The 52,688-nt window shown below is 55.4% G+C and carries 53 protein-coding genes, 2 tRNA genes and 1 pseudogene; 46 read left to right on the top strand and 10 right to left on the bottom strand.

What is annotated here, in order from left to right:
• From OEL57_RS00530 to OEL57_RS00515, 4 genes and pseudogenes are all read left to right on the top strand, one after another.
• Positions 1–207, top strand: a pseudogene (locus OEL57_RS00530) (macrolide ABC transporter ATP-binding protein); the annotation flags it as partial.
• A 3-nt stretch (positions 208–210) separates the two neighbouring features.
• Positions 211–2,157, top strand: a complete 1,947-nt coding sequence (locus OEL57_RS00525; protein ID WP_300735763.1) for an ABC-F family ATP-binding cassette domain-containing protein — start codon at positions 211–213, stop codon at positions 2,155–2,157.
• Between the two features lies 1 nt (position 2,158).
• Positions 2,159–4,675: a helicase C-terminal domain-containing protein gene (locus OEL57_RS00520; RefSeq protein ID WP_300735762.1), complete on the top strand. Its 2,517-nt coding sequence runs from the start codon at positions 2,159–2,161 to the stop codon at positions 4,673–4,675.
• A 44-nt stretch (positions 4,676–4,719) separates the two neighbouring features.
• Complete coding sequence (locus tag OEL57_RS00515; protein WP_300735761.1) at positions 4,720–5,271, top strand: hypothetical protein; 552 nt, start codon at positions 4,720–4,722, stop codon at positions 5,269–5,271.
• Positions 5,272–5,329: 58 nt separating this feature from the next.
• Here the strand turns inward: OEL57_RS00515 and OEL57_RS00510 are convergent, their stop codons facing one another.
• On the bottom strand, positions 5,330–5,812 hold the full coding sequence (locus OEL57_RS00510; RefSeq protein WP_300735760.1) for a hypothetical protein: 483 nt from the start codon (positions 5,810–5,812) through the stop codon (positions 5,330–5,332).
• A gap of 104 nt (positions 5,813–5,916) precedes the next feature.
• Between OEL57_RS00510 and OEL57_RS00505 the strand changes: the two genes are divergently transcribed.
• Genes OEL57_RS00505 through OEL57_RS00495 form a run of 3 tightly spaced genes read left to right on the top strand, consistent with a single transcriptional unit; the run spans position 5,917 to position 8,566 of the window.
• A complete protein-coding gene (locus OEL57_RS00505) occupies positions 5,917–6,861 on the top strand; it encodes a sensor histidine kinase (protein WP_300735759.1) in 945 nt (314 codons plus the stop codon).
• Positions 6,858–7,292, top strand: coding sequence for an HIT family protein (locus tag OEL57_RS00500; protein ID WP_300735758.1), 435 nt, complete (start codon positions 6,858–6,860; stop codon positions 7,290–7,292). The genes OEL57_RS00505 and OEL57_RS00500 overlap by 4 nt, the downstream gene beginning before the upstream one ends.
• Positions 7,289–8,566, top strand: a complete 1,278-nt coding sequence (locus OEL57_RS00495) for a M16 family metallopeptidase (RefSeq protein WP_300735757.1) — start codon at positions 7,289–7,291, stop codon at positions 8,564–8,566. The genes OEL57_RS00500 and OEL57_RS00495 overlap by 4 nt, the downstream gene beginning before the upstream one ends.
• 7 nt (positions 8,567–8,573) lie before the next feature.
• Here the strand turns inward: OEL57_RS00495 and OEL57_RS00490 are convergent, their stop codons facing one another.
• From OEL57_RS00490 to rsmB, 4 genes are read right to left on the bottom strand one after another with little or no spacing between them, the layout of a single operon-like run.
• Positions 8,574–10,031, bottom strand: coding sequence for a transglutaminase-like domain-containing protein (locus OEL57_RS00490; RefSeq protein ID WP_300735756.1), 1,458 nt, complete (start codon positions 10,029–10,031; stop codon positions 8,574–8,576).
• A 35-nt stretch (positions 10,032–10,066) separates the two neighbouring features.
• Positions 10,067–10,999: a diguanylate cyclase gene (locus OEL57_RS00485; RefSeq protein WP_300735755.1), complete on the bottom strand. Its 933-nt coding sequence runs from the start codon at positions 10,997–10,999 to the stop codon at positions 10,067–10,069.
• A gap of 13 nt (positions 11,000–11,012) precedes the next feature.
• The gene (rpe, locus tag OEL57_RS00480; RefSeq protein ID WP_300735754.1) at positions 11,013–11,678 is read right to left on the bottom strand and encodes a ribulose-phosphate 3-epimerase; all 666 of its coding nucleotides are present in this window, start codon (positions 11,676–11,678) and stop codon (positions 11,013–11,015) included.
• Complete coding sequence (gene rsmB / locus OEL57_RS00475; RefSeq protein WP_300735753.1) at positions 11,675–13,048, bottom strand: 16S rRNA (cytosine(967)-C(5))-methyltransferase RsmB; 1,374 nt, start codon at positions 13,046–13,048, stop codon at positions 11,675–11,677. The genes rpe and rsmB overlap by 4 nt, the downstream gene beginning before the upstream one ends.
• 195 nt (positions 13,049–13,243) lie before the next feature.
• On the opposite strand from rsmB, the gene ndk reads away from it, so the two are divergent.
• The 13 genes from ndk (at position 13,244) to OEL57_RS00410 (ending at position 24,206) form a co-directional block, all read left to right on the top strand.
• Positions 13,244–13,660, top strand: a complete 417-nt coding sequence (gene ndk, locus OEL57_RS00470; RefSeq protein ID WP_078788670.1) for a nucleoside-diphosphate kinase — start codon at positions 13,244–13,246, stop codon at positions 13,658–13,660.
• Between the two features lie 55 nt (positions 13,661–13,715).
• On the top strand, positions 13,716–14,771 hold the full coding sequence (gene rlmN / locus OEL57_RS00465) for a 23S rRNA (adenine(2503)-C(2))-methyltransferase RlmN (protein ID WP_300735752.1): 1,056 nt from the start codon (positions 13,716–13,718) through the stop codon (positions 14,769–14,771).
• Positions 14,764–15,291, top strand: coding sequence for a 4-vinyl reductase (locus OEL57_RS00460; RefSeq protein WP_300735751.1), 528 nt, complete (start codon positions 14,764–14,766; stop codon positions 15,289–15,291). The genes rlmN and OEL57_RS00460 overlap by 8 nt, the downstream gene beginning before the upstream one ends.
• 1 nt (position 15,292) lies before the next feature.
• On the top strand, positions 15,293–16,585 hold the full coding sequence (locus tag OEL57_RS00455; RefSeq protein WP_300735750.1) for a sensor domain-containing diguanylate cyclase: 1,293 nt from the start codon (positions 15,293–15,295) through the stop codon (positions 16,583–16,585).
• A complete protein-coding gene (mtnP, locus tag OEL57_RS00450) occupies positions 16,582–17,439 on the top strand; it encodes an S-methyl-5'-thioadenosine phosphorylase (protein WP_300735749.1) in 858 nt (285 codons plus the stop codon). The genes OEL57_RS00455 and mtnP overlap by 4 nt, the downstream gene beginning before the upstream one ends.
• A gap of 11 nt (positions 17,440–17,450) precedes the next feature.
• Positions 17,451–18,368 (top strand): PfkB family carbohydrate kinase, encoded by a 918-nt coding sequence (locus OEL57_RS00445; protein ID WP_300735748.1) that lies wholly within the window; start codon positions 17,451–17,453, stop codon positions 18,366–18,368.
• Between the two features lie 68 nt (positions 18,369–18,436).
• Positions 18,437–19,183: a tetratricopeptide repeat protein gene (locus OEL57_RS00440; RefSeq protein ID WP_300735747.1), complete on the top strand. Its 747-nt coding sequence runs from the start codon at positions 18,437–18,439 to the stop codon at positions 19,181–19,183.
• A 10-nt stretch (positions 19,184–19,193) separates the two neighbouring features.
• Positions 19,194–20,033 (top strand): helix-turn-helix domain-containing protein, encoded by an 840-nt coding sequence (locus tag OEL57_RS00435; RefSeq protein ID WP_300735746.1) that lies wholly within the window; start codon positions 19,194–19,196, stop codon positions 20,031–20,033.
• Positions 20,034–20,129: 96 nt separating this feature from the next.
• Positions 20,130–20,528, top strand: coding sequence for a response regulator (locus tag OEL57_RS00430; RefSeq protein ID WP_300735745.1), 399 nt, complete (start codon positions 20,130–20,132; stop codon positions 20,526–20,528).
• Entirely contained in the window at positions 20,528–20,983 is a 456-nt protein-coding gene (locus OEL57_RS00425; RefSeq protein WP_300735744.1) for a universal stress protein, read from the top strand. Before OEL57_RS00430 ends, OEL57_RS00425 begins: the two co-directional genes overlap by 1 nt.
• A 30-nt stretch (positions 20,984–21,013) precedes the next feature.
• On the top strand, positions 21,014–22,198 hold the full coding sequence (locus OEL57_RS00420) for a hybrid sensor histidine kinase/response regulator (RefSeq protein ID WP_300735743.1): 1,185 nt from the start codon (positions 21,014–21,016) through the stop codon (positions 22,196–22,198).
• Between the two features lie 18 nt (positions 22,199–22,216).
• A complete protein-coding gene (locus OEL57_RS00415) occupies positions 22,217–22,621 on the top strand; it encodes a response regulator (protein WP_300735742.1) in 405 nt (134 codons plus the stop codon).
• A 4-nt stretch (positions 22,622–22,625) separates the two neighbouring features.
• Complete coding sequence (locus OEL57_RS00410; protein WP_300735741.1) at positions 22,626–24,206, top strand: NAD(P)/FAD-dependent oxidoreductase; 1,581 nt, start codon at positions 22,626–22,628, stop codon at positions 24,204–24,206.
• On the opposite strand, the gene OEL57_RS16950 is transcribed toward OEL57_RS00410, so the two are convergent.
• The 4 genes from OEL57_RS16950 to mtnA are packed head-to-tail and all read right to left on the bottom strand — an operon-like array spanning position 24,195 to position 29,891.
• A complete protein-coding gene (locus tag OEL57_RS16950) occupies positions 24,195–24,344 on the bottom strand; it encodes a LiaI-LiaF-like domain-containing protein (protein ID WP_349255178.1) in 150 nt (49 codons plus the stop codon). The two genes, OEL57_RS00410 and OEL57_RS16950, sit on opposite strands and share 12 nt — an antisense overlap.
• A gap of 48 nt (positions 24,345–24,392) precedes the next feature.
• On the bottom strand, positions 24,393–25,649 hold the full coding sequence (locus OEL57_RS00405) for a glutamate-5-semialdehyde dehydrogenase (protein ID WP_300735740.1): 1,257 nt from the start codon (positions 25,647–25,649) through the stop codon (positions 24,393–24,395).
• Entirely contained in the window at positions 25,646–28,849 is a 3,204-nt protein-coding gene (glnE, locus tag OEL57_RS00400) for a bifunctional [glutamate--ammonia ligase]-adenylyl-L-tyrosine phosphorylase/[glutamate--ammonia-ligase] adenylyltransferase (protein WP_300735739.1), read from the bottom strand. Before glnE ends, OEL57_RS00405 begins: the two co-directional genes overlap by 4 nt.
• 1 nt (position 28,850) lies before the next feature.
• On the bottom strand, positions 28,851–29,891 hold the full coding sequence (gene mtnA / locus OEL57_RS00395; protein ID WP_300735738.1) for an S-methyl-5-thioribose-1-phosphate isomerase: 1,041 nt from the start codon (positions 29,889–29,891) through the stop codon (positions 28,851–28,853).
• Between the two features lie 210 nt (positions 29,892–30,101).
• On the opposite strand from mtnA, the gene OEL57_RS00390 reads away from it, so the two are divergent.
• The 8 genes from OEL57_RS00390 to OEL57_RS00355 all read left to right on the top strand — a co-directional run bounded on the left by OEL57_RS00390 (position 30,102) and on the right by OEL57_RS00355 (position 36,027).
• Positions 30,102–30,177, top strand: a tRNA-Lys gene (locus OEL57_RS00390).
• Between the two features lie 331 nt (positions 30,178–30,508).
• The gene (locus tag OEL57_RS00385) at positions 30,509–31,723 is read left to right on the top strand and encodes an efflux RND transporter periplasmic adaptor subunit (protein WP_300735737.1); all 1,215 of its coding nucleotides are present in this window, start codon (positions 30,509–30,511) and stop codon (positions 31,721–31,723) included.
• Between the two features lie 15 nt (positions 31,724–31,738).
• A complete protein-coding gene (gene gpmI / locus OEL57_RS00380; protein WP_300735736.1) occupies positions 31,739–33,271 on the top strand; it encodes a 2,3-bisphosphoglycerate-independent phosphoglycerate mutase in 1,533 nt (510 codons plus the stop codon).
• Complete coding sequence (locus tag OEL57_RS00375; RefSeq protein ID WP_300735735.1) at positions 33,268–33,924, top strand: fumarylacetoacetate hydrolase family protein; 657 nt, start codon at positions 33,268–33,270, stop codon at positions 33,922–33,924. Before gpmI ends, OEL57_RS00375 begins: the two co-directional genes overlap by 4 nt.
• A 277-nt stretch (positions 33,925–34,201) precedes the next feature.
• On the top strand, positions 34,202–34,510 hold the full coding sequence (gene rplU, locus OEL57_RS00370) for a 50S ribosomal protein L21 (RefSeq protein WP_012471609.1): 309 nt from the start codon (positions 34,202–34,204) through the stop codon (positions 34,508–34,510).
• A gap of 35 nt (positions 34,511–34,545) precedes the next feature.
• Complete coding sequence (gene rpmA, locus OEL57_RS00365; RefSeq protein ID WP_300735734.1) at positions 34,546–34,800, top strand: 50S ribosomal protein L27; 255 nt, start codon at positions 34,546–34,548, stop codon at positions 34,798–34,800.
• Positions 34,801–34,970: 170 nt separating this feature from the next.
• Positions 34,971–35,351 (top strand): hypothetical protein, encoded by a 381-nt coding sequence (locus OEL57_RS00360; protein ID WP_300735733.1) that lies wholly within the window; start codon positions 34,971–34,973, stop codon positions 35,349–35,351.
• A gap of 1 nt (position 35,352) precedes the next feature.
• A complete protein-coding gene (locus tag OEL57_RS00355) occupies positions 35,353–36,027 on the top strand; it encodes a hypothetical protein (protein ID WP_300735732.1) in 675 nt (224 codons plus the stop codon).
• 187 nt (positions 36,028–36,214) lie between these two features.
• Here OEL57_RS00355 and OEL57_RS00350 read toward each other — a convergent pair.
• Positions 36,215–36,291 (bottom strand) — tRNA-Pro (locus tag OEL57_RS00350).
• Between the two features lie 61 nt (positions 36,292–36,352).
• On the opposite strand from OEL57_RS00350, the gene nadA reads away from it, so the two are divergent.
• The 18 genes from nadA to OEL57_RS00260 all read left to right on the top strand — a co-directional run bounded on the left by nadA (position 36,353) and on the right by OEL57_RS00260 (position 52,514).
• Positions 36,353–37,270, top strand: coding sequence for a quinolinate synthase NadA (nadA, locus tag OEL57_RS00345; RefSeq protein ID WP_300735731.1), 918 nt, complete (start codon positions 36,353–36,355; stop codon positions 37,268–37,270).
• A gap of 2 nt (positions 37,271–37,272) precedes the next feature.
• The gene (locus OEL57_RS00340; RefSeq protein WP_300735730.1) at positions 37,273–38,127 is read left to right on the top strand and encodes a deoxyribonuclease IV; all 855 of its coding nucleotides are present in this window, start codon (positions 37,273–37,275) and stop codon (positions 38,125–38,127) included.
• A gap of 60 nt (positions 38,128–38,187) precedes the next feature.
• Positions 38,188–39,075 (top strand): RDD family protein, encoded by an 888-nt coding sequence (locus tag OEL57_RS00335; protein WP_300735729.1) that lies wholly within the window; start codon positions 38,188–38,190, stop codon positions 39,073–39,075.
• Positions 39,075–39,674, top strand: coding sequence for a hypothetical protein (locus tag OEL57_RS00330; protein WP_300735728.1), 600 nt, complete (start codon positions 39,075–39,077; stop codon positions 39,672–39,674). The genes OEL57_RS00335 and OEL57_RS00330 overlap by 1 nt, the downstream gene beginning before the upstream one ends.
• Positions 39,671–40,216: a hypothetical protein gene (locus OEL57_RS00325; RefSeq protein WP_300735727.1), complete on the top strand. Its 546-nt coding sequence runs from the start codon at positions 39,671–39,673 to the stop codon at positions 40,214–40,216. The genes OEL57_RS00330 and OEL57_RS00325 overlap by 4 nt, the downstream gene beginning before the upstream one ends.
• Positions 40,213–40,533 carry a hypothetical protein gene (locus tag OEL57_RS00320; RefSeq protein WP_300735726.1) on the top strand — a complete coding sequence of 107 codons (321 nt, stop codon included), beginning with the start codon at positions 40,213–40,215 and terminating at the stop codon, positions 40,531–40,533. The genes OEL57_RS00325 and OEL57_RS00320 overlap by 4 nt, the downstream gene beginning before the upstream one ends.
• The gene (locus OEL57_RS00315; protein ID WP_300735725.1) at positions 40,530–42,170 is read left to right on the top strand and encodes a DUF4129 domain-containing protein; all 1,641 of its coding nucleotides are present in this window, start codon (positions 40,530–40,532) and stop codon (positions 42,168–42,170) included. The genes OEL57_RS00320 and OEL57_RS00315 overlap by 4 nt, the downstream gene beginning before the upstream one ends.
• Complete coding sequence (locus OEL57_RS00310) at positions 42,154–43,323, top strand: DUF4350 domain-containing protein (protein WP_300735724.1); 1,170 nt, start codon at positions 42,154–42,156, stop codon at positions 43,321–43,323. The genes OEL57_RS00315 and OEL57_RS00310 overlap by 17 nt, the downstream gene beginning before the upstream one ends.
• Positions 43,320–44,285 carry an AAA family ATPase gene (locus OEL57_RS00305; protein WP_300735723.1) on the top strand — a complete coding sequence of 322 codons (966 nt, stop codon included), beginning with the start codon at positions 43,320–43,322 and terminating at the stop codon, positions 44,283–44,285. Before OEL57_RS00310 ends, OEL57_RS00305 begins: the two co-directional genes overlap by 4 nt.
• On the top strand, positions 44,282–45,619 hold the full coding sequence (locus OEL57_RS00300) for a DUF58 domain-containing protein (protein WP_300735722.1): 1,338 nt from the start codon (positions 44,282–44,284) through the stop codon (positions 45,617–45,619). Before OEL57_RS00305 ends, OEL57_RS00300 begins: the two co-directional genes overlap by 4 nt.
• Positions 45,616–46,623, top strand: a complete 1,008-nt coding sequence (locus tag OEL57_RS00295) for a stage II sporulation protein M (protein WP_300735721.1) — start codon at positions 45,616–45,618, stop codon at positions 46,621–46,623. The genes OEL57_RS00300 and OEL57_RS00295 overlap by 4 nt, the downstream gene beginning before the upstream one ends.
• Complete coding sequence (locus tag OEL57_RS00290; RefSeq protein WP_300735720.1) at positions 46,616–47,383, top strand: RDD family protein; 768 nt, start codon at positions 46,616–46,618, stop codon at positions 47,381–47,383. The genes OEL57_RS00295 and OEL57_RS00290 overlap by 8 nt, the downstream gene beginning before the upstream one ends.
• A 60-nt stretch (positions 47,384–47,443) precedes the next feature.
• A complete protein-coding gene (locus OEL57_RS00285; RefSeq protein WP_300735719.1) occupies positions 47,444–47,974 on the top strand; it encodes an O-acetyl-ADP-ribose deacetylase in 531 nt (176 codons plus the stop codon).
• The gene (locus OEL57_RS00280; RefSeq protein ID WP_300735718.1) at positions 47,971–49,200 is read left to right on the top strand and encodes an ABC transporter permease; all 1,230 of its coding nucleotides are present in this window, start codon (positions 47,971–47,973) and stop codon (positions 49,198–49,200) included. The genes OEL57_RS00285 and OEL57_RS00280 overlap by 4 nt, the downstream gene beginning before the upstream one ends.
• Positions 49,193–49,900, top strand: a complete 708-nt coding sequence (locus OEL57_RS00275; RefSeq protein WP_300735717.1) for a response regulator transcription factor — start codon at positions 49,193–49,195, stop codon at positions 49,898–49,900. The genes OEL57_RS00280 and OEL57_RS00275 overlap by 8 nt, the downstream gene beginning before the upstream one ends.
• Before the next feature lie 3 nt (positions 49,901–49,903).
• The gene (locus tag OEL57_RS00270; protein ID WP_300735716.1) at positions 49,904–50,227 is read left to right on the top strand and encodes a YajD family HNH nuclease; all 324 of its coding nucleotides are present in this window, start codon (positions 49,904–49,906) and stop codon (positions 50,225–50,227) included.
• Entirely contained in the window at positions 50,224–52,134 is a 1,911-nt protein-coding gene (gene selB, locus OEL57_RS00265; protein WP_300735715.1) for a selenocysteine-specific translation elongation factor, read from the top strand. The genes OEL57_RS00270 and selB overlap by 4 nt, the downstream gene beginning before the upstream one ends.
• A gap of 71 nt (positions 52,135–52,205) precedes the next feature.
• On the top strand, positions 52,206–52,514 hold the full coding sequence (locus OEL57_RS00260; protein WP_300735714.1) for a hypothetical protein: 309 nt from the start codon (positions 52,206–52,208) through the stop codon (positions 52,512–52,514).
• Positions 52,515–52,688 lie beyond the last annotated feature (174 nt).

Here is a 52,688-nt window from a genome sequence, read left to right as displayed (position 1 = left end):
GAACCGGCGGTGATACTGGCTGATGAGCCCACCGGCAATCTGGATACCACCACCACCCATGAAATCATGCAACTCTTCACTGACCTGAACACACAAGGCATCACCATTGTGATGATCACCCATGAACCAGAAGTGGCAGAATATGCCTCCCGCCGGATTACCTTTCGTGACGGTTCAATTATTTTAGACACGGCAGACCACAACTAAACCATGCTCCAACTAGTTAATCTCTCAAAAGACTATGCCGGTCGTGTTCTGTTTGCGAACATCTCCTGGCATCTGCGTAAAGGTGAGCGTGTCGCCCTGATCGGCGAAAACGGGGCTGGCAAATCAACCCTGATGAAGATCATTGCCGGGCTGGAAGAGTCCAGTAGCGGCGATATCCAGCTTGCCAAGGGTGCCAAGGCAGCCTACCTGCCTCAGGACGGCATTGTCACCAGCGGCCGCAAACTGTTCCATGAGGCTCGCTCTGCCCTGTCAGAACTGTTGGCTCTGGAAGAAGAACTGCACCGTCTGGGACAGGAACTGGAGCAGCTGCCCCATGATGGCAGCGAACATGACAACCTGCTGCATAGGTATGGTGAGTTGCAGGAACAGTTCCGACACCGCGGCGGCTACACCATGGAGGCCGAGATCGGCACCGTGTTGAAGGGCCTGGGGTTCAGTCAGGAAGACTGGCATAAGGACTGCGGCCAGTTCTCCGGCGGCTGGCAGATGCGGATCGCTCTTGCACGGCTTCTGTTGCAGAAACCGGATGTGCTGCTGCTGGACGAACCCACCAACCACCTGGATATTGAGGCCCGCAACTGGTTGGAGCAGTACCTCTGTTCCTACCCCGGTTCCGTCATCCTGGTCTCCCACGACCGTTTCTTTATGGACCAGGTCTGCTCCCGCATTGCTGAGGTCTGGAATCATACCATTGCCGACTACCACTGCTCCTACTCCACCTACCTGGTGCAGCGGGAAGAACGGGTGGTTGCCCTGCGGGAGGCCAAGAGGCTGCAGGATGAAGAGGTGCAGAAGACTGAAGATTTCATCAAGCGATTCCGCTATCAGGCCAACAAAGCCTCGTTGGTGCAGTCCCGCATCAAGCAGTTGGAAAAGGTGGAGCGGATTGAACTGCCGCCGGAGCGTAAGAAGATCCGCTTCCAGTTTCCTGATGCCCCCAAGAGCGGCAGGATTGTGCTGGAACTGCAGGGGTTGACCCGCAGCTACGGCAGCAATGTTGTCCTGAATAAGGTAGATCTGACCGTTGAAAAGGGTGAACGGCTTGCCCTGGTTGGACACAACGGGGCTGGTAAATCCACCCTGATGGCGGTGCTGGCCGGTGGCGAGTACCAGGGCGGCAGTCTGAAGTTGGGGCATAATGTGGTGGCTGACTACTTTGCCCAGGACCAGGCCAATGTGCTGGATGCAACCAGAACCGCCTATGATGAGCTGTACAGTGACTGCCCCTATGAGATGGTGCCCAGGCTGCGGGATATTCTGGGGGCCTTCCTGTTTTCCGGCGATGATATCCATAAAAAAGTCGGGGTACTGTCCGGCGGTGAGCGTAACCGTCTGGCCCTGGCCAAGATGCTACTGCGTCCCTCCAACCTGCTATTGATGGATGAGCCCACCAACCACCTGGACCTGTTCAGTAAAGAAGTGTTGCTGGATGCCCTGAAGGGGTTTGATGGCACCGTGGTGTTTGTCTCCCACGACCGCTACTTTGTGAACGGTCTGGCAACGCGGATTGTGGAGGTTGGTGAAGGTGCACTGACCGATTATTACGGCGATTATGAATACTACCTCTCAAAAAAAGAGAGTGAAGCCGTCCAGCCCACACTGACATCAGTTCGACAGGCCAGGCCAGCTGCCGACACCACAGCAAACGGTTCTCCTGAAGCATTGCCCCCCCAGAACAAGGATGAACGAGTCAAGGATCGAGAAGAACAGAAACGCCGCAAGCGGGAGGAACAGGCCCGCGAAAAGCAACAACAGACCATTGAAAAAGAGATTGCCGCAGTTGAGCTGCAGATTGCAACGCTAGAGGTCGAGATGAACAGCCCTGGTTTCTTTGATAATCCTGAGCAAGGTCTGGCAGCCGGTGAGCAGCATACCGCCTTAAATACCAAGTTAGAAGAGCTGTACCAACTGTGGGAAAGCTGCACCTGAGGTGGCCACAGAATTCTCCCCTGACTGCAGCAGCTTGATCCGTTTTGAGATCAAGCAGGCCCGTGGTAATGAGGTCTTCTTCATTGCCTGCCTGGATGATAATGGCTGCATGGTCTCTGCCGAGGCCATAGCCCGTGGTAACAAACACGCCGTGCCAGCTATTCTCTCTCGCGCCTCTGCCGGGCAGATGGTACTGCACAACCACCCTTCCGGTGAACTAACCCCCTCTGATGCTGATCTGGATCTGGCCTCTGTCTGCGGTAACAACGGCATCGGCTTCGGTATTATCGACAATGACTGCCAGCGCTGCTATCTGGTGGTGGCGCCCCATACTCCCCGTACCGGCGAACTGCTTAATTTTGATGAGCTGGAAAAGGTCTTTGGCGGTGATGGGATGCTGGCAAAGCACCTCAAAGGTTATGAAAAGCGGGATGAGCAGGTGCGGATGGCCTTTAGCGTGGCCACCTCCTTTAACGACAACACCGTGGCGCTGATTGAGGCTGGTACCGGCACCGGCAAGTCGCTGGCCTATCTTGTGCCTGCCTTGCTCTGGGCCATGCGTAATGACCAGAGGGTGGTAATCTCCACCAACACCATCAACCTGCAGGAACAGTTGATCAAGAAGGATATCCCCCTGCTGCAGCGTCATGCTGCCACAGAGTTCACCGCCTGCCTGGTCAAGGGACGGGGCAACTACCTCTGTCTGCGTAAACTGGGCGGCGTGCTGGATGAGCCGTCCCTGTTCCCGGACAGCGCTTCAGAGGAGTTACAGGCCATAGCTGCCTGGAGTGAGACTACCCGCAGCGGTTGCCTGAGCGACCTTTCCTTCCATCCTGCCTGGGAGGTCTGGGATGACCTGCGTTGTGAGGCTGACCAGTGTGGACGTTCCCGCTGCCCGGAGTTTAACCGCTGCTTTTTCTATAAGGCCCGTCGTGATGCTGCCTCGGCCCGACTGCTGGTGGTCAACCATGCCCTGCTGCTTGCTGATATCGCCCTGCGCCGTGAGAGCGGCTACGATGCCGTTGCCATCCTGCCCCCCTTCAGCCGTCTGATCATTGATGAGGCTCACCATTTGGAAGAGGCCGCCACCGGCGCGCTGTCAGTCAGGATCAGCCGGGGCGGGCTGATGAAGCAGCTGTCCCGGCTGGCACCATCCGGCGGTAGAGCCGGTATCCTGGCGGTGCTGAACACCAGGATCGGCAAGGAACTGCCGGAAGAACTGGATGCCCTGTATCAGGAGCTGTCCGGTCTGATCGAGGCGGCCCTGCTGCCCCAGACCCATGAGCTGTCAGGCAGCGTTGAGCGCGAGCTGGACTGGCTTGCCCAGACCTTACAGGCTGAAATGCAACGGGGTGATGATCAGCGCGGTGGTGAGTTGAAGCGCAGGATTACCCCGGAGGTGCGGGCTACGCCATTCTGGCATGAATTGGAATCCCGTCTGAAGCGTTTGGGTGAGCAGTTACAGGAACTGGCCGACGGTCTGGGGGCGCTGGATCGGGCTGCAGCCAAGCTGCCGGACACGGTTATGCAGACGGTGAACGGGCTGCTGACCGATGCCTTTGGTATTGGTCAGCGGTTGGTGGCGATCAGTCGTGAACTGGCCTGGTTCTGTAGCGATGATCCAGAGGCCTGTTGCTGGCTGGAGTCCAAACAGACCAGCCGGGGAAGTCAGGCTACGGTCTGTGTGGCCCCTCTGGATGTGGCTGAAACCATCAAGACCGCCCTGTTTGATCCGATCCCCACGGTGGTACTGACCTCCGCCACTCTGACGGTGGGTAGCTCCTTCGGTTATGTTCGCCGGAGAACCGGGCTTGATCTGCTGGAGCCGGAGCGGCTGCAGGAACTGGCCCTGGCTTCGCCCTTTGATTATGCCAAACAGTCGCTGGTGGCAATCCCCCGTGACCTGCCTGATCCCACCAGTCATGCCTTCCGTCAGCCGCTGGCCGATGCGGTGTTGCGGGCGGTCAGTCTCTCCCGTGGGGGAGCCTTTGTGCTGTTCACCTCCTTTGATCTTTTGCGCCAGACCCATGCGGCATTGAAAAGTGCTTTGGAACAACAGGGGCTCACCGTGCTGCGTCAGGGTGAAGGGGGAGGCAGGCATCAACTGCTGGCTCAATTCCGTAAAGATCAGCATGCGGTGCTGTTTGGGACGGATTCGTTCTGGGAAGGGGTGGATGTCAAGGGGGATGCCCTACGGTTGGTGGTGATTGCCCGCCTGCCGTTTCAGGTGCCCACTGAACCGATCCAGCAGGCGCGAGCTGAGCGGATCACTGCTCTGGGTGGTGACCCGTTCCGGGAGATGTCAGTGCCCCAGGCGGTACTCAAGCTGCGCCAGGGGTTTGGCCGCCTGATTCGCAGCCGGAGCGACCGCGGTGCGGTGTTGATCCTGGACAGCCGGATGGTGACCAAGAATTATGGTGCGCGCTTCAGGAAATCTCTGCCAGAGGCCGCCCAGCTGATCGCCCCACTGGATGAAGTATTCAGCCGGATGGAGCAGTTTTTCCAATCATGGCATTGAATATGCTATGATTGTGACATTCTATACTAAGGAGGAAACAGCAGATGCGAATCACAACAGCTCTGGCTTTGGCAGCTCTTATGGCGGTCCCGTCACTTGGAACTGCTGAATCCAATTTTAACGTCAATGTTAACCTGGGTGTGCCTGCACCGCCTCCGCCACCGCGCGTGGCCGTGGTTGCTCCCCGGGTGGTCTTTGACGCACCGCCGCTCTTTCTGGCTCCGTCTTCTCTGGGATTCTATGTGGGGGTGGATATGCCCCATGATATGGTTCTTATTTCCGGTGTCTACTACCTCTTCCAGGGTAATCACTGGTATCGGGCCAATCATTATAATGGTCCCTGGGCGGTAACCCGCTACGAGCAGCTTCCTCCACCGGTCAGAAAATACAAGGTGGAAAAGATCCGTTATTATCGCGATCATGAATACCGGGCCTATCATGAAAAGCGTGATCACTACCGTGGCAAACATTTCCGGCCCGGCAGAGAGGGCAAAGAAGAGTGGCGGGATGAGAAGGACCGTCGTAAAGAAGAAAGACGAGAAGAGCGGAGAGAACATAAAAAACATGGCCATGGACACGGCCGTGGTAATGACTAGCTGAAACAGAAACGGCCCGGTAAATATCGGGCCGTTTCATTGATGATGGTGTTAGTTCTCAGGCAAGCTCTTTGCGGCGCCTTTTGGTAATGAAGTTAAAACTCTGGAAGTAGGTAAGGGCCACCAGCAGGAATGAGTAGTAGGAAACCGACAGGATCAGCGATGCGCCACGACCTTTTTCCACACTGGGTGACATATACACAAAGACCACAAAGGCACCCAGGGCGGAGAGTTTCCAGATATCACCAATCAACCGTCTGCGGCGTAGCGCCAACAGCTGCTCAGGCGTAACCCCCACAAGGCTTGTCTCAACCTCAACCTCAACATCCTTGCGGGCAAGCCACCAGGCAGGATACATACAGATCAGCTGCACCGTCACTGCCATAATGAAGCTCTTGACAAATAAACCGGACATACCGTACTTGGCAAAAGCCAGCATGAAATTGTAGGCCATAAACATCAACAGTCCAAGCAGGCCGACCTGCACTACGTTGTAGATGATCGTGAGACGTTTGAGGCGGGTGAAGTCGTAGGATGCCATTACTGTTCCTTATTTTGTACATAGTTAGTGGTGTCATCTATAGCGGATTTGGGTTATAACAGAACAATGTTTCAAATTCAACCAGGAAAGACGTGTCATATCAGATGAAGCTGATTCGTCGTATAGTTAACCCCGTGATTGCACTGGTTGCTATCCAGCTGGTCTGGGTGGTGGTAGTGGTGCTGTGGGTGACCTGGTTCGTGGGCCGGCATCGTCAGCTAAAGGAACTGGCTGGTCGCTACAGCCCCGAGCTTTTGGCCCGGACAGAGGGCTGGTCACCACTGGTGCAGGGATTGCTGCTGCTGGCAGCTATTCTGGCTGGTGTCTATACGTTGTTCATCTTCTGGCGACGTCAGTCTCGTCTGTATCAGGAACAGCGTGAGTTTATCACCCAGGTGACCCACGAACTGAAATCACCCCTGGCATCAATTCAGCTTCACCTTGAGACGATTCAGTTACGCCGTCCATCAGTAGAGCGTCTTGATAGTTTTGTGGATACCATGCTGGATGATACCCATCGTCTGCATTCCCAGATCGACAATCTGCTGTTGGCCGCCCGGATTGAGCAACGTCGTCGACCGGCTGACCGGCGGGTGATTGATCTTTCGGCCTTTTTGCAGAAATATCTGGATGAAAACCGTGACCGCCTGCCTCCGGGCACCCGACTTGAGCTGCAGCTTGAATCTGATCTGAAGGCGGCGGTGGAGCCTGATGAGCTGGGCACGGTGCTGCGCAACCTGTTGGAAAATGCCGTACTGTACTCGCCCGGTGTGCCGGAACTTGAGTTACGGCTGAGCCGCAAAGGCCGCTGGGCGGCTATTTCGCTGAAGGATCATGGTCGCGGTCTTGCCGCAGGTGAGTTGCGTAAGATCTTTCGCCGTTTCTACCGGGTAGAACAACCTGATGAACGGATTCGCGGAACTGGCCTGGGGCTGTATATTGTCCAGTCGGTTATTGAAGGTTGCGGAGGCACGGTGCAGGCTGAAAGTGCCGGTCCCGGTAGCGGTTGCACCATTACCCTGCAGTTACCACTTGTGGAGAAATCATGATTTGTACAAAAACACCAGCCTGCCCGATGTGCAGCCGTTGGGATGATGATGTTGAACTGAGAATTATGGAGTTTGAATACAGTTACCTGATCCTGAACCGTGATCAGTTTTTCCCCGGTTATTGTCTGCTGTTTAGCAAGCAGCATAGCACCGAACTGTTTGATCTGGATCTCAAGACCCGTCAGGGGATGATGGAAGAGGTGACCAGAACCGCAGCCGCCCTTGCTGCTCTTTTCAAGCCGGACAAGATCAACTATGAGCTGCTGGGTAATATGGTGCCCCATATCCATTGGCATCTGGTGCCACGCTTCAGTAGTGAATCGTTGTGGCCAAGGCCGATCTGGTCTGAACCCCATGTAGAAACTATCCTTACTTCAGAAGCGTATCGCCAGCGCTGTAACCAGATCCGCCAAGCACTGGAAAAACGATGAAAAGGCCCAGTTGCACAACACTGGCCAATGGTCTGCGGGTGGTTACGGTGGAGTTGCCGCACCTGCACAGCGCTGATGTGGCGGTCTACCTGAAGGTGGGTGGCCGTAACGATCCGGCCGGAAGAACCGGTCTGTCGCACTTTCTGGAGCATATGCTGTTTCGTGGGACTGCCGAGTACGCCAGCTCACTTGAGATTGAGGCAGCTTTCGAGTCGCTGGGGGGTGGAATCAATGCTGCCACCGATGCCGACTCAACCTGTTACTATGGCAGGATTCACCCCCGTTATGCAACGCAAGGGCTTGAAATCCTGGCTTCCATGCTGTTACGTCCCCGATTGGAGGGGATCGAGCTTGAGCGTCGAATTATCGGTGAAGAGGCGCTGGAGGATATCAGCCAGGATGGCGATGAAATCAGCCCTGATCTGGTGGTGGGGCGGATGCTCTGGCCTGATCACCCGCTGGGGGAATCCACGGTGGGCAGTCTGGAAGATATTGCCCGGATAACGGAACAGGATCTGTACCAGCACCTTGCCACCTGGTATCGTCCTAACAATGCCGTGGTGGTGGCAGCAGGTCCTGTGCAGCACAGCCTGATTGTGGAGGCAACAGAGCGTTTTATGGGGAGCTGGCAAGGGGCAGAAGTGCCGGCGATACAACCGGTTGTAACGCCACTGGGGGCTGGCCCAAGCTGCAGGTTTGTCAGGGATTCTGATAGCCAGATTACGATGCAGCTTGCATTCCGCTCCTGCCACCGTGCAGCGCCGGAGCTGACCACCCTGAAGCTGCTGCGCAGGATTCTGGCAGGGGGTGGATGCTCGCGGCTGCACCTGGCGTTACGTGAACGTCTGGGGCTGATCTATTCGGTTGATGCCTCAATCGGCAGTTATGATGAGACCGGCTGTCTTTCGATTGATCTCTCAACCGCACCTGAAAATCTGGCCACCGTGTTGAAGGCAACCCTGGAAGAGTTACGGTTACTGGCAGCGTCTCCGGTGCCGGAAGCGGAACTGGAGCGAGTCAGAACCGTTTATCTGGCAGATCTGGATTACAGCCGTGATTCGGTCAGCGAGATGGGGATCCGGTTTGGCTGGGGCACGCTGATGGGGGTGTCCCGCAGTATTGATGATGACCAGCAGCTGGTTGCGCAGGTTTCTGCGGCAGAGTTGCAAGGGCTGGCAGCAGAACTGTTTAGGCCCGAAAACCGTTTTCTAGGGGTTATCGGGCCGATAGAGAGTATTGATCAGCAGGAAATTGCACAATTGTTGCAGTTTTAGGGTAGTGCTATCGTTCTTCCAGTATGGTTACCTTGATTTTACCAATTACCCCCACCAGTGGCGATAGATCGGTCAACCGGTTGCCTTCAAAAAAGGCCAGGTGAGTTGGATCAGCCGGAACCTGATTAAAGGTGGGGTCAACCGCTATCCAGCGTCCCTCCAGCAGGCTTTCTGCCCAACTGTGGTAGAGAAAGCCGGTTCCGTCCTGGGAGACCAGACCGGAGACAAAACGGGTCGGGATGCCCGCAGCACGTGCCAGAGCGGTGTACAACTTGGCATGTGTCTGGCAATTGCCTCGTTTTTTGCCAAGCGCCACTAGTGCGCTACCGCCATCTTCAATACTGTCCTCAAGCCAGTTGGCAGTCCAGGTTGTCAGCGCCTGAACCCGTTCCTGACCGGTTTTTAAGTTAGCCGTCAACTCTTTTGATTTACTGATTATTTCTGCTGCCGTGGACTCAATCCCTTCGGCAGGCTGCAGGTATGCTTCTTCTGCAACCGTGAGCACTGCTTCAGCCGGTTTGCGCAGGCTACCGGTAGTAATGACTACCTTGTCTTGCTGACGCTCAACCTGTTGTGAACCGTTACTTAACACAGGGATCTGATCACCGTAACCGCTGATCTCTACGGATAGGCCAGCCAGTTTTGCAGGAGCATGCTTGAGAGACGGACTGATCCGTACCTGGCTGAAATCATAGATCAGGTCTTTTTTTGAAAGGACCATGCCGCTGATAAAAGCGGCCAGTTTTTCAGGCGGATCAGCCTTGGTAATCACCAGCCCGTCCCGTACTGATTCCAGCAGGGTATTGCCTAGCTGATCTACCCAGATATCATTGTCAACAAATGGATACAGGTTGTTACGAAGCTTTAGCGCAGGTTGGCCGTCGGGCGTCTTCTCTTCTCCCAGTACCATGATCTTAACCTCTTTGATAGCCAGTTCTTCAGGGTCAAAACTGAATAACCGCAGGGTTTTTCCCATTGCCGTACCTTTGAAAAGCGGCATCAGGTTCAGGGTCGGTCCGGGAAACAGTTCTGACTTGGTCTTCAGGATTTTTACGCTGCTTTTACCGTTGGCCTCCCGTTTAATCTGCAGCCCACCAGGAACCATCTTGCCGTTCAGACGGGATTTGCTGCCATTGATGGTCTGTTCAACCTCTACGGTTCTTAAAGCAAGATTTGGCGCGATCTGATAGATCTCCCGGGAGCTGGATTCTTTGGTAAAGCCCATCACCTTCATCCTGACAGACCCATCCCCTTCAATCCGGTAGCCACCTTCCGGCAGGGCAGCGGTCTGCTGGCGGTAGAAGCCAACCTGCTCATTATCGATCAGGATGGAAAACCAGCGTTCTCCCAAGGGGGGAGCAGTAATCTGATACGGTGTTGCAGCCGCAAAGACTGGCAGAGATAAAAAAACGGCGGCCAGGGCCGCCGAGAGCAGGAGAAAAAAAGATCGCTTGAATAGTGACATCGTAGAGTGTCCTGTAAATAGAGTAGGTGAATCGTTTACTGCTTGCAGCCGGGGTCGCTGATGATGACCCGGTTTCGTCCCCGTTCCTTGGCCTGATAGAGTGCCTCGTCGGAAGCCCGTAGCAGGCCGTCAATATCATCAAAGCAGGGGGAGGGAAACAGGGCAACTCCCAGGCTGACCGTGACCCGTTCATCGGCCAGGGAACCGGCAAAACGCATCCCCTGTACTGAAAGCCGGATCCGGTCTGCCACGTTAAAGGCCTCCTTTAAGGAGGTGTCCGGCAATACCGCTACGAACTCTTCACCGCCGTAACGGGCTGCAATATCGTAGCTGCGCAGCTCTTTCTGAATATGCAACGCCACCTTTTGCAGAACCACATCACCCTGCAGATGGCCATGGGTGTCGTTGACCCGTTTAAAGTGATCAATATCCAGTAGCAACAGGGCAACTTGACCATCCTTGCGCCGCGCCCGTTGTACCTCTTTATCCAGCGCTTCCATCAGGAAACGACGGTTGAACAGGCCGGTCAGGTGGTCGGTGTTGGACAGCTCAAGCAGCAGTTCATTGGAGCGTTTGAGGTCGTCCTGCAGGTGTTTGATTTTGAGGTGGACCCGCATCCGGGCCACCAGCTCCTCAGGATCAAACGGTTTGGTGATAAAGTCGCAGGCCCCCTGCTCAAGTCCCTTAATCTTCAATTCGCGGTCGTCGTTGCCGGTAAGGATGATGACCGGGGTGTCGGATACTTCCGGCCTTCCCTTCAGCATCCCCAGGAACTTGAAGCCATCCATGCGGGGCATTTCAAGGTCACAAAGGATAATATCCACCGGCGATGCCAGCAGTTTCTTGAACCCCTCCAGGCCGTCTTCAGCCTGATAGAAACGGGAAAAAAGATCGCGAGACTCCAGGGTCTTGATGATCTTCTCCCGGACAGCTTCAGAGTCGTCAATGATCAGTACACTGTCAGCCATAAGACTCCCTTTTTTACAGGCGAGGTTCCTGCATCAGGCGCTTCATTTCAGCAATAGTGGCAGCATAATCATTACTGCCGAATACGGCGCTGCCGGCCACCAGAACATCAGCCCCGGCATGGGCGATCCGTGCAACATTGGACGGCTTGGCGCCACCGTCGATCTCCAGTTCTGCCTCACAACCACGGCGATCCAGCATGCCACGCAGCGCCTGAATTTTGGGGATACAGGCCTCAATAAACGATTGACCGCCAAAACCGGGGTTGACGGTCATCAACAGCACCAGATCAAGCTCTTCAAGGACATAGTCCAGTACATTCAGCGGTGTAGCAGGGTTCAGGGAGACACCGGCCTTCTTGCCCAGTCCCTTAATCTGCTGTACCACCCGGTGCAGGTGGCGGCAGGCCTCGGCATGTACCACAATGATGTCGGCACCGGCCTTGGCAAAATCCTCTACATACCGTTCTGGTTCTTCAATCATCAGGTGTACATCCAGCGGCAGGCTGGTAACCTTCCGCACGGCATCAACCACCAGCGGGCCGATGGTGATGTTGGGCACAAAGCGACCATCCATGACATCAATATGGATGTAATCAGCACCGGCAGCCTCAACAGCCCGGACTTCATCCCCCAGACGGGAAAAATCAGCAGAAAGTATGGATGGTGCTATCTTTTTCATCGGTTAATCCTCTTCAGTCGTGCAGCAAAAAAACCATCGGTCCCGTGGCGGTGGGGCCAGGCACGCAGATAGCCGGAGTTGTCAAACAGATCTGCCCACTCAGGAAAGAGCTGAGCGCCATTTTCTACCACAAACTCGGGATTACGTGAAAGAAAATCCTTGATTACCGCTTCATCTTCCTCCACTGCTGTAGAACAGGTGGCATAGACCAGCACGCCGCCCGGTTTAAGCCGGGCGGCAGCTGCATTAATCAACAGGCGCTGGCGGGCAGCACAACGGCTGATCTCGGCAGGTGTCAGCCGCCACTTTGCCTCAGGGTTGCGGCGGATGACACCCAGGCCGGAACAGGGGGCATCCAGCAGAATCCGGTCAAACTGCATTCCTTCAAGATAGTCGTTGCCAAGGGCATCACCGGCCACGGCCTGAATATTTGTTAAGCCGAGCCGTTCTGCAGACTCACAGATACGGCGGATACGGCGGGCATTCAGGTCTGTTGCGGTAACGCAGCCCTGGCCGTTCATCAGCTGAGCAAGATGGGTGGCTTTACCGCCCGGTGCAGCGCACATATCAAGTACCTGTTCACCGGTTTGGGGCGCCAGCAGATGGGCTACCAGCTGTGATGCCTCATCCTGCACCATAAACAGGCCTTCATCAAAGCCAGGCAGGCTGGTGATCTGGCAGCGCTGCAGGATCTGGATCCCTTCAGGCGCAAACCGGCATGGCTCAGCGGTAAACTCTGCAGCCTGTAAGCGTTCCACCAGGGCGCTGCGGGTGGCCCTGAGGGTGTTGACCCGCAGGGTGAGTGGCGGAATTTCGGTGGATGCCGCCGCAAGTCCGGCTGCTTCATTTTGTGGAAACTGTTGCAACCATTGTTCCGCCAGCCAGTCAGGTACGGAATAGGCTGCAGATAACCAGGCTGCTGGTTGCAGGGCAGGATCGGGAAGTTTAAGCGTTTCCTGCTGGCGCAGGTAGCTGCGCAGGACCCCGTTAATTAATCCCTTGGCACGGGGCAGGATGTCATTGGTCAGTTCTACGGTGGCATGCACTGCAGCGTGGCTGGGTACCCGGTCAAGGTAACGCAGTTGATACAGCCCCAGGCGTAACAACAGCAAGACCGGCAGTTCCAGCCGTTCAAGGGGTTGCTGCACCAGCTGTTTCAGGTAGTGGTCAAGGGTCCCCTGACGGCGTAGCACGCCGAAGACCAACTCGGCAAACAGGCCGCGATCAGGCCCCTGCAGCTGATTGTGAGATAACTCCTGATCAATCAGATCATCGGCATGCAGGTCGCTACCGGATAGCCGCTGCAAAGCCGTGTAGGCGGCTTGGCGGGGTGAGCTGGTTGTTTGTGTGGCAGGTTTCTGTTTGGACATGGTCAGCAGCATAGAACGTAACAGGCTGTATTGGCAACAATTTAACGCTTTGACAAAGTGCATCGCCTCCAGTCTGGCTGGCTGTTTTTGCGTTTCTCGGCATCATGCTGATAGCCCGTAACAGCTTGACATTTCACGCAGTCACGTGCTATGAGCATCCTTTCATTGACACTTATAATTACGAAGGAGAAAGTTATGGAACGCACCTTTGCCATCATCAAGCCGGACGCTGTTGAGCGGGGCCTGTCAGGCAAGATCATCACCAAGATTGAAGAAGCCGGTTTTGCCATTGTTGGTATGAAGAAGATTCATCTTTCCCGTGCCCAGGCAGAAGGATTTTATTATGTTCACAAAGAGCGTCCGTTCTTCAACGACCTCTGCAGCTTCATGTCCCGTTCACCGGTGATCGTGCTCTGTCTCCAAAAAGAGAATGCCATTGCTGACTGGCGGACTCTGATGGGGGCCACCAATCCTGCCAATGCAGAGCCCGGCACCATCCGCAAGGAATTTGCAAAGAATATCGAAGAGAACTCATCCCACGGTTCCGATGCACCGGAGACCGCAGCCTTTGAAATTCCGTATTTCTTCAACAGCTTCGAGCTGGTGGGCTAGCCAAACGGAAGCGGCCCTTTCACCAACGTGACAGGGCCGCTTTTTTGTGTAACCTATGCCCAATCCCCTCCGAACTGACCTCAAAAACCTGACTCTGCCTGCCCTGGAACAGTTCCTTCAGGGGCAGGGCAAAGAACGCTATCGCGCAACCCAGATTTTTAAATGGCTGTACCAGCATGATGCCAGTAGTTTTGATGAGATGACCAATGTCTCCAAGGCGCTGCGTACCGAGCTGGCGCAAACTGCCTACATCAGTCGTCTTGAGCCTGAAACCATCGAGGTGGGCAGTGACGGTACCCGCAAGTATCTGTTTATGCTTGAAGACGGCAATGCGGTGGAATCAGTCATCATCCCTGATGAAGATCGCAACACCCTCTGCATTTCATCCCAGGCTGGCTGTGCTATGCAGTGTGCCTTTTGTCTGACCGGCACCTTCAACCTGACCCGCAACCTGACTACTGCCGAGATCGTGAATCAGATTCTGGCGGTGCGGCGCGATGTGGATGTGCGTAATATCGTGATGATGGGGATGGGTGAGCCGCTGCACAACCTGGATAACGTTATTCAGGCCTTGCAGATTATGGCAGAGGACAACGGGTTGCAGCTCTCCTCCCGGCGGGTGACGGTCTCTACCTGCGGCCTGGTGCCTGAACTGGAACGGTTGGGGCGCGAAATAACCGTCAATCTGGCCGTATCTTTAAATGCCACCACCGACGAGCTAAGGGACCGGATCATGCCGGTCAACAAGGCCTATCCAATCGCTACGCTGCTGGCTGCCCTGAAAAACTATCCCCTGCCGGGACGGCGCAAGATTACCATCGAATATGTCCTGCTGGGGGGGCTAAATGACACACAGGAGGATGCCAAGCGGCTGGTGCGGCTCTTGTCTGATATCCCCTGTAAAATCAACCTTATTCCGTTTAATCCCCATGAAAAGGCTGATTTCAGGCCACCAACCAGGGCCGCGTTGGACGCGTTCCACAAGTATCTGCTGGACCGTCATTTTACCGTAATCACCCGTGACAGCCGTGGCAGTGATATTTCGGCTGCCTGCGGTCAGCTGAAGGGAAAGCTGGATTGTCAACCAGTTCTGGAGTCATCCGATGACTGATCCTGAGTGCGTGCATCCCTTTAGTTGGGAGCTGCTGGGAAATCTTGAGGTCGGCCGCCCAAGCCTGGGGCCGCTGATGCGGGTTGAGACCTATCGTCTGATGCAGTTTACCCTGCGGGAGGTGTTGGAAAAACATTACGGCACGACTGTGGCCGACAGCATGTTATATGAAGCTGGCTACCTTTCCGGCAAACATTTTTATGATCAACTGATCGGGCCGGTGGCTGACCTGCATATCTTCACTAAGCGGCTTGGCCAGGCTCTGCGTGATATGGGGATCGGGATTCTGGCCATTGAAGAAGCAAGCCTGATTGACGGCCGGTTTGTGGTGACGGTTTCAGAAGATCTGGATTGCTCAGGCCTGCCGAGTCAGGACAGTGCCATCTGTACCTATGACGAAGGTTTTATCGCTGCCCTGCTGGAGAGTTACAATGGACGCCCCTTTGTGGTGCGTGAGGTGGATTGTTGGGCCAGTGGTGCCCGAACCTGTCGTTTTGTGGCAACCGCCTGCGAGGTGTGACATGCATTCCGAACCCTGCTCCCTCTATCGAAACCTTGTTGAAAACAGCCCGGATGTGATCTGGCAGACTGACCGCGAGCTCTGTTTCAGCTACGTTAATGCTGCGGTCACCACGCAATTTGGCTACAGCCCAGAAGAGCTGTTGGGGCGGCCTCTCCCGGAACTGCTTGCTCCGGCTTCCCGTGATTTTGTGCTGGGTCGTCTGGCTGCCAGAGTGGCTGAAGAACAGACAGGAAAAAAAACTGGCCATCGGCTGCTGGAGATCATGATTCTTACGAAGGCAGGCCGGTTTGTCTCTGCAGAGGTAGCGGTTGCTGCCATTCGCGATGAGGTAGGTGACCTGAAAGGCTTTCAGGGGGTGACCCGCAACGTATCTGACCGGGTACGGATTGAAGAGCGGATGCGGCTTTCAGAGCGTAATTACCGTGAGCTGGTGGAACGTTCCAGCAGCTTTATTCTGCGCTGGACCAGTGACGGCATTATCACCTTTGCCAACTCCCACACCTGTGAATTCTTTGGCTTTCTGCCTGAAGAATTGGTGGGTCGGCATCTGGTGGGTACCATTGTGCCGGAGGTGGAAAGTACCGGGCAGAGCCTGCGGCAGTTAATTGCGGAAATTGGTGCCAACCCTGAGCAGTTCCGTACCTCGGAACATGAAACCATCTGTTGGGATGGTAGTCGGATCTGGGTGGCCTGGAATAATTCGCCTGCCTATGACGAAAAGGGTCAGGCTGAAATTCTGAGCGTGGGGCATGATGTCTCGGAGCGACGCCAGCGTGAGAAGCAGCTGGCCTATCTGACGGTGCATGATCCGATGACCGGTCTGTATAACCGGGCCTACTTTGATACTGAATTTGAACGTCTTTCCCGTGGCCGACGTTTTCCGGTCAGTGTGGTGATCGCCTCACTTGATAATCTGCAGCTGACCAATGATGAACAGGGGAGGGAGCAAGGTGACCTGATCCTGATGAAGGCTGCCCGTCTGCTGAAAGAGGGGTTCAGGGCTGAAGATCTTGTTTCCCGTACCGGTGGGGACGGTTTTGCTATCTTGTTGCCGGGGCTGGATGAACAACAGACGGCTGTCGGGTTGATCCGCTTCAGGGCAGCAGTGGCCCGTGCTTCGGAGCACGATCCTGCAGTTTTTTTCTGTATGGGTGCCAGTACAGCCCACACCGGCAGCGAGCTGTTGCGTGCGCAGCGTGAGGCCTCAGCAGCCATGGTGGCAGAGAAATTGTTGCGGAAAAAACAGCGTGAACAGCAGGAAAAAGATCAGGAAGAAGGGACACCGGAATGATTGGCGTGATTGGCGGCAGTGGACTGTATGAGATGGAAGGGCTGGAGCAGGTTGAAGAAGTGACGGTTGAGACACCTTTTGGCTCGCCATCCGATGCCTATATAACCGGTGTGCTGAACGGCGTCAGGATGGCCTTTCTGCCCCGTCACGGTCGCGGGCATCGCCTGCTGCCGTCGGAGGTCAACTACCGGGCCAACATCTATGGCATGAAGCAGTTGGGTGTGCAGCGGATCATCTCGGTCTCTGCTGTGGGCAGCCTGAAAGAGGCGATTGCGCCGGGTCATATTGTAATCCCTGACCAGTTTATTGATCGTACCAAAGGGGTCAGGGAGGCAACCTTTTTTGGAAACGGGATTGTGGCCCACGTCGGTTTTGCCGATCCAACCTGCTCCTGTCTGTCCGACAAGCTGTTCCGGGCCGCCCAAACTGCCGGTGCCGTGACTCACAAAGGGGGTACCTACATCTGTATGGAGGGGCCTGCCTTCTCCACCCGTGCCGAATCCTATCTCTACCGCAGTATGGGAGGTGATATCATCGGTATGACCAACCTGACCGAGGCCAAACTGGCCCGTGAGGCTGAGCTCTGCTACGGTGTTATCGCACTCTCCACCGATTATGACTGCTGGCATGATTCCCATGATGATGTCACGGTGGAGGCTATCCTGGAGGTCATGCACAAAAATGTGGTCATGTCCAAGGCGATTATTCGGCAACTGATGCACGACAGCACGCTGCTTGAGCAGAGCTGTTGCTGTGGCAGTGTCCTGGCGAGCGCTATTATTACTGATCGTTCCATGATTCCGGCTGCCACCGTTGCCAAGCTCGGTCCGATTGTTTCCAAGTATCTGAACTAAGGAGCTATATAATGGGTATTGTTGTTGTCGGTACGGTTGCCTTTGATACGGTAGAGACCCCCTTTGGCAAGGGAGAAAATGTGCTGGGCGGCTCTGCCACCTATTTTTCCACCTCGGCCAGCTTCTTCAGCGATGTCTCGCTGGTGGCGGTGGTGGGTGAGGATTTTCCTGAAGAGCATGTCAGCTTTCTCAAGTCACGGGAGATTGACCTGCAGGGGCTGCAGCGGATTCCGGGCAAGACCTTTCACTGGTCCGGCAAGTATGGCTATGACCTGAATGAGGCCCAGACCCTTGACACCCAGCTGAATGTGCTGCTGGATTTCAAGCCGGAACTGCCAGCTGTTTATCGTGCTACCGATGTCCTTTTTTTGGCCAACATCGATCCTGAACTGCAGCTGCAGGTGCTGGATCAGGTGGAGAAACCCCGCCTGACCGCCTGTGACAGTATGAATTTCTGGATTTCTTCCAAGCCGGAGGCGTTGAAAGAGGTCATGAGGCGGGTTGATATTGTGGTGATCAACGAGGGGGAGGCCCGCATGTTGACCGGTGAGGCAAACCTGGTCAAGGCGGCCCGTCAGATGATTAACCAGGGCTGCAAGCGTCTTGTGGTAAAGCGGGGCGAGTACGGTGTGCTGATGTTTACTGCTGATACGGTCTTTGCCGCTCCGGCCTGGCCCCTGGAAGAGGTCTTTGACCCAACTGGCGCTGGCGATACCTTTGCCGGTGGTTTTATGGGCTATCTGGCTAATACCGGTGACCTTTCTGAAGAAGGGATCCGGCAGGCGCTGGTCTTCGGTTCGGTGATGGCCTCCTTCAACGTGGAGGATTTCAGTCTGAATCGGATGAAGCGTTTGACCTACCCGGAGATTGAGGCCCGATATCGCAGCTTCAAGGGGCTAACCAGTTTCCGGGATCTGGGGTTTAATTGACAAGCATACGGTTGTCTGGTAGTTTTTACAGCATGTTACGTGTTTTTAACTCATTACAAGGAGTCCCCATGCGTTACGGAACCTTGCTGACAGCTCTGGTGGTTGCATCAACACTAACCGGGTGTGCTGCCACCTCGTCAAGCGGGCGTCCCGGCTCGTATCACTACCAGATGGGTGTCTCATACCTTGAGGAGCGTAACTACACCGCAGCGTTGACCGATTTGACGGAAGCGGAAAAGCTTGATCCCGATAATGCAGAGCTGCAATATAATCTGGGGCGTGCTTTGACCGGCAAGCGGCGGCTTGATCTTGCTGAACAGCGTTTTTTGCGAGCCTTGACCCTGCGACCCAACTACTCCGATGCACGTAATGACCTTGGTGTACTCTATCTTGAAACCAGCCGCTGGGATAATGCTATCCAGCAGTTCAAGGCTGTCAAGGATGACCTTTTTTATCCCCGCCATGACCATGCCTTGATCAATCTTTCTTTAGCCTACCTTGGCAAGGGGGATTACAACGCTGCCTTGGCGGAGTTACAGATTGTCCGTGCTACAGATCCGCGTAATCCGATGATCAGGGTAACCACCGGACGTGTTCTGTTTGCCCAGGGCAAAACGCAGCAGGCTATTGATGAATACCGTCGGGCGATTGAGATCGCGTCTGATTACAACCAGGCATATTTTCATCTGGGGTTGGCGCTGATGAAGCAAAGCCAGTTGGCTGCTGCCAAGGCAGCCTTTAAGGAAGTGGTCAGGATTTCACCTGATTCTGAAATCGGCCACACTGCCATGGGTTATATCGACCTGCTCAGGTAGGAGCCTATTCGTGGAACATGATCACCAGGCAGCCACTTCTGAAGTTGAAACGCACTCGGCCGGTTCAATTCTTCGCCGTTGTCGCGAATTCAGCCATATTTCGATTGAAGAGGCAGCTGAAGCAACCAAGATAGGTAAAAACTATCTGCGGGCACTGGAGGATAACCGGTTTCAGGATCTTCCAAGTCCGGCCTACCTGAAAGGCTTCCTGAAAACCTATGCAACCTATCTTGGCTTACAGACAGAGGAACTGATCCAACTGGTAGCCCAGCAGGAAAATGCCTTTCCGGCTGAAGCACAGAAAACCGAACAGATGCGCCAGGCAGTGGGTGGTTTTAGCTGGCAGCGTCTGGTCCTGCCTGCGGTGTTGCTGGGCGGCCTGATTATATCTGCCATCATCATGGCGCCACCCCCGTTAAAACGACCAAAACCCTCGGCTGTTCAGCAGCCGTTGCAGGATCTGCCGGTGGCTACAGCCACAACTGCTGTTCAGCTGGCGCATTCTAGTGTGAAGACGGTTCCGGCAGATGTTGCAGGGCGGCAAGAAGCTGTGTTGGAGCAGCCGCCAGAGCCGACAATCCTACCCTCCAAGCCTCGTGACGGTTTTATGATCAGAATGAAGGTTAATCGCAACAGCTCACTAGCTGTTGTGATTGATGATGCCGGTTCCCAGGGATATGACCTAACCAGTGGTGACCTGATTGAGTGGAAGGCAAGCCGTACCATTGCACTGGAACTGACAGATGCCGGTAGTGTCGATATTGAGCTGAACGGTAAGCCGATCAAGCTGCAGGTCCCTGCAGGTAAGCCCGCCTATATCATCCTTGATGCAAATGGGATCAAGCAGTAGCAGGGGCTAAGATAAAGGTTGGCTTGTCTGCCTTGACAGACCGTGACGCCGTGCTAGACTTACCACCAGTTGGCATTTTGGGGGCAGGGGTGTGGCGTGGCTGAACAGCTCAAAAGAATTCTGGTGGTTGATGACGAGGAAAATACCCGTCTCGCCCTGACACGTCTGTTGAGCCGTGAAGGATATGAAGTCACTACCGCAGCAAACGGTCTGGAGGCGTTGAGCAGCCTGCGGAATAGCCCGGCTGAGCTGATTATTACCGATCTGAACATGCCGGAGATGAATGGTCTTGTCTTTCTGCGCGAGTTGAAGCGCGAGTATCCCGCCAGTAATGTGATCATGATTACCGCCTTTGGTGAGGTTGAATCCTACCTTGAGGCATTAAACCTGGGAGCCTTTGAATACCTGAACAAACCACTCAGGCTGGAAGAATTACGGAAGGTGATGGGTAAGATGTTTCCGCCCCCTGCTGCAACGAGAGAGGAGAACTACTGATGAAGCGTTTTAAAAAAATCCTGTTGGCAACCGACTTCTCTGACTACTCAGAAGTTGCCTGTGAATATGCCGTTACCCTGGCTCAGACCTTTAACTCATCACTACTGGTGCTGCATGTCATTAATGAACCGGTTGATATGCGTGGTTTTTATGTGCCTCATATCTCCTTTGAGCAACTTGAACAAGAGATTGAAGCCGGTGCGGTCAGGATGATGGAAACGTTCTGCAACGAAAACCTGAAAGAGTTCAGCGCCTTTGAAACATCAGTAGTTGCCGGTGTCCCCTATGAAGAGATCATCCGGGTTGCCACTGAACAGGAAAGCTCGTTGATAATCATCGGTACCCATGGTCGTACCGGTCTTGATCATCTGATCTTTGGCAGTACTGCAGAACGGGTGGTACGCAGCGCACCCTGCCCGGTGATGACCATCCGCCTTCCTGTAACCGCCCCATAGCCCCGAACTGTACAGACGAACGGTAACGCTATGAACTCCGATGATGCACCATCGACAACAGTTCTGATTGTCGATGACGATACAGCAATTCAAAATCTGCTGAGTATCATTCTGCAACGTCGCGGGTATCGGGTGCTGACTGCCGGTACCGCTGCAGACGGTTTGGCGCAATTGGCAGAACATCAGCCGGAACTGGTGCTGATGGATTATCAATTGCCTGATCGAGACGGTCTTTCAGCGCTCTTGGAGATCAAGAGCCACCATCCCTCCAGCTATGTTGTTATGATCACCGGCCGGGGTAATGAAGAGCTGGCTGTCGAGCTGATGAAGGCCGGGGCTTCAGAATACCTGCTCAAGCCGTTTGATGCCCGTGCCTTGCTCGAACGTCTTGATACAGTGCTTAAGCTGCGTGAGATCGAACTGGCCAACAAGGCGCTGCAGGCTGAGCGGGAACATCTGCTGCTTGAGATTGAAACCTGGAACCGTGAACTGCAGACCAGAGTTCAGGAACGGACCGAGGCGCTGCACCGGGCACAATCCGAGATAGCACAGACAGAGAAATTGGCAGCTCTGGGCTACCTGGCTGCCGGTATGGCCCATGAGATTCGCAATCCACTCAACTCAATCTCGCTGTTCACCCAACTGCTTGGTCAAGGGGTGGAAGAGATTGAGATCGGCGATTATCTTGGCAAGATCCTGAAAGAGGTGGACCGGATTGACGGCATCATCCGCAAACTTGTTGATGCGGCCAATCGCAGCCGTTTAGTGGTGGATGATATCCGGTTGGATCAGGTGGTACAGGATGCCCTGGCGATATTCTCGCCCCAGATAGAAGCCCGCCAGATCCAGGTTCAGTTCACCTGCCCGGAACCGGCCCCGCCAATCAAGGCTGACCGGACCGAGCTGGAACAGATTTTTACCAACCTGTTGATTAATGCGGTGGAAGAGTTACCGCAGGGAGGGCAGCTTTCAGTTCGGATCAGCTGCCCGGAAGGCTTGATTGAGGTCCGTGTTTCAGACAATGGCGGCGGGATCGCAGTTGATCATCTGGATGCCATCTTTAAGCCATTTTTTTCAACCAAAAGCCGGGGTACCGGTATCGGTCTGCCGGTTGCACGCCGTATCGCCCGGCTCTACCATGGAGATGTCAAGGTTGAGCAGACATCGTCACAGGGCACCACATTTTTGGTAACCATCCCCAGAGAGCAGAAGTAGAGATTGAATTGATAGTCTATGACAAGATCAGGCGCCAACATACTAATTATCGATGATGATCCCTTTTTTCAGCGGATTCTCTCGGATGCCTTCAGGGAAAACGGGTTCAACGTCTTTATTGCCAGTGATGGTATTGAAGGGGTAAAGCTCTACCTTGAAAAGTTTCCTGACGTGGTTATCTCTGACCTGGTCATGCCCCGTATGGGTGGCGTCAGCACCTGCATGGAGATCAGCCGGGTGGCTGGTGAACGGCAGCCGATCATTATCCTGCTGACCTCCATGTTTCAGGAAGGGCCCCACGAACATGAAACACCTGAAATGGGTGCCCGTTTTCATATCCCCAAATCCACCGCGCCACTGAATATTGTGATTCTGGTTGAACAACTGATCGAACGCGCCAAGACCCAGGCCACCCTCCACTGATACCATGCCGTTTCTTTTTCGTAATCTCACCCTCCAGCCAGGCGAGGATGAAGACCGTCTGATTACCCTTACAGCGCGGGTCTTTGGTCTTGACCCTGACGCCTTGCAACAGTTCCGTATCCTGCGCAAAGGGGTTGATGCCCGTAAAAAGCCCAGGGTGCTGCTGGTCTACACCGTTAGTTTCAATCTGGCCGATGAGACTGGATTCTGGAAACGTCACCAAGGCACGCCCAACCTTGAGCAACTTCCGGTTGCCCTTCCCCAGATTTTTACCAGACGCAACAGTACTGAACCGGTAGTGGTTGTCGGTATGGGGCCGGCCGGGCTGTTCTGCGCCCTGCGGCTGGCAGCCTACGGCATTGCTGCAACGGTCATTGAACGGGGTAAACCGATTGAAGAGCGGGTGAAGGATGTGGCCCGTTTCTGGCGGGATGGTCACCTTGATACAGAAAGCAATGTCCAGTTTGGTGAAGGTGGCGCCGGGACCTTTTCTGACGGCAAGCTGACCTGCCGACTGCGCGATCCCAATACCGGCTGGGTGTTGGAACAACTGATCCGCTTTGGAGCACCGCCGGAGATTCGCTACCAGGCCAAGCCCCATGTCGGTACGGACCGGCTGCGTAGCGTGGTTGCCGCCTTGCGGGCTGGTCTGCTGGAAAGCGGTGCAGACCTCCGTTTTTCCACCTGTCTGACTGGTCTTGTCAGTAGTGATGGCCAGCTTTGTGCTGCACGCAGCAATGGTCGGGACGAACTTCCCTGTAAACATCTGGTGCTGGCGGTGGGTCACAGTGCCAGAGACACCTACGTCATGCTGTCCCGCCAGAATCTTGTGATGGAGCCAAAACCGTTTGCCATCGGCCTGCGGGTGGAACACCCCCAAGGGGTGATCGACCGGATTCAGTATGGCAAGCCTCACCCGGCCCTGCCCAAGGCCGACTATGCCCTGACCTACAATAACGACCTGACCAAGCGTAGCTGTTACTCCTTCTGCATGTGTCCGGGCGGGCTGGTGGTTGCCAGCTCTTCTGAGGCAGAAATGGTGGTGGTTAATGGAATGAGTAATCTGGGGCGGGATTCCGGCTTTGCCAACAGTGCTCTGGTTGTCAATGTGCGTCCCGAAGACTTTGGTGGCAGTGATCCGCTGGCCGGGGTTCGTTTTCAGCAACAGTGGGAGCGTACAGCCTTTACCGCCGGTGGCGGCAACTACCATGCCCCGGCCCAGAACCTGCTGGCCTTTATCGGTCAGGGCAGAGGTGGCTACCACTCAAGCTATCGTCCCGGCACGGTTGAGGCAGATCTGGCAACCGTGCTGCCTGATTATGTAGCCGAAACCCTACGGGAGGGAATTGTCTCGTTTGATCGGAAGATGAAAGGGTTTATAACGCAGGAAGCAGTCTTAACCGGAGTGGAAACCCGCACCTCTGCCCCGCTACGAATCCTGCGGAGGGAGGAGGACTGCCAGTCCCCCACGCTGCGCGGCCTGTATCCTTGTGGCGAAGGAGCAGGCTATGCAGGAGGGATTATGTCTGCTGCCCTGGATGGGGTGCGTGTGGCAGACCAGATCGCCGGGCAGTTAACTCCGTGAAGCACCGCTGCGTCCCAACAATATAAGGATACCAGGAACTATCATAAAGATTGGCCACCATTTGTTAAGCAACTGGCCAAGTGGCGGGATCACCCCGTGATTACTAAGCAGAAAGAGTATTCCCAGAGTTACCAGCATAATGCCACTGGTAAACGAAGTTTTTGATTTCATTATAGTGTGTCCTTTCTATAAACGAACCTGGCCATCCCCATACACGATAAATTTGGTCGTAGTCAGATCTTCAAGCCCCATCGGACCAAAGGAATGCAGCTTGGTGGTGGAAATGCCGATCTCCGCCCCCAGTCCCAACTGACCGCCATCGTTAAAGCGGGTTGAGGCATTGACCAGTACGCAGGAAGAGTTAACCTCCCTGATAAAGCGTTGGGCATTGGCATAATCGCTGGTTACAATCACCTCACTGTGCAATGATCCGTACTGGTTGATATGATCAATGGCCGCATCCATATCATCCACCACCCTACAAGCAAGGATCAGTTCCAGATACTCGGCAGCCCAATCCTCCTCCGTGGCAAGCTTGGTCTGGGGCGCATACTTCCGAAACTGTTCATCCCCACGTAGTTCAACCTGCAGATCCCCGAGTGTCCTGGCAAAGTCAGGAATAAACGTTGCTGCCACATCCTTATGGATCAGCAGTGTCTCCAGCGCATTGCAGACACCGGGGCGCTGGGTCTTGGCGTTAATGATAATCCGGGTGGCCATCTCAAAATCAGCTGAGGCATCTACAAACAGGTGGCAGACCCCTTTGTAATGCTTGATCACCGGGATGCGGGAGTTTTCTACTACAAAGCGGATCAGGCTCTCGCCGCCACGGGGGATAATCAGGTCAATCAGCTCCTCCTGCTTCAGCATCTCCAACACCCCTTCCCGTTCGGTGAACGGGATCAGCGACAGGGCAGCCTCGGGGATACCCAGTTCTTTCATCACCCCCTGCAGAATGGCAGCAATGGCGCGGTTGGAATGGATCGCCTCGGAGCCGCCCCGTAATACCACGGCATTGCCGGACTTGAGGCAGAGCGCCGCAGCATCGGCAGTCACGTTGGGGCGGGATTCGTAGACAATGCCGATTACCCCCAGTGGAATCCGCATCTTGCCCACCATAATACCATTGGGGCGTTTCGACATTTTGGTGATCTCGCCCACTGGATCTGGCAGGCCAGCCACTTCCCGCAGGGCATCGGCCATCCCTTTGATCCGCTTGGCATCCAGCATCAGACGGTCCAGCATGGCATCGGACAGCCCTTTCTCCTTGCCCGCTGCCAGGTCTTTGGTGTTTTCAGCAATCAGGGACGCGCTGCCAACCTCAAGGGCTTCAGCCATCTTCAGCAGCATCTCATTTTTTATGGTGGTGGAAAGCCGCGCCAGGGCTATTGAGGCCTGGCGGGCGTTTTTGGCGATGGTGGCAACCTGCTCTGCAATGGTCATGGGTGGTTCTCCTTGATAGCATGTTCTTCGGCCAACTCTCCCAGAATCCGTTCAAAGACGTCCCGAATCCCTTCCGTGGTGGCCTCATAATCTTTCAAAAGCGCCTCACCGGGATGCCGCAGCTGCGGATCATAGGACAGGCGACGGGCCAGTTTGTCCAGATAGCGTTGGTCCCCGGCAAGGTCATTGATGGAGTGATCATGCAGCAGTCGTAAGCGGTTTTCCAGCTTGCGCAGAAATTTGTAGCCAGCGATCAGGGTATCTGCCTGCTGTGCAGTGATGATGCTCAGGATCTGGACCTCTTTCAGTGCCGTTACCGTATTTTGGGTGCGCAGTTCGGGGTGGTGCTGACCGTAGCGCAGTTGCAGGTACTGGGCAATGAACTCCACATCCACCATGCCGCCGCGACCGGTCTTAATATTGTATGAACCGGCGGTCTCTTTGGCGATCTCGTTTTCCATCCGCATCCGCAGGCGGTGAATCTCCTGGCGTCCGTCATCACCCAGTGAGGCACCATAGACGGTCTGCCGGATAACGGCATCAATGCTGCTGTGCAGGACAGGTTCGCCCAGTACCACCCGCGCTTTTGCCATGGCCTGGCGTTCCCAGACCTGGGCCTCGGTGCGGTGGTAGGTAAGGAACGATTCCAGCGAGGTGACCAGTGGACCGGCGTTGCCGGAGGGGCGCAGCCGGGTGTCAAGCTTGTAGACATAGCCTTCACGGGTGGCGGTGGAAAGGATCGAGATCAGCTTCTGGGCCAGCTTGGCAAAGTATTCGTGATTACTGATCTGTTTTTCGCCGTCGGTGGTACCCTGGTGGTCGTAGATGAAGATGATGTCCAGGTCGGAGTGATAATTGAGCTCTTCACCACCCAGTTTGCCCATGCCTACGATTGCAAGACTTGCACTGTGGAACTGCCCGTTATCCTGATAACGTGGACGGCCAAAGCGGGCCAGTTCGGTGGTGGCCAGTCGGTAAGCCTCTTCCAGACAGACCTCGGCCAGACAGGAAAGTTGCGAGGCGATCGCCCCCTGTCGTAAATGGCCGTGGATATCGTTCAGGCCGATCCTCAGGAACTCCTCATTGCGGTAGCGCCGCAGGACATCCAGACGTTCCTCAAAATCCTCCGCCTGTAACAGCAGGCTGGAAAGCTCCTCATCCATTACCTCCCTGGGTTTGACCATGGAGGCGTAGGTGTGGGCCACCATGGATTCCAGCAGTTCAGGATGGCCGATCAGGATCTTGGACAGGAAGGCCGAGGTGCCGAACAGGGTGGCCAGCAGACGCAGGGCATCGTGGTTCTCGGCCAGCAAGGCGTAGCAGGAGGATCTGCCACTGATCATCGTTAAAAAGCGTTCGGCATGGGCCAGGGCCATATCCGGGTCAGGCGCTTCCAGCAGGGCCTGGAGAAATGGCGGGGCGATCTGGGCATGGATCCGGCGGTTACGTTCAGTGACATTACCTTTAATCGGGCCGCTACGCAGCAGGGCCAGGTTATCAAAGGCGCGGTCTACATCCTCCAGCCGCCGTTCTGCCAGCATATCCTTGACCAGATCCGGTTCTGCCTTGGTATCCAGCAGGTAGAGGATTTCCGGCTTTGTCTGTTGCTGTTGCAGCTGCTCATCTCGACTGTGGAACAGGCTGCCAAAGATGGCGGCTACCCGTTGGCGATGCTGTTCAAGGGTCTCTTTGAAACGCTGTAGCCCATTATCCCGCAGGAAACCGCTGCGACGGGCCAGTGCAAGGAGCTCATCTTCCTTGGTTGGCAGGCTGTGGGTCTGGCGCTCCTGCACCACCTGAATACGGTGTTCGACCGTACGCAGAAAACGGTAGGCATCACTCAACTGTTGGCGGTCCTCGTCACTGATCAACTTTGCCTCTGCCAACAGTTCCAGTGCGATCAGTGAATTGCGTTCCCGCAGCCGGGGCACCTTGCCAGCGTAGACCAGTTGCAGGGCCTGAATAAAGAACTCAATTTCTCTGATTCCCCCCCTGCCCAGTTTCAGGTTGATCTCTCCTTCACGGTTACGGGTCAGGGAGGCATCAATCCGCTGCTTCATCAGCTTCATATCCTCGATCAGGGTGTAGTCGAGGTATTTGCGGTAGACAAAGGGGATCAGGGTCTGCAGCAGCTGTTCACCCAGTTCCCGCGAACCTGCCACCGGGCGGGCCTTGAGCATGGCGGTCCGTTCCCAGGACTGTCCCCATGATTCGTAGTAGATCTCGGCAGAACGTAATGATACCGCCATGTCACCGGACTTGCCTTCAGGCCGCAGCCCCACATCCACCCGGAAGACAAAGCCGTCCTCCGTGACCTGATTCATGGCCTTGGTGACCTGCTCCGCCAGTTTGTTAAAGAAGGCGTGCAGGGAGATTACCCCCTTGCGCCCGCCACGACCATCATCAATACCAGCGGTTTCGCCGCTATCAGTCTCATAAAAGAAGATAATATCGATGTCAGAAGAAAAGTTAAGTTCACGGCCCCCGAATTTGCCCATGCCCAGGATAGTCATCACGGCTGTCCGGGGGCCATCATCGGTTTGCTTGAGCGGGGTGCCGTATTCCTGGACCAGCAGACGATGACAGGTATCATAGGCGACCTGCAGGGTGGCTGAGGCCAGATCTGACAGCTCTCTGGTTACCTCTTCCAACGGTGCCAGACCGTTCAGGTCACGGGCGGCAATCCGCAGAATTTCAAACCGTTTGAAGCAACGTAAAACCTTCATTAAGCTCTGCAGGTCAGCATGGTCCGGTGTGTTGCGGCGCAGATCAGCCAGCAGTTCAGCCCTGGTGCGGGACTGATCCAGCTCATTGTCGGCAAAGAGGCGGGAGAAAAAAGAAGGTTCCTTGAAAATCAGGTTGGTCAGAAACGGTGAGGCTCCGCACAGGAACATGCACTGACTCAGACGTCTTCGATTGGCGATGACGGTCATCAGGTGGCTGCGGTCCAGTATCCCCACCAGGCGTTCAAAGCCGTTCAAGGCCATGTCTGGCGAAGGGGTGCGCAGCGCTGCCAGTGCTATCTTCAACAGGGTTTCAGCGGAAAAAAGCACTGCCATCAGCAGCAGATTGTTTGCCGAACGGGCACCATAGGCAAAGCCTGATTGCTCCAAGAGCCGGATCAGTTCCTGATCACGGGACGGCTCATCCTCCAGGGCCATGATCCAGGAAAAATTGTGGTCAAAACGGGTGCTTGGCATATCAGGCCGCAGCCAGGGCTGCCAGCTCCTTGGTGTAGTTGCCGTGTGCCACGCCGTGCTCGGTAATAATGGCGCTGATGTACTTTGCCGGGGTCACATCAAAGGATGGGTTGCGCACCCTGACCCCCTCCGGCGCAATCGGCAGGCCACGGATATGGGTAACTTCGGTTGCCGGACGTTCTTCAATCGGAATCAGTGATCCATCGGTCAGGGAGAGATCAAGGGTGGACACCGGTGCCGCCACATAGAACGGGATGCCATGCTCTTTGGCCAGGACCGCCACGCTGAAGGTGCCGATCTTGTTGGCTGTATCGCCGTTGGCGGCAATCCGGTCGGCGCCCACCACGCAGCAGGTGATTTCGCCGCGGGACATGAAGAAGCCGGCCATGTTGTCCGAGATCAGGGTCACCGGGATGTTGTCCTTCATCAGTTCCCAGGTGGTCAGGCGGGCTCCCTGCAGCCAGGGGCGGGTCTCATCGGAAAAGACCTGAATCTTTTTACCTGCCTCATGGGCAGCTCGGATTACCCCTAATGCCGTGCCGTAACCTGCAGTGGCCAGTCCTCCGGCATTGCAGTGGGTTAGAACAGTAGCTTCCACTGGAATCAGTTCTGCGCCATGTTTGCCGATGCTTTTGCAGATGGCCAGGTCTTCTGCCTCAATTCTGATCGCCTCTTCCTTAAGTCCGGCCCGGATCGTTTCCAGCGGGCTACCCTTGAGGGACTGTGCCTTCTGCTTCATCCGTTCAATGGCCCAGAACAGATTGACTGCCGTGGGCCGGGTGCGGGCCATGACATCGCAGACGTTATCCAGCTGGCGGAAGAATGATTCCTGGGTATCGGCAATGATCTCCCGTGCCCCCAGGGCGATCCCCATGGCAGCAGCCACACCGATGGCCGGAGCACCACGGACCACCATCCCCTTGATCGCCTCTGCCACGGCATTAAAATCAGTGTAACGCTGATAGACTTCTTCCATTGGCAGGCGGGTCTGGTCAATCATGATTACGGCATCGTCGCGCCATTCTATGGTTCGGAAGGACATATGATCCACCTCGTTTTGGTTGTTGTTCGGAACAGTTATAGCGTTGGCCACGGCCTGTTTCAAGCAAAAGCCGTAATTGACAGCATCTATTCGTGCTGCAGGTGAACAGTTGATTCTATGGTAGTCTTGCAAAAATGTAAAAAGCGATTGACAAAATCGTTAAAATAAATACGATGCGAAGTCGTTTTGTGAGTGGTGGCAGAAACAGATGGACTAGTAGCTCAGTTGGTAGAGCAGGCGACTCTTAATCGTCAGGTCGTAGGTTCGAACCCTACCTGGTCCACCATATTACTGAAATTGATGGGGTATCGCCAAGTGGTAAGGCAACGGACTCTGACTCCGTCACCGCAGGTTCGAATCCTGCTACCCCTGCCAAAAATAATTTATGCTTTGCGAGATTGACTTTTGCGGTAGCGGTTATTATTATTTTTATACAGCAGTTAACTCCGCCCGAAAGGAGAATCCTGTTATGTGGACTGCACACTTTAGAATCCGTCCGGTATCCCACTGCAAGGAAGGGTGCCGAAGCTAGCCTGCCGATAAGCTGTCGGCGGGCAGACAAGAACGAACCCCGTGTCGGTTGACACGGGGTTTTTTTGTGCGTAATCTGCTGAACTATGAAAAAATATATCATCATAGCTACTCTACTTATTCTTGCCATTGTCGCTGGAATCTGGATCTTTGTCGGGCGTTCAGCCAAGGTCAGCTATAAGACGGTCCCGCTTGAAAAAGGGAGCGTTGTTGCTGCCATCTCGGCCACCGGCACCGTGAATCCGGTTACCACGGTACAGGTTGGCTCCCAGGTTTCCGGCACTATTCAAAAATTGCTGGTTGATTATAATTCAAGGGTCAAAAAAGGGCAGATAATTGCCGAGATTGATCCTGCTCTCTTTCTGGCCCAGGTCGAACAGGCCAGAGGCAACTTCCTGAATGCCCAGGCCGGGCTACAAAAAGCCAGGGTTGTTTTGGCCGATGCCAAGCGGACCCTTGAGCGTAACAGGCAGTTGATAAGCCAGGGGATCGTGGCCCAGAGTGATTTTGATGCCTCCCAGACCGCCTATGATTCAGCTCTGGCGGGGATCAAGTCGGCTGAGGCCGGGGTGACCCAGTACCGGGGTACCTTGATGCAGGCTGAGACCAACCTGAAAAACTCGGTGATCCGCTCACCGGTGGATGGTGTGGTGATCTCACGAAGTATCGATGTGGGCCAGACCGTGGCCGCCTCGTTCCAGACTCCTACCCTGTTTTCCATTGCCCAGGATCTGACCAAGATGCAGATTGAAACCAGCGTGGATGAGGCTGATATCAGCCGTGCCCGCCTGGATCAGACCGCCACCTTTACGGTTGATGCCTATCCTGACCGCAGCTTTAAAGGGCGGGTCACCCAGATCCGCTCTGCCCCGATTACGGTCCAGAATGTGGTCACCTACATTGTGGTGGTGCAGGTGGATAACAAAGACCTGCATCTGAAGCCCGGCATGACCGCCAATGTCTCGATTGAGACCGGCCGTAGGGATGGCGTCCTGAAGCTGCCTGCTGCGGCGTTGCGTTTCCGTCCCAAAACAGATGCGGATAAAAAATCAGCCAAAGCAGGCCAGAGACCGGCAGGAAGTGGTAAAGGCAAGCCTGGCGGAGCGCAGCAAAAGGTCTATCTGTTGAAGGATGATAAGCCGGTAGCGGTAGCGGTCACCACCGGACTTGGTGATGCCAGCTTTATTGAACTGGTTGAAGGCGGGTTGCAGGAAGGTGATCAGGTGATCGTTGAACAACTTGATAAAACAAAGAAAAAAGCATCCGGTATGGGTGGTTCGCCCATGGGACCGAGGATGTAGCCAGGGGTGTTCTGTATGAAAAAACCGTTGATGCTGATGATTCTGGATGGCTGGGGTATCAACCCCTGTCGGGATAACAACGCCGTTGCCATGGCTAAGGCCCCCAATCTTGCCGGATACCTGCAGGAGTTCCCCCATGTGCAGATCAAGACTTCTGGTATGGCAGTGGGACTGCCTGAAGGTCAGATGGGCAACTCAGAGGTAGGTCACCTTAATCTGGGTGCCGGTCGGGTTGTCTATCAGGACTTCACCCGCATCACCAAATCAATTCTGGATGGCGATTTTTTTACCAATCCTGTCCTGCTGGACTGCATTGCCAAGGTCAAGGCCAGTGGTGGCCGCCTGCACCTGGCAGGGCTGCTGTCTGATGGCGGGGTCCATTCCCACAACACCCACCTCTATGCATTGATTGAGCTGGCCAGGCAACAGGGGCTGACGGACGTATTCATACACTGTCTGCTGGATGGGCGGGATACGCCCCCCCAGAGCGGAGTCGGCTACCTTGCGGAGCTTGAGGCAGCACTGGTCAAGATCGGCTGCGGCAGGATCGCTACGGTGATGGGGCGTTACTATGCCATGGACCGGGATAACCGCTGGGATCGGGTTGAACAGGCCTATAACGCCCTGGTGCTGGGCCAGGGAGCATGCTGTGCTTCATCAGCAGAGGCGATCCAGTCCAGTTACGGGGCTGGAGTATATGATGAATTTGTGCTGCCCTGCGTGGTCTGCGCTGATGGTAAACCAGTAGGAACTGTCAACGATGGTGATGGTATCATCTTCTTCAACTTTCGTTCAGACCGCGCCCGTGAAATCACCCGTGCCTTGACCTTCAAGGATTTTGACGGGTTTCAGCGGCAATGGGTTTCACAACTGGCAGCCTATGTCTGCATGACCGAGTATGATGCCACCTTTGGCCTGCCGATCGCCTATGCGCAGCAAGAGCTGACCAATCTGCTGGGTGGGGTACTGGCAGAGGCAGGCCTGAAGCAGCTGCGGATTGCCGAGACCGAAAAATACGCCCATGTGACCTTCTTCTTTAACGGTGGTGTTGAGGCCCCGTTTAGCAATGAGGATCGCGCGCTGATCCCGTCTCCCAAAGAGGTAGCCACCTATGACCAGAAGCCGGAGATGAGCGCCTACCTGGTGGCAGATGAACTGCTCAAGCGGCTGGATCAGGATCTCTATGATGTTATTATCCTTAACTTTGCCAACTGCGACATGGTTGGTCACACCGGTATTCTGCCCGCTGCCATCCGTGCCGTAGAGGCGGTGGACAGTTGTGCCGGCAAGGTGGTGGAAAAGGTTCGCCAATTGGGTGGTACCGTGCTGGTCACCGCTGATCATGGCAATGCCGAGCAGATGGCCGATGAAAACGGCGAGCCCTATACTGCCCATACCTGTAATCCGGTCTGGCTAATTCTGGTGGATGACAGCCGCAAGGGGGCTGTGTTGAAAGAGGGCGGCAAGCTGGCCGATATTGCTCCCACCATGCTGAAACTACTGGGGATGTCCCAGCCTGCAGAAATGACTGGAGAAAGTCTGCTATGAAAACCGTATCCATCCCGGCAACAGACAACGAATATATCGTCGGCAAGATCCTCTGCATTGGTCGTAATTATGTGGATCATATTAAAGAGCTGGGCAATGATGCCCCTTCTGCGCCCGTGGTGTTCATGAAGCCCGCTACTGCGATAATCGGCAACGGCGAGTCGGTGGTAATCCCGGCGTACAGTAGTGATTGTCACTATGAGGCTGAGCTGGCGGTGTTGATCGGTGTGGAAGGTAAGGATATCACCGAAGCTGATGCGCTTTCCCATGTGGCAGGCTACGGCGTGGCGATTGATATGACCCTGCGGGATGTACAGGACAATCTGAAGAAAAAAGGACTGCCCTGGGAGATTGCAAAGGGGTTTGATACCTCCTGCCCGTTGTCTGATTTTGTACCGGTAGACAAGGTGGCTGATCCGCAGGGTCTGACCATCTGTCTCTCCTTGAATGGTGAGCAGCGCCAGAACGGATCAACCGGTCTGATGATCAACAGTGCGGCCAGAATCATCAGCTATCTGTCTGGAATCTTTACCCTGGAAGAGGGTGATGTCATTTTGACCGGTACACCGGCCGGGGTTGGCCGGGTGGTTGCCGGTGATCGGATGGAGGCCAGTATTGCAGGTGTTGGCAGTGTGGGCGTGAACGTTATTTGAAACAACAATAAATAGAGGGGTGAATCATGCAAAATGAAAAAGAATGCCCTGAATGCAAAGGCAAGATGATCTTGTTGCCTGGCTGAGGTGGCCACTTCTGGCGGTGCCAGAAGTGCGGGGTACGTCTTTCGTACCATAAGGATCAGCAGAGTTGTCGTTGCTCGTAGTTGCAGACCATTCCAGATTTTTATTTGTCCATCTGAAAAAGTGCTTGACGTAGTGGACCTCTTTAACTATAGTCCACAACTCTGTAAAAAACGAAGAGGTGGTACCAACTATGTACGCAGTTATTAAGACAGGTGGCAAGCAATACAAAGTCGCTGAAGGCGATTTCCTGAAGGTTGAGAAGCTGGACAACATCGTGGGTGACACGATTGAGTTTGGCGAGGTGCTGATGATCGGCGGCGATGCCGTTAAGGTCGGGGCTCCGCTGGTGGCAGGCGCATCAGTAACTGCAAAGGTTGCTGTACAGGGCCGTGACAAGAAGATTCTGGTCTTCAAGTCAAAGCGCCGCAAGAACAGCCGCAAGCTGATCGGTCACCGTCAGTACCACACGGTACTGAAGATTGAAAAAATCAGCGCCTAAGCGCTTACGATTTATTTTTTTGAGGAGAGAGAACCATGGCACATAAAAAAGCTGGTGGTAGTTCCCGTAACGGCCGCGATTCAGACGGCCAGAGGCTTGGTTGCAAAAAATTTGGTGGTGAGCAGGTTCTGGCTGGTAACATCATCTATCGTCAGCGCGGCACCCAAATTCACCCCGGCACCAACGTAGGTTGCGGCAGAGATCATACTCTGTTTGCCCTGATTGAAGGGGTTGTCAAGTTTGAGCGTTTGGGCCGTGATCGCAAGAAGGTTTCCGTATATCCTTCTTAATTCTGAGCCTCACTCTGTTTTTAAAACCCGACGGTTACAGCCGTCGGGTTTTTTTGTGCCTGGAGCATGGCAATATTCAATCCCGCCGATTTGACCGGATGCTGTTCCGGGTGTATAGGGTAGCACTAGTTTGCAGATGATAAGCTATAGGCTATCAAAGGGGGTACAGCATGAAACGTCTGATGGCAGGTGTATGCTGTCTGCTGGTTTTTGCGGCAGGCAGTGCTTGTGCGGATGAGTTGAAAGATGCTTCTGACCGGCTACAGCCACTGACTGAGCGGATTACAAAGATTGGTGCCGGTAAGTCAGCGGATTATTTAAAAAGCCAGCTTGCTGCGGCACAGGAGACGCTTGGCGCGGTAAAAGCGGCAATAGCGGCTAAAAATGGACCTGTTGCGCTGCAAAAAACAGAGCTGGTGGATCTTCAGTTGACCATTGCCGAGGCCAAGGCAGCCGAGATGGAGGCAGATGAGCAGTTGGTGCTGCGGCGGGCAGAACTGAAAAAATTTGAGGCGCAGTTTGATCAGCTGTTGCAGACAGGAGGGAAGTGATATGCCACGAATATACCTGTTCGTTCTGGCTTTTGTAAGTGTCATTAGCTGCGGCTCCTTGAGCTTTGCCGCAGACAAGATAGATTATCCTGCTAAAATTGCAGCTGCCAGGGCTGGTATTGAAGAGCTTGCTGTCAAGGTTGGTAATTATCCCCAGGCCCTGGCAGAAATAGAGAAGGCGCGTGTCTCCTTAAAAAAAGCTGAACAGAGCTATGATAAAGGCCGACAGTGGATGGGTCTTGGCGGGCTTAAACCTGAAGCAGAACAGGAAATTGCCCATAATCTGCAGATGGTTGATCTGGCACTGGTTCTTACTGGTTCGCGGGCTGCCAAGGGGCGTAACGAAGAGGATGCTGCTGCTGTTGACAAACAGCTGACTCTGGTGAAGGACAGGGTCAAGCTGCTTGAAGAGCGGAAGCAGAGCGGGGATAAGTTGCGTCAGGAGCTGCAGAAGTGTGAAACCAGTTCCAAAGAGCTGACCACCCTGAAAGCAGATCAGACAAAGCTTTCTGCTCAACTTGAGCAGGTCACTGCAGAGAAGAAAAAGCTGGAGACGCAGAATGCAGTGCTTACTGATGAAAAAGCCGCCCTGGCTGCCCAGATTGAGGCATTGAAAAAGGCTGCGTCTGCACCGGCAGCAGCAGTTCAAACACCAACACCGCCTGCGGCCAAGTAGCTGATTGTAGCTATATATTGCTCAAAATTGCGGCCCCCTGCACCAGCATGGGGCCGTAATGCTTGATGAGGCATTGTATTTGCTTCAGGACTTTGTTAGAAATGTTCATTGGTTGCCTGAAATCAGGTGAGGTAAGGGTTTGAAACAGAAAAGGGCCACGCCTTTAGGCGTAACCCCATGATTTTTCTGGTCGGGATGACTAGATTCGAACTAGCGACCCCCTACTCCCGAAGCAGGTGCGCTACCAGGCTGCGCTACATCCCGAAGAAAAATATATAACTTTTTATGCTAGCGCTTGTCAACAGCAAGTCGCACTGGAGGGGACATGTCTACCGCTGATATCCGTACTGAAATCCGGCACCTGCTCAAGGAACGCAATGCCGTTTTGTTGGCTCATAACTATATGCGTGATGAGGTGCAGGCCATCGCAGACATCACCGGCGATTCACTGCAGCTTTCCATGGAGGCTGCCAAGACCGCTGCCGACGTGATTGTCTTTTGCGGTGTGCATTTCATGGCTGAATCTGCCGCAATCCTCTCGCCCGGTAAAAAGGTGCTGCTGCCCCGTGCTGATGCAGGTTGCCCCATGGCTGATATGGTTGATGTCAGTGGTCTGCAGGCATTAAAGGCGCAGCACCCCGGCGTACCGGTGGTGACCTATGTCAACTCATCGGCAGCGGTCAAGGCGGAGTCGGATATCTGTTGCACCTCAGCCAATGCGGTCTCGGTAGTCCGTTCTCTGAAAGAGCAAAAACTGATCTTTGCACCGGATCGTAATCTGGGGCGCTGGATTGCCAAACAGTTGCCAGACAAGGGATTTATCTACTGGGACGGCTACTGCCCCACCCATGAACGTCTGACTGCTGCCAGGGTGCAGGAAGTCAAGGCCGCCCATCCTGATGCCCTGTTTATCTGTCACCCGGAATGCGCCCCTGAGGTCTCGGCTCTGGCAGACCATGTCTGCTCCACCAGCGGTATGTACCTCTATTGCAGCAAGAGCCCGGCCAAAAAGTTCATCATAGGCACTGAAGCCGGGATTCTCTTCAAACTACGGGAGGATAACCCGGACAAGGAGTTTATTCTGGCCTCACCCGCCCTGATCTGTCCTAATATGAAGCTGACTTCGCTGGAGGATATTCTACTGGCGCTGCAGACCATGCAGCCGGTGGTGACCGTGACCGAAGAGGTGCGGCTTAAGTCGCAGGCTGCATTGGACAAAATGCTTGCTGTACCGAGGGATTAACCATGCCTGATTATCTTGGCGCTCATATGTCCATCTCCGGTGGTCTGCATAAATCCATAGAACGCGCCGTTGCTGCCGGTTGCGGTACCCTGCAGATCTTTACCCGCTCCTCCAACCAGTGGAAAGGCAAGCCGATCAGCGACAAGGATGCGGATCTGTTCCGCAGCAGCTTTACCGCTTCCGGTCTGCATGAAGTCATCTCCCATGATATCTACCTGATCAATCTGGCAGCCCCGGAAGGGGATACCCGCGATAAAAGCCTGATTGCCTTTGGCGATGAAATGACCACCTGTGCCCGTTTGGGGATCAACAAGATTGTAATGCACCCCGGTTCCCACACCACTGATTCGCCCGAGGTCGGGCTGGAGCGGGTAATCAATGCCTTTGATCAGCTTTTTGAACAGACCCCTGAATATGAAGGGCTGGTGCTGCTGGAGACCACTGCCGGACAGGGCACCAACCTGGGCCGCACCTTTGAAGAGTTGCAGACCATCATTAACGGATCAAAATATCCGGATCGATTCGGTGTCTGTTTCGATACCTGCCACACCTTTGCCGCCGGTTACAATACCGCCACCCCGGAAGGATACGCCGATGTCATGGCACAGTTTGACCGACTGCTGGGGATTGAGCGGCTGCGCTGTTTTCACTTCAATGATTCCAAAAAAGGGCTGGGCAGCCGGGTGGACCGTCATGAGCATATCGGTCAGGGAACTCTGGGGCTGGAGCCGTTCCGTTTCATCATGAACGACCCGCGCTTTGTGAAGATTCCGAAGATACTGGAAACCCCCAAGGGGGATGATGATGCCATGGATCAGGTCAATCTGGCCTTGCTGCGAAGCTTAACGGCTGTTTGACAATCCTGAAAACTGCGCTATAACAACCACGGTGCTTTTACTATCCCTCACGAGGTGAGCATGACGATTACCTGCCCCCATTGTGGTGTCAGCGGCCAGCTTGACGATTCAAAACGACCAGCCGGTGTAACCAGTATTAACTGCCCCCGTTGTAAACAAAGTTTTCCGCTCCCCCCACTGGAATCATCTGTTGTTCCACCAGCGGCTCCGGTGCCACCACCGTTGCCTGCTGCTGAGCCAGCCCCGCTCCGTCCCTGCCCGGCCTGTGGCGGAATTATCGAAGGCAGCGGCGGACTTTGCAACGCCTGCGAGGCAGCCCGTAGCCGTCAGTCAACAGCAGGCAATGGAGTCAATACCCTTCCTCCGCCTGTTCCTGCAGCTGAAGACAGAAGCTCCGCTACCTGTACAGTCTGCAAGGGACGTTTTGCCCAAAGTGAGATGGTCCGTTTTGGTGATAAACTGGTCTGTGCCTCCTGCAAGCCAACCTATGTGCAGATGCTTGCCATGGGGATGGGAAATACCAGCGACCTGCGCTATGCCGGTTTCTGGATCCGTTTCGGGGCAAAATTCATTGATGGCATTATCCTTTGGGTGGTGAATTTTGCCACCACTATGGCAACAACATTTCTGATCGCTTCAAACAACTCCCCCCAAATGGCAATTGTGGCAGCCATTATAAATGTTTGTATCCAGGTCGGGGTAGGTATTGCCTATAACATCTACTTTTTGAGTGGAAAATATCAGGCAACCCCCGGCAAGATGGCCTGTGGCCTGAAGGTGGTCACTGCTGAGGGCGACAAGATCAGCGCCAGCCGCGCGGTGGGACGTTATTTTGCCGAGATGCTCAGCGGCATGATCATGGGGATCGGCTATATTATGGCTGCCTTTGATGATGAAAAGCGTACTCTGCATGACCGGATCTGTAGCACCAGGGTGGTTCTTAAGTAATGACCGTTGGTGAATGTCCGCTTTTCCCCCTGTTGTGCAGCTCCTGTCGCACACCGTTACCGGCAGCGCTTTGCAACAGTGATGAACCAATCCTCTGTCGACACTGTTCAAAGCAACTGCAGGTTGAGCTGTTCCCGGCAATCCTGAAACCACTGCATGAAGGTGGCAGTGTCGGTCTACAGGTAACAGAGGGGGAGGCAAGCTGTTTTTATCACCCGGACAAACAGGCGATTAAAATCTGCAGCAGTTGCGGCCGATTTATCTGTAGTCTCTGTGAGATTGATCTGGCTGGACGTTGCCTCTGTCCGGTCTGCCTGGAACAGGGCCGCCAAAATGAACAGCTTTCTGAACTGGTCACCAAACGGACCCTGCACGACAGCATTGCCCTGAACACAGCCTTGTTGCCGCTCCTGATCTGGCCCGTAACCCTGATCACCGCGCCGATCGCCTTGTATCTGGCACTGACCGCCTGGCGTAAACCCACCAGCATTCTGCCCCGCACCAGAATTCGTATTGTTTTTGCGCTGCTGTTTTCAGTACTGCAAATAATTGCCTGGGCTGCGCTGGGTGTATTCCTGTTTCAAAAGTGGAGCTCATGACCAGCCCGGCCCAACCTGTCAAATACCGCCGTATAGCCCGTGGCACCATTGCCATGATCATGCGTTGTTCGCTCTGGCTGGGGGATGACCATCTCTTGTCAGTTAAATCCACCGGGTATACCGAAGAGTACGTGCGGATTTATCTGAAAGACCTGAAAGGGATAGTGTCACAGCGCACCAAGACCTGGATGATGCTTAACGTCCTGCTGGGGATTGTCGTAGGTCTGTGCGGGACCGGTATCCTGAGTACCAATGATATTTTTTCTCCAGGCAGTATTGCCCTTGGCTTTTTCTGCCTGCCGTTTTTCGTTGGATTGGTGCTTAATATGGTCAAAGGTCCCACCTGCAAGACCAACCTGCTGACGCCGTTGGGGCTGGTTGATATTCCAGCCCTGCAGCGTTCACGTAAAGTAAGCCGCCTGATTAAGGAACTGCGCCCTCTGGTCGCAGCCCAGCAGGGCAGTATGCTGCGCAGTGAACTACTGTCCCGCTATGACAACCATCGGGCAGGCGCCTCAACCGCACCACCACCAACCCCATGAGCAGTCTGAAGGTCCAGCGTTGCTTTAACCATGCAAACCGTGAGGCAGTGGCCCGCTGTGCCCAATGTGGCAACTTCTTTTGCCGCGAATGTGTGACGGAGCATGCCGGGCGAATGACCTGCGGCCGTTGTCTGGGGCAACCGGCCGATACTGCGCGCTCGCTCCGCTTTCGTTCAATTCTGCTGGGCGTTATACAACTTGGATTTGGTCTGATGATCCTCTGGTTCTGTTTTTTTATGGCTGGTCGCGGGCTGTTACTGATCCCTTCGGCACTCCATGAAGGCTCTGTCTGGAACCAGATTATGGGGGAGAAATGATCCGCACCCCCAAAAGCCGTGAAAAAGGGCTCGGAGCTATTGAACTGCTGGAACAGGCCACCGCTCTGTTGCGCCAGGCCCCTCTGGATACCCTTGCCCGTTATTACCTGGGCACGCTGCCGTTTATGCTGGTGCTGCTCTGGTTCTGGGCTGATATGAGCCGTAGTGCCGATGCGGATCAGCGGCTGGCTGGAGGGGCGCTGGCCCTGTCGATTCTGTTCATCTGGATGAAGGTCTGGCAAAGCCGTTTTAGCGGTCGGCTGCTGATGCAACTTGGAGGGGCTGCCGGGCTGCCTTCACTCACCGGCAGTATCATGGTACAGGGGGGCCTGCAGCCCTGGGGTTTTATCATCCTGCCGTTGGCCGGGCTGATTACTCTGCCGTTCGGCTGGTGCTATGCCTTTTTCCAGAATATCACCGTGCTGGGTGGACCGGACTGGCGCACCGTGCAACGCAAGGCACGCCAGCTGGCCCTGCTCTGGCCCGGCCAGAACCATCTGCTGCTGGCGCTGTTGTCCTTAATCTTTCTGGTTCTCTTTGCCAATATCGCCGTTGGTGTCTACTTCCTGCCCCGTCTGCTCAAGACCCTGTTCGGGATTGAGACCATCTTTACCCGCAGCAACCAGATGCTGCTCAACTCAACCTTCTGGGCTGCGATTGCAGTCATCACCCAGCTCTGCCTTGATCCGCTGGTCAAGGCCTGCTACGTGCTGCGCTGCCACTACGGAGAGTCTCTGTCCAGCGGCGCTGATCTGCGTGCCCAGATAAAGACGGTTTCAGGACGGGCAACCCTGCTGGTGCTTCTTCTCTCTTTCGGCCTTCTAACCTGTGTCTCTCTGCCTGCCCATGCTGATTCGCCGGTCGTTGAACCGCAACAACAGCTGCAGAAACGCGCAGCCCAGCTTGATCGGGCACTTGAGCAGGTGATCAAGGACCCGCGTTTTGCCTGGCGTCTGCCACGTGAACACCACCAGCTGGAAAAGAGGGAACTGCCCGGTTTCATGCAGTCCATTCTTACCTGGATTCAGGATACCGCCGGTACGGTGGGTGGCTGGATCGGCGATATCATTAAGTGGGTGTTTAAAAAACTGCCAAACCCTTCATTTTCCGGTGGGAAACATAATTGGGGCGGCAATTTTTCAGATATAGCACTGCTGCTGATGTATGTCCTGCTGGCGCTGCTGCTTTGTTTTGGCGCCATTTTTGCCTGGCGTCGGCTACGGCGTACTGCCCCGCCGGAGGCAGAGCTGTCGATGCACACCCTGCAGGTGACCCCGGATCTGCATGATGAATCAGTCATTGCCAGTGAGCTGACCGAAGATCGCTGGCTGGCCCTGGCTAAGGAGCTGCTGGGAAAAGGCGAGCTGCGTCTGGGGCTGCGGGCGTTGTACCTGGCCACTCTGGCTGCACTGGCCGATGCAAAGCTGGTGACCATTGCCCGCTGCAAGACCAATCACGATTACGAGCGGGAACTGCTCCGCTTCAGCCATGCCATGCCGAAGGTAAGTGAGGCATTCGCGTTGAACCTGCGAATCTTCGAAGCGGCCTGGTATGGTATGCACCTGCCGGATGACGAGGCGGTCCGCAGCTATCTGGATAACCACCGGAGGATCACCAGCGATGTCCGCACGCAGTAAACTGCTAATCTTCACCTTTTGTCTGTTACTGGTGCTGGCAGCTGTCTCCCTCTATCAGCTCTTTGCGTTGCGTTTTGAAGCCGGGGATATCTTTCCGCCAGGTTCGTCACTGCGCAGCGATCCCCAGGGAAGCATGGCGCTGTACCAGGCTCTGGAGCGCACCGGCGGGGTCAAGGTGCATCGCAATTACCGCTCCCTTGCCCGCCAGAAGGTTACCGCAAGCACGATCCTGCTGCTGGGCAATAGTCACCATGAGCTGGTTACCGGCGATAAAAAAGAGATTTCTGAGATAGAACAGCTGGTTGCGGCAGGTAATCGAGTGGTTGTTGCCTTCAATCCGGTCATCACAGCACCGGAGAGTGCAGCTGCACCGGAACCAAAATCTGGTGATGCAATGACATCAAAGGCCGTTAAAGCACCGGATACAGCATGGGGAATCAGCACAGTCTATCTTCCCATAGCAGAGGGTGTTCTTGACAAGACCCTGGTCAAGGCAACCCTGGTTGAGCCGGGATTGACTCTGCCGACAGAGATCCGCCTGTTGTCCCGCCTGACGCTGCAGCCGCCGCAAACCGGCTGGCGCACCATCTATGCCGTTGATGGAAAGGCGGTACTATTGGAGCGCAGTATCGGCAGCGGCAGCCTGGTGCTACTGTCGGACAGTTCTCTCTTCAGCAACGAGGCGCTCAAGGCTGATCGCCAGGCTGCGTTGCTGGTCTGGCTGATGGGGGAACAGACAAGGATTATCTTTGATGAATTCCATTTAGGGGTGAGTGAGCAGGGTGGCATCATGGCGCTGGCCCGCCGTTTTGGCCTGTTGCCGCTTATTGGAACCATGCTGCTGCTGGCAGGGCTGTATATCTGGCAGCAGTCAATCCCCCTGATTTCTGCTGCAGGCGCAGGTTCCAATGATCAGGCCATTGGGATGACCCGCGACAGTTTCAGTGGCCTGGTGAGCCTGCTGCAGCGGAACATTCCGGTCAATCAGCTGCTGAAGGTCTGCTGCCAGGAATGGCAAAAGAGCTTTAAACGTGAGTTGGAGCAGGATGCCAGATTGCGTAAAGAACTACACGATGCAATGACCGCGCAGGATGATCCGGTAACACGCTATCAACGTATAGCCCGGCTGCGTGCAGAGAGGACGAGACGATGAACCAGGGGTTGCAACAGTTGATCGCAGTGGTACAGGCGTTAAAGGGTGAGTTGGGTAAGGTGATCATCGGTCAGCATGAGGTGATTGACCGGGTGCTGGTGGCGCTTCTGACCGGGCAGCATGCCCTGATCGAAGGGGTGCCGGGGATCGGCAAGACCCTGCTGGTGCGCACCCTGGCCAAGGTGGTGGGCGGGCGTTTTTCCCGGATCCAGTTTACCCCGGACCTGATGCCCACCGATATCACCGGCTCCAACATCTTCAACATGAAGGAAAACGAGTTCGTGCTGAATCCCGGCCCGATCTTCTGCAACTTTCTGCTGGCCGATGAGATCAACCGTGCACCGTCCAAGACCCAGTCCGCTCTGCTGCAGGCCATGCAGGAGCGGCTGGTGACCATTGATCGCAAGAGCTATACCCTGCCTGCCAGTTTTACGGTCTTTGCCACCCAGAACCCGGTGGAGTTTGAAGGGACCTACCCCTTACCGGAGGCCCAGAAGGACCGCTTCATGCTGAAGATCACCATGCCGCCGCCCACCAGAGAGGAGGAGCTGGCCCTGGTGCGCCGTACCCTGGGCAACGATGCGCCTGAGACCGTGCTGGCCGGTGATGCCGTGCGCTGCGTAATCAATGCCGATGATCTGGTAACCCTGCGGCAGGCGTTGATGACGCTGGTGGTGCAGGATGAGATTGCTGCCTATGCCCTGGAGGTGGTGCGGGCCACCCGCAGCCACCAGGCCGTGCTGCTGGGTGGTGGTCCCCGTGCATCGCAGTCACTGATTCTGGCGGCCCGTGCTGCTGCTGCCGTGGCAGGCCGTGACTTCATAACGCCGGACGATATCAAGATGATGGCACTGCCGGTACTGGAGCATCGCCTGATTCTGCAGCCTGATTATGAGATTGAAGGACTGACCGCCGGTGAGGTGATCGGTTCGATCCTGCAGGAGGTCACCGTTCCCCGGTGATTATCCCCGCTCCGGGCATACTGCGGCTGATTGCCGCCACGCTGATACCGGCGGCACTGCTGTATGCGGTAACGCCACAGTTCCGACCATTGCTGGTCTTTGTGCCACCGCTACTGGGGATCGTGGTGCTGGCAGATCTGCTGGCCCTGTTCCGTCATCGCAACACGCTGATCGTTACCGCTCCAGCACGGCTGTCACTGATCTGTGGCCGCTCAGGCCAGTTGGGGATCACGATCCGGGCCGCCAATCAGGCCAACCTTGATCTGCAGGTGGGGTTGGGTCTGCCCTTCAGCTTTAGCTCACCTTTCCGGGAAACCAGACTGAAGCTGGCAACCGGAGGGGATGCGGTCTGTCTGGACTGGCCGCTGACCGGCAGCCAGCGGGGCAGATTTCAGGTGGCACAGTGCGCGCTGCGGATAGGTTCCCCCTTCCGGTTGTGGAAATTACAGAGCCGCCACGGCATCAGCACAGAACTACGGGTCTATCCCAATCTGCGGGCAGAACGCCGCCGTCTGGCTGCCCTGTTTCTGGAGCGTAATGACCGGCAACTGCAAGCCCAGCGTCAGCGTGGGCAAGGGCGGGAATTTGACCGTCTGCGCCAGTATCAGACCGGCGACAGTCTGGCTGATATCCACTGGAAGGCAACCGCCAAACGTCGCCAGCTGATTACCAAAGAGTATCAGATTGAGCGGACCCAAGAGGTCTACCTGCTGATCGACAGCTCCCGTCTCAGCGGTCGGCCGGTGCCGACTGCCGAAGGCGGCAGTGAGCCGTTTCTGGAGCAGGCGGTGCGTACCGCGCTGATTCTTGGTTCCGTGGCCCAACGTCAGGGTGATCTGTTCGGGGTGGCGGCCTTTGGCAGCCGGGTACAGGGCTTTGTGCGGGCCAAGACCGGCAAGACCCATTTTGGGCACTGCCGCGATCTGCTCTATACGGTGCAGCCCGGTGAAGACAACCCCTCCTTTGGTGAGCTGGCCACCTTTATGGCTGCCCGTCTGCGTCGCCGAGCCTTGCTGATTTTTATTGCACCGCTGGATGAACCGGCCCTGGCCGAGGAGTTTGTCCGGGCCATCCGGATCCTGTCCCGTCGTCATCTAATCTGTGTTGCCATGCCGCAACCACCCACAGCAGCTCCGCTGTTTAGCAGTACCGCTCTGGGTAGCAGCGATGAACTGTATCGCCATCTGGCCGGGCATCTGACCTGGCATCAGTTGCGGGAGCTGCAGCAGAAGCTCCGTCTGCAGGGGATCAGGCTGTTGCTGGTCAAGGATGAACGGCTGTCTGCTGATCTGGTCTCCCACTATCTGGATGTGAAACGGAAACAACTGCTATGATCATCGATCTGGAACGTTTTACGGCAACAGAAAAGCCGTTCTGGGATGAGCTGGAGCGGTTGCTCAAGCGGGTTGAAGATGACCCGGCCTGCAGGTTAGGGGTTGAGGGGGCTGCCCGCTTTCACTACCTCTACCAGCGGGCCAGTGCCGGACTGGCCCGTCTTGATGGTCTGGCTGCCCCGCTTGAATTCCGCCGCTATCTGGAAAGCCTGGTGGCCCGGGCCTATGGCGAGATTCACTCAGCCAGGGACAACGCCCATCGTCTGGTACCCCGCACCTGGCTGCTGGAGACCTTCCCTCAAACCTTCAGACGTTATATCCGCCAGTTCCAACTGGCCGTGCTGATTACCATTGTCGGCGCGGTCTTTGGCGCAGCCGTGCTGATGGTGGCGCCGGAAGAAAAGGGGATGCTGCTGCCCTTTGATCATCTGCACGGCTCGCCAACTGAGCGGGTTGCCAAAGAAGAGCAGGAGGCGGGCAAGCGGCTGGCCGGACACAAGGCTACCTTCTCCAGCAGCCTGATGACCCACAACACCCAGGTTTCCATCGCCTGCATGGCCACCGGTATGACCTGGGGGGTGGGGACCATCATCCTGCTGTTCTACAACGGCGTGATCCTGGGGGCGGTGGTGCTGGATTATCTGGCCGCTGGCCAGGGTGTCTTCCTGGCTGGCTGGCTGCTGCCCCATGGGGTGATTGAGATCCCGGCCATCCTGATCGCCGGGCAGGCCGGTCTGGTGCTGGCAACAACTCTGATCGGCAAGGGCAGCGGCCTGACCCTGGTGGCCCGTATGCGGCTGGTCTGGGCAGACCTGACCACCCTGATCGGCGGGGTGGCGCTGATGCTGGTCTGGGCCGGTATTGTGGAGGCATTCTTCTCCCAGTACCATGAGCCGGTGCTGCCTTACAGTGTCAAGATCGCCTTTGGCGTGGTTGAATTGTGCCTGCTGGTACTGTTTCTGGGCCGTTCAGGCCGGGGCGGGAAGGTGGCCAAACGTGGCTGAGCAGACCACTACCCTACAGATCCGCACACCGGAGGGGATCCGCTTCTCCCTGCTTTTGGCCGGTCCCACCAGTCGTCTGCTGGCGCTGCTGGTGGATTTTGCCTGCATCAGTGTGGCCTCAACCACCATCAGCACAGTTTTAAGGCTGTTTACGCTGATCAGTCAGGATATCTTTATGGCCCTGACGATTCTGTCCGGCTTTGTGATCTCCATCGGCTACGGCATCGGCTGCGAATGGTACTGGCAGGGGCAGACCGTGGGCAAGCGTCTGCTGCATCTGCGGGTTATGGATGAGCAGGGCCTGAAGCTGCAGTTCAGTCAGGTGGTGATCAGAAATCTGCTGCGGATCGTTGATTCGCTGCCCGCGCTCTATCTGGTGGGGGGGATTGCCAGTCTGATCAGCCGTAAATGCCAGCGCCTGGGCGATCTGGCTGCCGGAACGATCGTGATCCGCACCCCCAAGGTGCAACTGCCTGATCTGGAACAGCTTGGCACAGAGAAGTTTAACTCACTGGCAGCCTATCCCCAGCTGGTGGCTCGTCTGCGGCAGAAGGTCAGCCGGGAAGAAGGGGCCATTGCCCTGCGGGCGTTGATCCGGCGGGAAGAGCTTGACCCAACTGCCCGACTGGAACTGTTCCGTGAACTGGCGGTCATGTTCCGCAGCCAGGTGGCTTTTCCGGCAGAGGCGGTGGACGGGGTATCGGATGAGCGCTATGTGCGTAATGTGGTGGAACTGCTGTTTGAGCAGCGCGGGCGGTAATTGACAGCATACGGTGATAAGGCCTATGCTGTCGCTATTACACGATGAAGGATATCTGTTATGTCATCCGCAATCATAGAGATCAACCAGGGCGATATCACCACATTAACGGTTGATGCCATTGTTAATGCTGCCAACAACACCCTGCTGGGTGGTGGCGGTGTGGATGGTGCCATCCACAAGGCTGCCGGTCCAAAGCTGGTGGAGGAGTGCTCCACATTGGGGGGCTGCCCCACCGGCGAGGCCCGCATTACCAAAGCGTATAACCTGCCAGCCCGCTATGTGATCCATACCGTGGGGCCGGTCTGGACTGACGGGACAAAGGGAGAACCGGAACTGTTGGTGGCATCGTATCGGAACTGCTTTGAACAGGCCCGTCAGCACTCCATCCGCAGCATCGCCTTTCCGGCCATCAGTTGTGGTGTATTTGGCTATCCGATGAAGCTGGGCGCTGCTATTGCCCTGCAGGAGTCACTTCTGGCCGCCCGATCAGGTGATTTTGACCGAATTATCCTGATCCAGTACAGCTTACCTGCTCTTGAATGCTTTCAAACCGTTGCCCGGCAACTGGCTATTCCCTTTCAGCCATGAACAATTTTCTTCAGGCATTACGCATCGCCCTGCGGGCCCTGCGGATCAACAAGATGCGTTCCTTCCTGACCATGCTGGGGATCATCATCGGCATTGCAGCGGTTATTGCCATGATGGCGGTCGGCTCCGGTGCCAGCTATGTGATCTCCCAGCAGATCGCCAGTATCGGCAGCAATATCCTGCTGGTGATTCCGGGATCAACCACCAGCAGCGGTATCCGTACCGGCAGTGGTGGCGTACAGACCCTTACCTATGATGACAGCCGGGCCATCCAGCACGAGTGTCCCTCTGTTGAAATGGCTTCCGGTACTGTGCGTGGATCAGGTCAGGTGGTTTATGGTAACCAGAACTGGTCTACCCTTTTAATGGGGGCAACGCCTGAACTTTTTGCCATCCGCGAATGGTCGGTGGTGCTTGGGCGTACTATTACCACCTCTGATGTTGATGGTGCTGCCAAGGTCTGCATCCTGGGCCAAACTGTAGCGCAAACGTTATTTGGCGCCGAGGATCCGGTTGGCAAGATGGTCAGGATTAAAAAAGTGCCCTTTACCGTGGTTGGCATTCTGGAACGAAAGGGACAATCACCGCAAGGTACGGACCAGGATGATGTGATATTCATCCCCTTACGGACAGCCCAGCGGAAATTGATGGGAAGTCAGTTTCCCAACACGGTCGGGGCAATTCTTGTGAAGGCCAAAAGTGAGGAGCTGCTACCCAAGGCAGAAGAAGAGATCAGGGAGCTGTTGAACCAGCGCCACAGGATCAGCAATGTCAAGGAGGCTGATTTTACAATACGTAACCTTTCTGAAATTTTGGCAGTGGCCGAGCAGTCCTCCAAAGCGATGTCACTGCTGCTGGGGGCGGTGGCCTCCATCTCCCTGATTGTGGGGGGGATCGGCATTATGAACATTATGCTGGTTTCAGTCACTGAACGGACCCGCGAGATCGGGATCAGGATGGCGATCGGCGCTAAAAAGAACGATATATTGCTGCAGTTTTTAACTGAGGCGGTGCTTTTAACCGTTATGGGTGGCCTGATCGGTATCGCCCTTGGTGCAGGCGGCGCCACGGTGGTATCCAGCCTTCTTTCCTGGCCAACCCTGATTTCACCCCTTTCCATTACGGTTGCCGTGCTGTTTTCCGGCGCGGTGGGGATCTTTTTTGGCTTCTATCCGGCCCGTAAAGCAGCCGGTCTGAACCCGATTGAGGCGTTACGTTATGAGTGATGACAAACCACGTATCATGCTGGTGGAAGATGAACTGCATCTGGCGCGGGGGATCTGTTTTAACCTGGAGCTTGATGGCTATGCGGTCAGCCACTTTGAACGGGGCGAGACTGCGCTGGAGGCGTTGCGGGTGGAACGCTGCAATCTGATTATTCTTGATGTGATGCTGCCCGGCATGGATGGCTTTCAGATCTGCAAGCTGATGCGGGAACTGGATTCCCGTGTGCCGATCCTGATGCTGACCGCCCGCTCTGAAGATGTGGACCGGGTCAGCGGGCTGGAGTCCGGGGCTGACGATTATCTGACCAAGCCGTTTAACCTGGCGGAATTCCTGCTGCGGGTAAAGGGGATGCTGCGTCGTTCCTCATGGTATCGTCCTGATCCGGTGGAGGAGGGCTACCAGTTTGGTGTCAACGAGGTCTATCTGCTCTCCTACCGGGCTAAGACCGCCCAGGGCGAGATCGACCTGACCGAGATGGAGGTGCGGGTGCTGGCACTCTTCTTTCAGCGGGAAGGTCAGGTGATCCCCCGTGGCGAGCTGCTGGAATCGGTCTGGGGCTACAGTTCTGACACCGAGACCCGTACCCTGGATAACTTCATCGTGCGGCTGCGTAAGTATTTTGAGCCTGACCCCTCCCGGCCAACCCACTTCCTGACCGTGCGCGGGGTGGGCTACCGCTTCTCCCGCCAAGGGGAGTAGGGTATGTCACAGCGCCGTCCACAGTCTCGCAAACTCCCCTCTGCCCAAGAACTCAGCCAACTGGTGGGACGCCTCAAGTCGGACAGTAAACCCGCCAATGCCAACTACCGCGAACAATCCCTCAAGATCCATGGCTGGATCTGCGCCAAGTGTGGCCGTGAATTTGAACGGGAAAACCTGCAACTGCTGACGGTTCACCACAAAGACGGAAATCATCACAACAATCCGCCCAATGGCTCAAACTGGGAAAACCTCTGTGTCTACTGCCATGATGATGAACATAGCCGCCTGATCCTGGCGGAGTATCTGAACGGAACCAAACCATGAAACACCTGATCCTCGGCACTGCCGGACATATTGACCATGGCAAGACCTCGCTGGTAAAGGCGCTGACCGGTACCGACACCGACCGGCTCAAGGAAGAGAAGGCCCGTGGTATTACCATTGAGCTGGGCTTTGCCCACCTGCAACTGCCGGGCGGGATCGAGTTTGGTGTGGTGGATGTGCCGGGTCACGAGAAGTTCGTCCGTGCCATGGTGGCCGGTGTGGCCGGTATGGATCTGGTGATGCTGGTGATTGCGGCTGATGAGGGGATTATGCCCCAGACCCGCGAACATCTTGATATCCTGCGGCTTTTGGGTGTCCACACCGGTCTGGTGGCCCTGACCAAGCAGGATATGGTGGAGCCGGACTGGCTACCGCTGGTGCAGGAGGAGGTGCGGGAGTTTGTGGCAGGTACCTTTTTGGAGGCTGCCCCGATTATTCCGGTCTCCTCCAAGACGGGGGCTGGTCTGGAGGAGTTGAAGGCAGAGCTGGCGCGTCTGGCTGAAGGGGCAGCGGAAAAGAAGCGGGATGGCGCCTTTCGACTGCCGGTGGACCGGGTCTTTACCGTAGCCGGTTTTGGTACGGTGGTAACCGGCACCCTGCTGGCCGGAGAGATCAAGATCGGTGACGAGTTTGAGCTGCTGCCTGTGGGCCATGCCGGACGGGTGCGGGGTATTCAGGCCCACGGCGCAAAGACCGAGCTCGGTCAGGCTGGTCAGCGGCTGGCGGTCAACCTGCAGGGGGTTGATCTGGACCAGGCCCATCGTGGTGATGTGGTGGTCCCGGCCGGGATCTTCCGTACCAGCCGCCGGGTGGATGTGCGGCTGGACCATCTGGCCTCGGCAAGCCGTGACCTGAAGCATCGTACAACGGTTCGGTTTCATAGCGGAACCTCTGAGGTCACCGCCCAGATCATCCTGCTGGAACATGATGCCCTGCTGCCGGGCCAGAGCGGGTATGCCCAGTTGAGGCTGGATCAACCGCTGCTGCTGGTTTCCGGTGACCCGTACCTGATCCGGGCCACTTCGCCCTCGGTTACCATTGGCGGTGGCATCGTGCTTGATCCGTTTCCTCCGGCCAGACGGCGACGCAGCGAAGATGCCCTGCGGTTGCTGGTGTCGCTGGATGCAGCAGAACATCAGCGGACCTGCGGCCTGATTGTTGCCCAGGCACTGCTTTCCGGTGTCTCATTTGATGAGATTGTGCTTCGTTCCGGTATTGCCCGCAAGCAGGCAGAGACCGCCTTGCAGGCGCTGCTTGCGGCAGGCGAGATTATACAGATGACCCGTGAGCCGCGCATCTTTCTGTCCAGGTCTGCTGTAGCCAGTCTGAAGCAGCTGTTGCTGGATGAGCTGTCGGCCTATCTTGCGGCCAATCCGCTTAAAGATGGCATCGGCAAGGAAGAGTTGAAGACCCGCATCCCGAGGCGCAGTGACCAGCGCTTCTTTGCCCCGCTGCTGGCAGAGCTGGAAAAGGAAGGTACGCTGGCTGCTGATCGGGAGTTGGTCCGGCCAATTGGGATAAAAAAACAGACGGTTGCGCACTCTTCAGGGCTTGGCGCCAGAATTTGCACTCTGCTGGCAGAGCGGGGGATTGAGCCGCCCACCATCAAGGAACTGGCCGACGCACTGCGTTGTACAGAAAAAGAGGTGCGGGATCACTTGGCAGTCGTGGTTCGTGAGGGTTTAGCGGCACGGGTTTCTGGAGATATCTTCTATGATGCCAGGGCGTTGGATGGTATTCGTGATCAGTTGATCGACCATCTCAAGGCAAAGGGAGAAATTATTCCTGCCGAGTTTCGTGAACTGACCGGGCTTTCACGCAAGTTTATGATTCCGCTGCTTGAATTTTTTGATAATGAAAAGCTGACCATTCGTGTTGGTGACAAGCGTATTTTAAGAAAACGGTAGCCTGACTTGCATTTTCTTGCATCTGCGATACTCTCTACACACGATATCTTACACGGAGGTGGTGCATGACTATGCGGGTGCTGTTTGCCGGGGGGCTTATTATCGCTTTACTGGTCTCAGCCGGGTGCGGCAAGAGCAAGGAAAACTATGAAAAGAGCTTTAAAGAGGGCTTTTTAAAGAGTTTTGTTACTTCATGTTCGGAAGGCGCAACCAAGGCTTCCAGCTCAGTAAAAGCGGAACAGGCCAAGTCCATGTGTGAGTGCATGGGTAAATATATGGTGGATAAATACTCAGCAGTTGAGCTGACAAAGATGTCAGCCAATCCTGACTCTCCAGAAATGGGCAAGATTTTTCAAGAAGCCGCTGCTTCCTGCAAATAATAGGGGGTGTATTCTTCCTGGTACCATTTGGGGCGTCACGTGCGCCCCTTTTGTTTTTGGGTGCAATTAAAAGGCTTGAGAATTTAGCTTAAATCGTATAAGTTTTATAAGTTATTGATTATACTAATAATAAAAAAGGCTCACGTGACTCCCCAAATATTACCAGGAAGAATA

Origin of the sequence: Trichlorobacter sp. (assembly GCF_030247655.1) — a bacterium.
Lineage (GTDB): Bacteria > Desulfobacterota > Desulfuromonadia > Geobacterales > Pseudopelobacteraceae > Trichlorobacter.
Note: the sequence above shows the minus strand (reverse complement) of the source record. Positions and strands in the feature narration are given on the sequence as shown.

What these genes read in the sequence shown, in the direction of transcription:
- OEL57_RS00405 (WP_300735740.1), bottom strand. Translation starts at nt 25,649, where the DNA reads ATGACCATTGCAGAGCAGGTTGCCACCATCGCCAAAAACGCCCGCCAG.
- OEL57_RS00295 (WP_300735721.1), top strand. Translation starts at nt 45,616, where the DNA reads ATGATCATCGATCTGGAACGTTTTACGGCAACAGAAAAGCCGTTCTGG.
- OEL57_RS00485 (WP_300735755.1), bottom strand. Translation starts at nt 10,999, where the DNA reads ATGGCTGACAGTGTACTGATCATTGACGACTCTGAAGCTGTCCGGGAG.
- OEL57_RS00415 (WP_300735742.1), top strand. Translation starts at nt 22,217, where the DNA reads ATGACAAGATCAGGCGCCAACATACTAATTATCGATGATGATCCCTTT.
- OEL57_RS00425 (WP_300735744.1), top strand. Translation starts at nt 20,528, where the DNA reads ATGAAGCGTTTTAAAAAAATCCTGTTGGCAACCGACTTCTCTGACTAC.
- OEL57_RS00375 (WP_300735735.1), top strand. Translation starts at nt 33,268, where the DNA reads ATGAAAACCGTATCCATCCCGGCAACAGACAACGAATATATCGTCGGC.
- OEL57_RS00455 (WP_300735750.1), top strand. Translation starts at nt 15,293, where the DNA reads ATGCATTCCGAACCCTGCTCCCTCTATCGAAACCTTGTTGAAAACAGC.
- OEL57_RS00440 (WP_300735747.1), top strand. Translation starts at nt 18,437, where the DNA reads ATGCGTTACGGAACCTTGCTGACAGCTCTGGTGGTTGCATCAACACTA.
- selB (WP_300735715.1), top strand. Translation starts at nt 50,224, where the DNA reads ATGAAACACCTGATCCTCGGCACTGCCGGACATATTGACCATGGCAAG.
- OEL57_RS00275 (WP_300735717.1), top strand. Translation starts at nt 49,193, where the DNA reads ATGAGTGATGACAAACCACGTATCATGCTGGTGGAAGATGAACTGCAT.
- OEL57_RS00515 (WP_300735761.1), top strand. Translation starts at nt 4,720, where the DNA reads ATGCGAATCACAACAGCTCTGGCTTTGGCAGCTCTTATGGCGGTCCCG.
- OEL57_RS00525 (WP_300735763.1), top strand. Translation starts at nt 211, where the DNA reads ATGCTCCAACTAGTTAATCTCTCAAAAGACTATGCCGGTCGTGTTCTG.
- OEL57_RS00410 (WP_300735741.1), top strand. Translation starts at nt 22,626, where the DNA reads ATGCCGTTTCTTTTTCGTAATCTCACCCTCCAGCCAGGCGAGGATGAA.
- OEL57_RS00460 (WP_300735751.1), top strand. Translation starts at nt 14,764, where the DNA reads ATGACTGATCCTGAGTGCGTGCATCCCTTTAGTTGGGAGCTGCTGGGA.
- mtnP (WP_300735749.1), top strand. Translation starts at nt 16,582, where the DNA reads ATGATTGGCGTGATTGGCGGCAGTGGACTGTATGAGATGGAAGGGCTG.
- OEL57_RS00330 (WP_300735728.1), top strand. Translation starts at nt 39,075, where the DNA reads ATGACCGTTGGTGAATGTCCGCTTTTCCCCCTGTTGTGCAGCTCCTGT.
- OEL57_RS00490 (WP_300735756.1), bottom strand. Translation starts at nt 10,031, where the DNA reads ATGTCACTATTCAAGCGATCTTTTTTTCTCCTGCTCTCGGCGGCCCTG.
- OEL57_RS00360 (WP_300735733.1), top strand. Translation starts at nt 34,971, where the DNA reads ATGAAACGTCTGATGGCAGGTGTATGCTGTCTGCTGGTTTTTGCGGCA.
- ndk (WP_078788670.1), top strand. Translation starts at nt 13,244, where the DNA reads ATGGAACGCACCTTTGCCATCATCAAGCCGGACGCTGTTGAGCGGGGC.
- gpmI (WP_300735736.1), top strand. Translation starts at nt 31,739, where the DNA reads ATGAAAAAACCGTTGATGCTGATGATTCTGGATGGCTGGGGTATCAAC.
- OEL57_RS00320 (WP_300735726.1), top strand. Translation starts at nt 40,213, where the DNA reads ATGAGCAGTCTGAAGGTCCAGCGTTGCTTTAACCATGCAAACCGTGAG.
- OEL57_RS00270 (WP_300735716.1), top strand. Translation starts at nt 49,904, where the DNA reads ATGTCACAGCGCCGTCCACAGTCTCGCAAACTCCCCTCTGCCCAAGAA.
- OEL57_RS00385 (WP_300735737.1), top strand. Translation starts at nt 30,509, where the DNA reads ATGAAAAAATATATCATCATAGCTACTCTACTTATTCTTGCCATTGTC.
- rplU (WP_012471609.1), top strand. Translation starts at nt 34,202, where the DNA reads ATGTACGCAGTTATTAAGACAGGTGGCAAGCAATACAAAGTCGCTGAA.
- OEL57_RS00495 (WP_300735757.1), top strand. Translation starts at nt 7,289, where the DNA reads ATGAAAAGGCCCAGTTGCACAACACTGGCCAATGGTCTGCGGGTGGTT.
- OEL57_RS00500 (WP_300735758.1), top strand. Translation starts at nt 6,858, where the DNA reads ATGATTTGTACAAAAACACCAGCCTGCCCGATGTGCAGCCGTTGGGAT.
- OEL57_RS00355 (WP_300735732.1), top strand. Translation starts at nt 35,353, where the DNA reads ATGCCACGAATATACCTGTTCGTTCTGGCTTTTGTAAGTGTCATTAGC.
- OEL57_RS00420 (WP_300735743.1), top strand. Translation starts at nt 21,014, where the DNA reads ATGAACTCCGATGATGCACCATCGACAACAGTTCTGATTGTCGATGAC.
- OEL57_RS00260 (WP_300735714.1), top strand. Translation starts at nt 52,206, where the DNA reads ATGCGGGTGCTGTTTGCCGGGGGGCTTATTATCGCTTTACTGGTCTCA.
- OEL57_RS00310 (WP_300735724.1), top strand. Translation starts at nt 42,154, where the DNA reads ATGTCCGCACGCAGTAAACTGCTAATCTTCACCTTTTGTCTGTTACTG.
- OEL57_RS00325 (WP_300735727.1), top strand. Translation starts at nt 39,671, where the DNA reads ATGACCAGCCCGGCCCAACCTGTCAAATACCGCCGTATAGCCCGTGGC.
- OEL57_RS00315 (WP_300735725.1), top strand. Translation starts at nt 40,530, where the DNA reads ATGATCCGCACCCCCAAAAGCCGTGAAAAAGGGCTCGGAGCTATTGAA.
- OEL57_RS00335 (WP_300735729.1), top strand. Translation starts at nt 38,188, where the DNA reads ATGACGATTACCTGCCCCCATTGTGGTGTCAGCGGCCAGCTTGACGAT.
- nadA (WP_300735731.1), top strand. Translation starts at nt 36,353, where the DNA reads ATGTCTACCGCTGATATCCGTACTGAAATCCGGCACCTGCTCAAGGAA.
- OEL57_RS00285 (WP_300735719.1), top strand. Translation starts at nt 47,444, where the DNA reads ATGTCATCCGCAATCATAGAGATCAACCAGGGCGATATCACCACATTA.
- rpe (WP_300735754.1), bottom strand. Translation starts at nt 11,678, where the DNA reads ATGAAAAAGATAGCACCATCCATACTTTCTGCTGATTTTTCCCGTCTG.
- OEL57_RS00280 (WP_300735718.1), top strand. Translation starts at nt 47,971, where the DNA reads ATGAACAATTTTCTTCAGGCATTACGCATCGCCCTGCGGGCCCTGCGG.
- OEL57_RS00510 (WP_300735760.1), bottom strand. Translation starts at nt 5,812, where the DNA reads ATGGCATCCTACGACTTCACCCGCCTCAAACGTCTCACGATCATCTAC.
- OEL57_RS00340 (WP_300735730.1), top strand. Translation starts at nt 37,273, where the DNA reads ATGCCTGATTATCTTGGCGCTCATATGTCCATCTCCGGTGGTCTGCAT.
- glnE (WP_300735739.1), bottom strand. Translation starts at nt 28,849, where the DNA reads ATGCCAAGCACCCGTTTTGACCACAATTTTTCCTGGATCATGGCCCTG.
- OEL57_RS00505 (WP_300735759.1), top strand. Translation starts at nt 5,917, where the DNA reads ATGAAGCTGATTCGTCGTATAGTTAACCCCGTGATTGCACTGGTTGCT.
- rpmA (WP_300735734.1), top strand. Translation starts at nt 34,546, where the DNA reads ATGGCACATAAAAAAGCTGGTGGTAGTTCCCGTAACGGCCGCGATTCA.
- rsmB (WP_300735753.1), bottom strand. Translation starts at nt 13,048, where the DNA reads ATGTCCAAACAGAAACCTGCCACACAAACAACCAGCTCACCCCGCCAA.
- rlmN (WP_300735752.1), top strand. Translation starts at nt 13,716, where the DNA reads ATGCCCAATCCCCTCCGAACTGACCTCAAAAACCTGACTCTGCCTGCC.
- OEL57_RS00445 (WP_300735748.1), top strand. Translation starts at nt 17,451, where the DNA reads ATGGGTATTGTTGTTGTCGGTACGGTTGCCTTTGATACGGTAGAGACC.
- mtnA (WP_300735738.1), bottom strand. Translation starts at nt 29,891, where the DNA reads ATGTCCTTCCGAACCATAGAATGGCGCGACGATGCCGTAATCATGATT.
- OEL57_RS00305 (WP_300735723.1), top strand. Translation starts at nt 43,320, where the DNA reads ATGAACCAGGGGTTGCAACAGTTGATCGCAGTGGTACAGGCGTTAAAG.
- OEL57_RS16950 (WP_349255178.1), bottom strand. Translation starts at nt 24,344, where the DNA reads ATGCTGGTAACTCTGGGAATACTCTTTCTGCTTAGTAATCACGGGGTG.